Raw genomic sequence first — 57227 nt, 5'->3', positions numbered from 1 at the left:
CAGAAACCGGTCGCCGAAGAAGTCGGGATGGGGCGGCACGGCCAATCCATCCGCGACGAGGTCCTCGTGCAGCACCAGCCGGTCGGGCTGGAGCGCTTCACCCAGCTCCGAGAGGTCGAGCCCCTCGAAGCGGCGATCCGCCTTGGTCGCGGCGATCAGGAAGGCGTGGGCCTGATTGTCGGGCCAGCCGGCGATGTCGCGGGCGCGGACATCGCGGGTGAAGGTCTTGGCGCCCGTCACTTTGGCCACCGCATCGAGCCGGGTGCGGGGCTTGCCGCCCGCGATCCAACCGGGGCCGGGGGCCGCCTCGACGAGGCGGGCCTCCGCGGTGCCGCCGCGCAGCAGCGACACCTTGATGGCGATGCCGGCAGCCGCGCTTCCCCGAAGGAAGCCCCGGCGCGACAGGTTGGGAGTCGAGGCGTCCATGGGTCTCCTCCCTCAGGCTGCGCGGCCGAGTGCGGCGGGTCCCGGCGTCGCCGTGTTGGCGGCAGCGGACGGGGCCGCGGCGCCATCGTTGGATTCGTGCGTCTTGGTCGGCTGGCCGAGGCGGTCCGAATTGAGGAACAGGTTCAGCAGGATCGCGCTGATGCAGCCGAGCGTGATGCCGCTGTGCAGGATCGGCCCGGTCCAGTCCGGCATGGTGGCGGCGAAGAAGTTCGGCGCGGCCATCGGGATCAGCGACAGGCCGATCGAGACCGCCACGACGATCTGGTTGCGCCGGTCGCCGAGGTCGGCCTCGCCGACGATCTTGAGCCCGGCCGAGGCCACCATGCCGAAGATCACGATGCCGGCGCCGCCGAGCACGGCCGGCGGGATCGAGGCGACGACGAAGGCGAGCTTCGGAAACAGGCTCACAGTCAGGATGATGAAGCCGGAGGTCGCGGTGACGTAGCGGCTGCGCACCCGCGTCATGTTCACCAGTCCGACGTTCTGCGAGAACGAGGTGTGCGGGAAGGTGTTGAACACGCCCGCGATCAGGGTCGAGAGCGAGTCGGCCATCAGGCCGCGGGTCAGCGTCGGCTTGTCGACCGGCTTGCCGACGATGTCGCCGACGGCGAGGAACATGCCGGTCGATTCCACCAGCGTGACCATCATGACGATGCACATCGCCACCACCGCCGAGAGGTGGAAGGTCGGCCAGCCGAAGTGGAACGGCGTGACGAGGTCGATCACCGGCCGCGCGGCCAGCCCTTCGAGATTGAACAGCCCGAGCGGCCACGCGACCAGAAGGCCCGCGACGAGGCCGATCAGCACGGCGATGTTGGCCACGAACCCGCTGGCGTAGCGGCTCACCAGCAGGATCACGGCGAGCACCAGCCCGGCCACCGCCAGATGCACCGGCGCACCGAAATCCGTCGCCGCCGCGCCGCCGCCGGCCCACTTGATGCCTACGGGTAAGAGCGTGATGCCGATGATGAGGATCACCGTGCCGGTCACGAGCTGCGGGAAGAACGCCGCCAGCCGGTAGAAGAACGGCCGCATCGCGAGCCCGAACAGGCCCGCCGCGATGGTCGCGCCGAAGATGCCGGGCAGCCCGATGGTCGGGTCCTGGGCCATGGCCACCATCGGCCCGACCGAGGCGAAGCTGACGCCCATGATGACCGGCAGGCGCACGCCGAAGCCCGGCATCCCGAGGCTCTGGATCAGGATCGCGAGCCCGGTGACGAACAGATCGCAATTGATCAGGAAGGCGACCGTCTCGGCCGAGAGGTTCAAGGCCGCGCCGATGATCAGCGGGGGCGCCACCGCGCCGGCACTCATGACCAGCACGTGCTGCATGCCGTAGGCGGCGAGTTTGGGGACCGGCAGCATCGCGTCGACCGCATTGGTCTCCGCTGCCGCCTGTGGGGCGTCGGTCATGGGACGTTCCTCGCTGTGGGCCAAGGTCTTGGGGCGTCTTGGCGTCGGGCATCCCTCGGGATGCGCGGTGGATCGTCGGGCGTCTTTTAGGCCGCGCCTCTGGCGATCCGGGATCGGCTTTCAGCTTCCGCGATAGGTGCTGTAGCCGTAGGGGGAGATCAGGAGCGGCACGTGCAGATGGGCCGGCCCCTCTATTGCGATGCGGAAGCGCACCGGCACGAGGTCGAGGAAGGCGTCCCCACGATCGAAGTAATGGCCGACCTCGAAGGCGATCTCGTAGGTGCCGGCGGCCATCGCGTCGCCGGACAGCAGCGGCGCGTCGCAGCGCCCGTCGGCATTGGTCGCGACCGTCTTGAGACGGGTGCGGGTCTCGCCCTCGATGCGGGTGAGGTGCAGCGTCAGCCCCGCGGCCGGGCGGCCGGTCGCGGTGTCGAGCACGTGGGTCGTGAGCCGGCGGGGCGGGGTCTGCGTCTCGTGCGATGCGGCGCTCATCGGCCGGTTCCCCCAGTGGTGGCCGCCCGGCGGCGGCAAGCTCGGCAGGCATGCGAAATCGGCGAACCTGCCCTGCGACACTTGCAGATCGAGCCGCGCACACCATCCCGGCATTTCGGGAACAGCTTCGAAAAAGTCCGAACAATGCAGTCCGGCCTGCGGCGGTATCCTGCTTGCACGCATATTCAGCCCGCCCGCCGGCTGTCAGATCGGGGCCTCCCATGAACACGACCGAGCACAGCCAGCTGCACACCACCCGCGACATGATCGGCTACGGCCGCACCGTCCCGCAGGCGGACTGGCCCGGCGGCGCGCGGATCGCAGTGCAGATCGTGCTCAACTACGAGGAGGGCGGCGAGAACTGCCTCCTTCACGGAGATGCGGCCTCCGAGGCCTTCCTCTCCGAGATCGTCGGCGCGCAGCCCTGGCCGGGCATGCGTCACATGAACATGGAATCGCTCTACGAGTACGGCGCCCGGGCCGGCTTCTGGCGGCTGTGGCGGCTCTTCACCGAGCGCAAGGTGCCGATCACGGTCTTCGGCGTCGCCACCGCGCTGGCCCGCAACCCGGAGGCCGTGGCCGCCATGCGCGAGGCCGAGTGGGAGATCGCCAGCCACGGCTTCAAATGGATCGACCACCGCGACATGACGCGGGCCGAGGAAGCCGCGCAGATGGACGCGGCGATCCGCCTGCACGAGGCGGTCACCGGCTCGGCCCCGCTCGGCTGGTACACCGGCCGCTCCTCGGTCAACACGCTCGAACTCGGCCTGGAGCGGGGTTTTTCCTACCTCTCCGATTCTTATGCCGACGACCTGCCCTACTGGCTGCACGGCAAGGCCGGCACCGGGCTCGTGGTGCCCTACACGCTCGACGCCAACGACATGCGCTTCGCCACGCCCCAGGGCTTCAACACCGGCGAGCACTTCTTCACCTACCTGCGCGACACCTTCGACGCGCTCTACGCCGAGGGCGCCACCGCGCCGAAGATGATGTCGGTCGGCCTCCATTGCCGGCTCGTCGGCCGGCCGGGGCGCATCGCGGCGATTACCCGCTTCCTCGACCACGTCGCGGCTCATGACGGCGTGTGGCTGACCCGCCGCATCGACATCGCCCGCCACTGGGCCGAGCGGCACCCGGCGCCAGTTCTCAAGCCCAGCACGATGAGTGCGTCGCAATTCCTCACGCGCTTCGGCGACATCTTCGAGGACACGCCGGAGATCGCCCTCCAGGCTTGGGCCTCCGGCCTCACCGCCCGCGAGGACACCGCCGAGGGCCTGCACGCCGCCCTGGTCGCCGCGCTCCGCCACCAGCCGGCCGAGAATCAGCGCGCCCTGGTGCTCGCCCACCCCGAACTCGCCGGCCGCCTCGCTCAATCGGGGGGCCTCACGGACGCCTCCACTGCCGAACAGAGCAGCGCGGGCCTCGGCGCGCTGACGCCGGAGCAACTCGCCCAGTTCGAACGCCTGAACGCCGCCTACCGCGACCGCTTCGGCGTGCCCTTCGTCATGGCGATCAAGGGCCGCTCCCGCGAGGAGATTCTGGCGGCGTTCGAGGACCGGTTGCGGAACGATGCGGAGCAGGAATTGGCGGAGGCGCTGCGGCAGATCGAACGGATTGCTTGGCTGCGGTTGAAGGATCGGTTGCCGGCGGCGGGGTGATGTCCTGTTCGGCTGATCGCCTCGATTCCCCGTCGAGCCGTTCCCGAACACCCTGACGGCGGGCGGCACCCGTGGACAGCGCATTGCCCGCTCCCGCGATTGGGTAGCGGACGAGACGCGGCGCCCCGTCGCCCCGGGGGCTGCGCGCGACCCGCGTACAATCAGGGACAATCCATGGCTGTCGATGACGCAGACCGTACTGTCGCGCACTGGGTCTGCCCCTAATTCAGGGTCGGTCGCGGCAATGTCGTCACCGGACCCGAACTGAGGGATCATGGACAAGCTCATCCTCTACACCTCGCCGTCAGCCTTTCCGAACCCGCAGCGAGTGCGCCTGCTCGTGCACGAGAAGGGTATCGCGCAGCACGTCGAGGAGCGCCTGCTCGACATGGCATCGGTCGGCGAACAGCGCGGCTGGAGGCACCTCAAGCGCAATCCCTGGGGTGAGACCCCGACCCTCGAGCTGCCCGATGGCGGCTATCTCGCCGAGAGCGTCGCGATCGCCCGCTATCTCGATCTGAGTTTTCCGGGTCGCAGGATTCTCGGTGAAGGCGCGCTGGAGCAGGCGCAGGACGTCATGTGGAACGACCGGATCTGGGTGCAGATCCTGTATCGTCTCACGACGCTGTTTCACGTGTCCCACCAGGGTCTCGGACCGAAGTTGGAACTGACCAGCAACCCGCAATGGGGCGAGCATTGCCGAAAGGAGGCGCTCTCCCATGCGGGCCTCGTCGAACGGCATCTGTCGGACGGGCGAGACTGGCTCCTCGGCGGTGAACATCCGACCTTCGCCGACATTACGCTGTGCACGGCGATCGCGTTCTCCAAGTTCGGTCCGGTGGCGACCCCGCTGGACGAGCGCTACGAGCAGCTCGACCGGTTCTGGCAACGCTGGAAGGCGCGCCCGAGCTTCCGCCTCGCTTACGCGGACGGCGGCGGCCTGGAGGAACTGCAGGGCCTTCAGACCGCCTGATCGGCTCATAGCCCGGCGGAGTGTCCACGCCCTGCGCCGGGCTGCCACCCTCGCTCTCGCCCGGGTGCCATCTGGGGTGCGGGGCTCGCATTCTGCAGCGCGCCATCTCGGGTAAGTTGGGTGGCCCCCAGACAACGCCCCGCGACGCCAAACTTCACCGCACCGCCCGCTTGCCCACCAACTCCAACTGCCCCCCAACATACCCCCGCAAAGCTTCCGTCGTCATCTCCACAAAAGTCTTCGCCCGGTTCGGCAGCATCTTCCGCGACGGGTACACTACCCCGAGCGTCACCGAAGTCGGCGGCGTCTCGGGCAGCACCGGCACCAGCCGCCCGTCGGCGAGGTAGGGCGCCACCTCGTAGACGGGTTTCAGCACGATGCCCTGGCCCTGGAGCGCCCATTCGGTCAGCACGTCGCTGTCGTCGGCGTCGATGCGGCCGGCGACCGGGATCGTCACCGCCTCGTCGCCGTCGAGCAGGGTCCAGCGGAACTGCTCCGAGCCGGGGAAGCGCAGGAGCAGGCAGGAATGGTCCAAAAGGTCGGCCGGGGTCTCGGGCGCGGGGTGCGCGTCGAGATAGGCCGGTGACGCGCACAGCATCCGCTCGACGTCGGCGACCTTGCGCAGCGTGAAGGTCGAATCGCGCATCTGCGACAGGCGCACCGCCACGTCCACCGCCTCCTGCACGAGGTCGAGCAGATGGTCGGACAGGCGTAGGTGCACGTCGGCTTCGGCGTGACGCTCGCGGAAGGCCGGGATCAGCGGGGCCACCACGCGCCGCCCGAGGCTCAAGGGGGCGGTGACCTTCAGCGTGCCGCGCGGGGCGGCGCCTTGCGTCTCGACGCTTTTTTCCGCCCGCTCGACCGAGGCGGCGACATCGAGGCAGCGGTCGTAGAAGACGCGACCGGCCTCCGTCAGGTTCATCCGCCGGGTCGTGCGCGTCAGCAGCAGGCAGCCGAGATGTTCCTCCAGCGTCTGGATGCGGTAGCTGATCACGGACGGCGACAGCCGCAACGAGCGCCCGGCCGCCGAAAAGCTGCCCGTATCGGCCGCGCGCATGAAGATGCGGATGGATTCCAGCGACAGCATCGCGAGGCCCCGGAGGCTCGAACGGCGACAGGCCGTGGCAGGACAATCGCATGGGCGAACGATCCTGGCCTCGTGTCAGCTTACGAAAAATTCGAAAACTGACAAGGAATTCGGCGGGCATACAAGCGGTCCGGCATCGCTAGGATCGGGGGAAAGATTTCGGAGGGATCGGCCGTGAAGAGCTTCGTCTGGGAGTGGGGCAGCCTGCTGCTGCGCTGGCTGCACATCGTGGCGGCGATGGCCTGGATCGGCTCGTCGTTCTTCTTCATGCATCTCGACGCCTCGCTGAAGCGCACGCCCGACATCCCGGCGGGCGAAGGTGCCGCCGCGTGGCAGGTGCATGGCGGCGGCTTCTACGAGATGCGCAAGTATTTCGTCGCGCCCGAGCATCTCTCGCCCGATCTCACGTGGCACAAGTGGCAGGCCTACACGACGTGGCTCTCGGGCTTCGTGCTGCTCGCGTGGATCTACTACGCGCAATCCAAGCTCTACCTGATCGATCCGGCGGTGATGGACCTCTCCGCCCCGGCCGCGACCGCGGTGGGCGTCGGCGCCCTGGCGCTGGGCTGGCTGGTCTACGACCGCATCTGCCGTTCCCCGATCGGCCAGAGCGAATCCGGGCTCGCGGCGGTCGGCCTCCTCGTCATCACGGCGGCCGCCTTCGGCTTCAGCCAAGTGTTCAGCGGGCGCGGCGCGCTGATCCACACCGGCGCCCTGATGGCGACGTGGATGGCCGGCAACGTCTTCCTCGTCATCATCCCGAACCAGCGCAAGGTCGTCGCCGCGCTGATGAAGGGCGAGCGGCCGAACCCTGGTCTCGGCAAGCAGGCCAAGCAGCGCTCGGCGCAGAACAACTACCTGACCCTGCCGGTCGTGCTGCTGATGATCTCCAACCACTACCCGATGCTGTTTTCCTCGAACGCGACGATCCCGCTGATCGTCGCCCTCATCACGGCCTCGGGCGCGGTGATCCGCTTCTTCTACAACGTGCGCCACGCCGATCATGCCCGCTCGCCCTGGTGGGCCTGGGCCGCGGCGACCGCGGGGCTGGGCGCCGCCTTCGCCGTGGCGCTCGCCGGCAGCGCCGGGGGCCGCTCGATCCTCGGCCTGCCGCCGCAGGCGGAGGCGCCCGCCAACGTGATGCTGGCCTCGGCCGACCACGCGATGCCCGTCGCCAAAGCCAGCCCGCCCGACCACGTGGTCGAACTGGTGGCCGGGCGCTGCGCCATGTGCCACGCCGCCGAGCCGGCCTGGGAGGGGATCGGCGTCGCGCCGAAGGGAGTTTTGCTCGACTCAGGCCCGGCGATCGGCCGTCAGGCGGAGGCGATCCGCCGCCACGCGGTGCTGACCCACAACATGCCGCCCAACAACATCACCGAGATGACCGCGGACGAGCGGAAGGTTCTCGCCGACTGGCTGAAGGAGAGCGCCCGATGAGCTCGCTGCTTCTGAAGAACGCCGACGTCCTCGTCACGATGGACGAGGGGCGCCGGGAAATCCGCGGCGGCGGGGTCTATATCGAGGGCAACCGCATCGTCGCGGTCGGCGCCATGGACACGCTGCCGGAGACGGCGGACGAGGTGATCGACATGTCCGGGCACGTGGTGATGCCGGGCCTCGTCAACACCCACCACCACATGTACCAGACCCTGACCCGCGCGGTGCCCGGCGCCCAGGACGCCGAGCTGTTCGGCTGGTTGAAGGCACTCTACCCGATCTGGGCGCGGCTGACGCCGGAGATGATCCGTGTCTCGACCCAGACCGCGATGGCCGAACTGATCCTGTCCGGCTGCACCACGTCGAGCGACCATCTCTACATCTACCCCAACGGCTGCCGGCTGGACGATTCGATCGAGGCGGCCGAGGGCATCGGCATGCGCTTCCACGCGGCGCGCGGTTCCATGAGCGTCGGCGAGAGCAAGGGCGGCCTGCCCCCCGATGCGGTGGTCGAGGACGAGGGCGCGATCCTCACCGAGACCCGCCGCCTGATCGAGCGCTGGCACGATGCGACGCGCTTCTCCATGCGCCGCATCGTGGTGGCGCCGTGCTCGCCCTTCTCGGTCAGCCGCGACCTGATGCGCGAATCGGCCGTGCTCGCCCGCGCCTACGGCGTCGGCCTGCACACGCATCTGGCCGAGACCGCCGACGACGTCGCCTACAGCCGCGAAAAGTTCGGGATGACCCCGGCCGAATACGCGGCCGAACTCGGCTGGACCGGGCACGACGTCTGGCACGCCCACTGCGTCAAGCTCGACGAGCCCGGTATCAAGCTGTTCGGGCGTACGCGCACCGGCGTCGCCCACTGCCCCTGCTCGAACATGCGGCTGGCCTCGGGCATCGCCCCGGTCGGGCGGATGCGCTGCGAGGGCGTCAGCGTCGGCCTCGGCGTCGATGGCTCGGCCTCCAACGACGGCTCGCACATGCTCGGCGAGGCGCGCCAGGCCATGCTGCTGGCCCGCGTCGGCTTCGGCCCCGCCGCCATGACCGGCCGCGAGGCTCTGGAAATCGCCACCCGCGGCGGCGCGCAGGTGCTCGACCGCGACGACATCGGCGCTCTCATGCCCGGCATGGCGGCCGACGTGGTCGCCTTCGACATGCGGGGACTGGAGACCGCGGGCGCCCTGCACGATCCGGTCGCGGCTTTGGTCTTCTGCGCGCCGCAGCGCGTCGCCTGGAGCGTCATCAACGGCCGTGTCGTCGTGCGCGAGGGCCGGCTCACCACCGTCGACACCCGCACGCTCGCCGCCCGCCACAACGCGCTCGCCGCCGACCTCGTGCGCGATGAGGCGCGCTGAGCGCAGGTGAGTCCCCTCCCCCTTGCGGGGAGGGGTTCGGGGTGGGGGTGGTTCAGGATGGATCGCCGAGCTTCATCCGGCACCACCCCCACCCCCACCTCCTCCCTCCTCCCCACAAGGGGGAGGAGAACGCCTCATCCTACACACCGTGCGATGCGTGAACGCGATAGCCTTGGAAATCCCGGAGCCCTTCCGATGACCGCCTCCCCCTACAACCCGCCCTGCGGCGGCCTCCCGCCCCAGACCGCGCTGATGACCGGCCGCGCCGTGTTTACCGAGGCCTACGCGGTGATCCCCAAGGGCGTGATGAGCGACATCGTCACCAGCGTGCTGCCGTTCTGGGACGGCACGCGGGCCTGGATGCTGTCGCGTCCGCTCTCGGGCTTCTCCGAGACTTTTTCGCAGTATCTCATGGAAGTAGCCCCCGGCGGCGGCAGCGAGCGGCCGGAGCCCGAGGCCCAGGCCGAGGGCGTGCTGTTCGTGGTCGGCGGGGCTTTGCGCCTCGTCCTCGACGGCACGGCACACGCGCTGCAACCCGGCAGCTACGTCTACCTGCCGCCGGGCGCCGTCTGGAGCCTGCGCAACGACGGCGCGGAGCCCGCCCGCTTCCACTGGGTCCGCAAGGCCTACGAGCGCGTGCCGGGCATCGAGGTGCCGCCCGCCTTCGTCGCCGACGAGCGCACCATCACCCCCGTGGCGATGCCGGGCACCGACGGCGCCTGGGCCACCACCCGCTTCGTCGCGCCCGACGACGTGCGCCACGACATGCACGTCAACATCGTCACCTTCCAGCCGGGCGGCTCGATTCCGTTCGAGGAGACGCACGTGATGGAGCACGGCCTGTTCGTGCTGGAGGGCAAGGCGGTGTACCGGCTCAACCGCGACTGGGTCGAGGTCGAGGCGGGCGACTATATGTGGCTGCGCGCCTTCTGCCCGCAGGCCTGTTACGCTGCCGGCCCCGGCCCGTTCCGCTACCTGCTCTACAAGGACGTGAACCGCCACCCCGCGCTCACGCCGTTCCGGTCGGCCCGATGAGCGCGCGCACGATTCGCATCGCGCCGCTGACGGCGGAGGCTTTCGCCCCGTTCGGCACGGTGATCGACAAGGAAGCGGTCGCGCCCCGGCCGATGAACGCCGGCAAGGCGCGCCGCTACCACGACCTCGCCGAGGTGCAGGTGTCGGGCGAGGGAAGCCGCGTGGTGATCGGCCATGTCGAGGCCGAGCCGTACCCGCTGCCCCTCCGCTTGAGCCTCGTCGAGCGCCATCTGCTCGGCGCCCAGGCCTTCGTGCCGCTGAGCCCGGCCCCGTTCCTCGTCGTGGTCTGCCCCGACGAGGACGGCCGCCCCGGCCGGCCACTCGCCTTCCTCACCGCGCCGGGCCAGGGCGTCTGCTACGGACTTGGCGTCTGGCACGGCGTGCTGACGCCGGTCGGCGCCCCCCAGGACTTTCTCGTGATCGACCGCGGCGGTCCCGGCCCGAACCTCGAAGAGCACGTCTTCGAAGAGCCCTGGACCGTCGTCGCGGCGGAGGCCGCTTGAGGCCGGCCGCGCCCATCCTAGGCGCCGTCGACCGACGCCCAAGGCTTGCCAAGACCGCCCCATCCGTCTAAGACCCGCCCACGATCGCGGACCGCCCGCCAGGGCCCGTCCGGACGGGAATGCCGCAATAGCTCAGCTGGTAGAGCACCTCATTCGTAATGAGGGGGTCGGGGGTTCGAATCCCTCTTGCGGCACCACTACACTCGTCTTCATCTGATGACCTGAAGACGCCCTCCGGTAAACAGAGAGCAAGCGTCGGCGCTACGGCCGGACGCTCATGGCTCTCTCCTCGTCGCCGGTGCCGGCCTAGAGGCCCCGTGCGTGAGAGGCCTGTCGTCACGCCGTTCGCGAGGGCGGTGCGGAGACTTGAGGCCCAGCCGGTCCGTCGGCAGATCGGGCGGCGGGGCTGCTCGTCGACCCGGTGAGGATCCGCGCCGCCTCCATTCGAACGAATGTCGAATGCCGCTCGCGCCCGGCTCGCCTCCGCAGGCGGTCTCAGCTCGCGGATGCGAGGCGCTTCTCGATGCGGGTGACCTGCATCGGATACCAGCGGTTCCCTCGCGCGGAGGGGATGCCGAGGGCGTTGAGGGCGTTGGCGACCTGCTCCAGGGTCTCGGCGCCCGCGGCGCGGATCGCCGTGAGGATCGGTGCCACCTCCTCCGCCCGCTCCCGGCTGCGCGACGTGCTGCGGCCGCGGCTCTCCGACAAGGGGCGGGCCCCCGCCGCGTCGGGGACGGTCTCGCCGCCGCTCTCGGCCGCGGCCCGGCCGCGCCGCTCGGCCGTGAAGCGCGCGTAGAACGCGCGGCGGCGCGCCATGGATTCGGGCGTGCGGACGACGCCGAGCCGATCCTCGGCCTCGGCCACCGCGGCCATGATGCCGAGCGTCAGCTCGCTGGCTTCCGGCCGGTCGGCTGCGGCGAAGCGCAGGTCCAGGCGGCGCAGGGTCCGGCTCAGCTCGCGCAGGAAGATCGGGTCCTCGCCCAGCGCGCCGAGGTCTGCCATCAGCAGCGTCGCACCGTGGCGGCGGCACAGGGCGAGCGCCTCGCTCAGGTCCGGCGACCCCGCGTCGGACCCGCGGCCGACGACCTCCGCGACGAGGTGCCCGCGTCGGCCGAGGTGCCGCGCGACCGCCGCCCGTTGCGACGCGAGGCTCTCGCCGGACGGTCCCCGTGCAGATCCGGCGGGACGGAGGTAGGAAACGAACAGGTCCGTGGTCATCCGGGGCCGGTCGATGGTGCGTCCCTCGGGCGGTCTCGGCGAAGCGCACCGTCTCGGCCTGGGCCGCTGCGACGGTAACCTCGCGCCGCCACGGCCCTTGACGCGGGAGATCCTGTTGTGAATGACGTTGCGGACGCCATCAATATGAATCGTGCGTCCGATGATCCAGGTATCGCGGTGACGCTCGGGCTCGGCGGCACGGTTCGGATCGGCGCGAGCGAACTCGCCGTCGCCGACCTGATGGTGGTGTTCGACGCGATTCGCAGGACAGGATCGGTGCAGGGCTTCGCCGACGCCCTCGGCCTGTCCTACCGTGCCGCCTGGGCGCGGCTTCAGACCTACGAGGCGGCGCTCGGCCGCCCCCTGGTGCGCAAGACCCGCGGCCACGGCACGGCGCTGACGGAGTTCGGCACCGCGCTCGCCGAGACCTTCTCCGCGGCCGCGGCCGGGCTCGAATCCGGGTTCGTGCGCGAGACCCGCGCCGCCGAGCAGCGGCTGCGCCGGCTTCTCACGGGCCGGGCCGGCGCGCCGAAGCTGGCGGCGAGCCACGATCCGCTGGTGGTCGAGGTTCTGGGCGAGCGGGGCGACGTCGCGCTGTCCGTGATGGGCAGTCGCGCGGCGGTGGAGCGCCTCCTCGAGGGAAGCGCCGATGCGGCGGGCTTCCATTGCGGTGCGCAGGCGCCGGCCGAGGCCGGTGCGCCGTTCTCCTCCGTCGATGCGGGGGCGGGCCTCGTCGTGCACCCGCTGTTCGAGCGGGAGCAGGGCCTGCTGCTCGCGCCGGGCAACCCGCGACGTATCCGCGGCGTGGCCGACCTCGCGGGCGAGGGCGTGCGCTACGTCAACCGCCAGCGGGGATCGGGCACGCGCGACTGGTTCGACCGGATGCTGGCCCAGGCGGGATTGGGGCCCGAGGCGATCCAGGGCTACGCGGTCGAGGAGTTCACCCATCAGGCCGTCGCGGCGGTGATCGCCTGCGGCGCCGCGGATGCCGGCCTCGGCGTGCGGGCGGCGGCCGAGCGCCTCGGCCTCGACTTCGTTCCGGTCGGATGGGAGACCTATTACTTCGCCGCCAGCCCCTCCCTCGCCGCGCCCGAGCTCGACGGCCTGATCGCGGCGATCCGGGAGCGTGCCGGCCGCACGGCGGGTTACCGCGTCGCCGCGACGGGCTGAGCGCCTTCCGAGGACGCGGAAGCCGGATCGTCGAGAGAATGCGCGGCGCGGCTCTCGAGAATCCGCCCTGTCGGTTCCGGTGCAGGGATGCGGTTCGCGTCGCGCTTCGTTCTGCTAGAAGCGCCCCCACGCCCCCTGGATGAACGGCACCGCCCGGACAAGCGGCGCCCGTGCCCGCGAGCCTCGTTCCTTGCCCTCAGCCTCGACGCCTCAGCTGCTCGTCGCGCTCGCCGCGATCCTGCCCTTCCTCGGCAGCCTCGTCGCGGTCTGCCTGCCGGGCTCGGCCCGCAACGCCGCCGCGGCGCTGGCGGGCGGCGTGATGCTGGTGAGCCTCGGCTGCATCGCCGGCCTCTACCCGCTGATCGGGGACACGCCGATCAGCGTCGCGGTGGACTGGCTGCCGACGCTCGGCGTCCGGTTCGTCCTGCGGCTCGATCGCCTGGCCTGGCTGTTCGCGATGCTGGTGCTCGGCATCGGCGCGCTGGTGGTGCTCTACGCGCGCTACTACATGGCCGCCGCCGATCCGGTGCCGCGGCTGTTCTGCTACTTCCTCGCCTTCGTCGGCGCGATGCTCGGCATCGTGCTGTCCGGCAACCTCATCCAGCTCGTGGTGTTCTGGGAGCTGACCTCGGTCGTCTCGTTCCTGCTGATCGGCTACTGGTCGGACAACGCCTCCGCCCGCGACGGCGCCCGCATGGCGCTCACCGTCACCGCCGCGGGCGGCCTGTGCCTGCTCGTCGGCGTGATCCTGATCGGGAAGATCGTCGGCAGCTACGACCTCGACACGGTGCTGGCCTCGGGCGACGCGATCCGCGAGAGCCCGCTCTACCTGCCGGCGCTGATCCTCGTGCTGGCGGGCGCCCTCACCAAGTCGGCGCAGTTCCCGTTCCACATCTGGCTGCCGCGTGCCATGGCGGCGCCGACGCCGATCAGCGCCTACCTGCACTCGGCCACCATGGTGAAGGCCGGCATCTTCCTGATGATTCGGCTCTGGCCGGTGCTGGCCGGCACCGAGGCGTGGTACTGGATCGTCGGCGGCCTCGGCATGGCGACGATGCTGGTCGGCGCGTGGTCCGCGATCTTCCAGCACGACCTGAAGGGCCTGCTCGCCTACTCCACCATCAGCCATCTCGGGCTGATCACCCTGCTGCTCGGGCTCGATTCGCCGCTGGCGGTCGTCGCCGCGATCTTCCACGTGGTGAACCACGCGACCTTCAAGGCGTCGCTGTTCATGGCCGCGGGCATCATCGACCACGAGACCGGCACGCGCGACATGCGCCGCCTCAGCGGGTTGTGGCGGGCGATGCCCTACACCGCCACGCTCGCGATGGTGGCCGCCGCCGCCATGGCAGGCGTGCCGCTGCTGAACGGCTTCCTGTCGAAGGAGATGTTTCTCTCGGAGGCGGTCGATGCCACCGGCGACCATCCGCTCCACCTCGCGCTGCCGGTGCTGGCGACGGTGGCCTCGGCCTTCACCATGCTCTACTCGCTGCGCTTCATCCGCCAGACCTTCTTCGGGCCGCCCCCGCACGACCTGCCGCACGCCCCCCACGAGCCGGTGCGCTGGATGCGCATCCCGATCGAGGCGCTGGTGCTCACCTGCATCGCCATCGGCCTCGTGCCGAACCTCACCATCGGCCCGGTGCTGGCGGGCGCGGTGCGGGCGGTGCTCGGCGAGCGCACGCCCGACTACAGCCTCGCGATCTGGCACGGCTTCAACGCGCCGCTCGCCATGAGCGTCGCGGCGCTGATCGGCGGCGTGGCGCTGTATTTCATCTTCGGCAAGCGCATCAACACCAACCCCCGCGGCGGCCCGTGGCTGATGGACCGGCTCGACGGCGGCTGGCTGTTCGAGCGCGCGATGACCGGCCTCGTGCGCGGCGCCCGCTGGCTGGAGGGGCAACTCGGCACCGAGCGGCTCCAGCCGCAACTGCGCATCCTGTTCCTGACCGCGCTCACGGTGGCGCTCGCCGCCGGCGCCGCCCGCGGGCTCGACCTAACGGCGCCGGGCCGCCTGACCCAGTTCGATCCCGCCTTCGCCCTGATGTGGGGGGTGGGCGCGGCCTGCGCCATCGGCGCGGCGGAGCGGGCGAAGTACCACCGGCTCTCGGCGGCGATCTTCGTCGGCGGCGCCGGCCTCGTCAGCAGCCTCACCTTCCTCTGGCTCTCGGCCCCCGACCTCGCGGTGACGCAGATCCTCGTCGAGATCGTCACCACGGTGATGCTGCTCCTGGGCCTGCGCTGGCTCCCGAAGCGCGACGCGGCGATCCCGGTGCCGGCCTCGGAGGAGGCGCGGGGCAAGCGCCGCCGCCTGATCGACCTCTGCATCGCCGGCCTCGTCGGCTTTGGCCTCGCCGGGCTCGCCTACGCGGTTATGACGCGGCCCGCCGTCGACGGCATCAGCCGCTGGTTCGTCGAGGAGGCCTATCCGCAGGCGGGCGGGCGCAACGTCGTCAACGTGCTGCTGGTCGATTTCCGCGCCTTCGACACGCTCGGCGAGATCTGCGTGCTCGGCGTCGTCGGGCTGACCGTGTTCGCGCTGCTGCGCCGCTTCCGCCCCGCCCCCGACAGCCTGGAGCGCCCAGCGCAACAGGTCCGCCACGACGCCTACGACCACGCCCGCGAGGGCCGCGAGCCCGGCCACACCACCGCCGACGCGCTGCTGGTGCCCCGCGTGGTGACGACGTGGCTGTTCCCCTTCATCGTGCTGCTCGCGCTGCACCTGTTCCTGCGCGGCCACGACCTGCCGGGCGGGGGCTTTGCCGCCGGCATCGCCATGACCGTCGCCTTCATGCTGCAATACATGACCAACGGCGCGCAGTGGGTGGAGGAGCGGCTGCGCATCCAGCCGATCGCCTGGATCGGCGCCGGCATGCTGATCGCGGCGCTCGCGGGCGCCGGCTCCTGGCTGTTCGGGCGCCCCTACCTCACCGCCTTCTTCACCTATTGGAAGCCGCCGGTGCTCGGGAAGGTGCCGGTGGCGAGTGCGCTGGTGTTCGATCTCGGCATCATGGTCCTCGTCGTCGGCGCCAGCGCCCTGATGCTGGTGGCATTGGCCCACCAGTCGCTGCGCCGCACCCGAGCCACGGAAGCCGAGGCAGAAGCGAGAGCGGACGCCGAGAAGGAGCCCGCCTGATGGAGTTCGTCCTCTCGGCCGGGATCGGCATCTTCGCCGCCTCCGGGGTGTGGCTGATGCTGCGCCCGCGCACCTTCCAGGTCGTGCTCGGCCTCTCGCTCTTGAGCTACGCCGTCAACCTGTTCATCTTCGCCATGGGCCGCCTCACCGTCGGCGCGCCGCCCGTGCTCGGCGCCATCCCGGAACTCGTCTCGGTGGACGATCCGGTGCCGCAGGCGCTGGTGCTGACCGCCCTCGTCATCAGCTTCGCGCTGACCGCCCTGTTCCTCGTGGTGCTGCTCGCCGCCCGCGGCGTCACCGGCAGCGACCACGTCGACGGCCGCGAGCCCCATCGTGCCGAGCCGCATCCGGGGAACCCGCATCCATGACCGGTCCGATCGCCATCACCGAAGCGAGCGTGTGGTCGGACCACCTCGTGGTCCTGCCGATCGTCCTGCCGATCGCGGTCGCCGGCGCGATGTTCCTGATCGACGAGCGCCGCCGCGCGCTGAAGGCCGGCTTGAGCCTCGTGACGATGCTGGTCCTGCTCGTCATCGCCCTCGTCCTCGCCCGGCATGCGAGCCAGGAGGCGGAGGTCTATCGCCTCGGCAACTGGGCCGCGCCCTACGGGATCGTGCTGGTGGCCGACCGGCTCTCGGCGATGATGCTGGTGCTCGCCGCGATCCTCGGACTCTGCGCCCTCGTCTTCTCCTTCGCCCGCTGGGGCCGGGCGGGCCCGCGCTTCCACGGTCTGTTCCTGCTGCTGGTGATGGGCGTGAACGGCGCCTTCCTCACCGGCGACCTGTTCAACCTGTTCGTGTTCTTCGAGGTGATGCTGGCGGCCTCCTACGGCCTCGTCCTGCACGGATCGGGCGAGACGCGTATTCGCGCCGGGCTCGGCTACATCGCGGTCAACCTCGTCGCCTCGCTGTTCTTCCTCGTCGGCGTCAGCCTGATCTACGGCACCACCGGCACCCTCAACATGGCCGACCTCGCCCGGCGCCTCGCCGCGCCCTCGTTGAGCGAACTCGGCCTGTTCGAGGTCGGCTGCGCCGTGCTGGGGCTTGCCTTCCTGATCAAATGCAGCGCCTGGCCGCTCGGCTTCTGGCTGCCGACCACCTACGCGGCGGCCAGCGCCCCGGCGGCGGCCATCCTCGCCATCCTCAGCAAGGTCGGCGTCTACGTCGTGGTGCGCCTGAGCCTGCTCCTGTTCGGTGCGGGCCTGTCCGTCGGCTTCGGCCAGACGGTCCTCCTCGCCGCCGGACTCGCCACCATCGCCTTCGGCACGGTCGGCATCCTGGCCGCGCGCGACCTGACGCGGGCCGCGGGCTACGCCGTGATGATCTCGTCGGGCACGGTTCTGGCCGCGCTCGGAACCGGGAGCGAGCGCGCGCTCTCGGGCGCGCTCTACTACCTCGTCGGCTCGACGCTCGCGGCCGGCGCCCTGTTCCTGCTGGCCGAGATCCTCCAGCGCGGCCGCGATCCGGCGGAGGCCGGCAAACCGGTCTTCGACGACGAGTACCGCGACCCGTTCGACGATCCCGAGGCGACCGAGGTCGGGCGCGCGATCCCTTCCGCGGTGGCGATCCTCGGCGTCGGCTTCCTCGTCGCGACGCTGATGCTGGCGGGCGTCCCCCCGCTCGCCGGCTTCGTCGGCAAGCTCGCCATGTTCTCCGGCCTGACCGGCGGGGCGATGACCGCCTCGGCCTGGGCGCTGATCGCGGCGCTGACGCTGTCGAGCTTCGGCACCCTGACCCCGCTGGTGCGGCTCGGCATCTTCAGCCTGTGGGTGCCGAGCGACGACCCTGCGCCGGTCCTGCGCGCGCCGGAATTTCTGGCGATTGCCGGGTTGCTCCTCACCTGCATCGCGCTCGCCCTGTGGGGCGGCCCGGTGCTGGCCTATGCTGACGCCACGGTGGCGTGGCTCGCCGACCCGCAGGATTACGTCCGGGCGGTGCTGGGCGAAGGAGGAGCCCGGTGAGCCGCATCCTGCCCCACCCGCTGCTCTCGGCGGCGCTGACGCTGACGTGGCTGCTGCTCAACGCGCCGCCGACGCCCGGCAACGTCCTGCTGGCGCTCGCCGTCGGGCTCGCGGTGCCCGCCGTGATGCGGGCACTGGAACCCCGCCCCGTGCGGCTGCGTGCGCCCGCCACCATCGCCCGGCTGATCGGTATCGTCCTCTACGACATGGTCCGCTCCAACATCGACGTCGCCCGCATCATCCTCGGGCCGGGCGGGCCCGAGCGCCGCACCGGCTACGTCACCGTGCCGCTGGAGCTGCGCGCGCCCGCCGGTCTCACCGTGCTGGCGGTGATCCTCACGGCCACGCCCGGCACGCTCTGGGTGCAGTACGATTCCGACACCGGACACCTGCTCCTGCATGTCCTCGACTTCACCGAGGACGACGATTGGGCGGCTCGGATCAAGGACCGCTACGAGCGCCCCCTCCTGGAGATCTTCGCATGAACGCCGTGACCGTCCTCGACTGGGGCCTCGGCCTCGCCCAGGGCATGCTGGTCCTGGCGATGGCGCTCGCCGCGTGGCGGATGCTGCGCGGCCCCCGCGCCCAGGACCGGATTCTCGGCCTCGACACCTTCTACCTCAACGGCATGCTGGTCATCGTGGTCCACGGCATGCGTACCGGCAGCGGCCTCTATTTCGAGGCGGCTCTGATCATCGGCATGATCGGCTTCACCGCGACGGTCGCGCTCGCCAAGTTCCTGATGCAGGGCGAGGTGATCCAGTGAACGGCGCCGAACTCCCCGTCTGGGCCGCCTGCTTCGTCGTGCTCCTGACCGTGACCGGCGCGGGCTTCGCACTGACCGGCGCGCTCGGCCTGATCCGTTTGAAAACCTTCTACGAGCGCGTCCACGCACCGACGCTGGGCGCGACCCTCGGCGCGGCCCTGATCCTGTGCGGCTCGATGCTGCTGCTGTCGCTGCTCGAAGACCGCGTCGTCCTGCGCGACGCGCTGATCGGCCTGTTCTTCACCGTCACCACGCCGGTGACGCTGCTGCTCCTCGCCCGCACCGCCGCCCACCGCGACCGCTTCGAGGGAAAGCCGGACGCGCCGCCCGAGATCTGAGATCGAACCGCCGCCCAAAAGATTTTTCGGAATTTTTGCGTCGCCTCCCGCGAGAACGGCTCTGTCGCGTCCATGCCCCTGTCGAGGGCGGAAGTCGCCCGATCAGGGAGACGCGACGATGACCAAGACCACGATCCTCGCGATTGCCGCCGCCGGCCTGCTCGGCGCCGCGCAACCCGCCTCCGCCCAAGACGCCGCTCCTCCGCGCGGCAACCAGGAGTTCATCGGCGTCGATCTCGACAATGGCGGCGTCTACTACAACGGCCGCAACTCCGGGCGGTATTGCCTCTACCGCACCGTGGAGGTGTTCAACCGGTACACCGGCACTATCGAGGCGCGCCGCGTGCGCCGCTGCGGCACCGGCCTCTACCTGCCGTAAGGGGGGACGCGATGCTGATCACCGCCCTCTCGCCGCTGCATCTGGCCGCCCTCAGCCTCGTCCTCGCGCTGTTCGCGGGGGGATGAGGCTCTGAGGCCGACCGCTCCGGGCGGCATTGTTTCTCAGGTTCCGCGCGGCTAACCCTGTCCCGCGCCCGGATTCGGGCGTGCCCCTTTGTCGAGGACGATCGATCCGGCCAGCGAGCCGGCAGGAGGACGCCCTTGAAGGCATCTGTGCCGAGACAAGCCCCGGTGTCCGCCGCCCGGCGGATCGCCCTTATCGCAGCCGCCTTTCTCGGAGCGGCCTGCGGCTTAAGTCCTCCCGCCCGCGCCGCCCCGGACCCGGCCCCCTTCGCCGACAACGCCGATTCCGTCGCGGTGGTGATCGGCAACCGCAGCTACAAGCAGACGGTGCCGGTCGATTTCGCCCACAACGACGCGGAGGCGATCCGCTCCTACCTGATCGGGCGGCTCGGCTACCGCGAGGGCAACGTCTTCGTCCTCAAGGACGCGACGCTCAACGAGTTCAACCAAGCCTTCGGCACCGAGCGAAACCCGCAGGCCGGGCGCCTCTGGCGCAGCGTGCGCGAGGGCCGCTCCAACGTCTTCGTCTACTTCTCCGGCCACGGCGTGCCGGACCTGACGACCCGGCAGCCCTTCCTGCTTCCGCAAGACGGCAACCCGAACCAGGGCGAGAGCGGCTACAGCCTGGAGACGCTCTACCGCAACCTCGACCTCGTGAAGCGCAAGATCGGGCCCGAGCGCCAACTCGTCGTCATGGTCGATGCCTGCTTCACCGGCGAGACCGGGCGCAAGGGCGAGAGCCTGCTCGCGGTCTCGGCACCGGGCTTCGCGCCGGCCAAGCCCAAGGCCGAGAGCGGCATCGTCCGGCTCGTCGCCACCTCCGGCGCCACGCCCGCCAACTGGGACGAGACCAACCGCCTCGGCCTCCTCACCAGCCGCTTCCTGATGGGCGTCTCGGGGCAGGCCGACGCCAAGGAGGCGCAGGGCGACGGCGACGGGCTCGTGCAGTGGGCCGAGCTGAAGCGCTACCTTCGCTCCGAAGTCGCCGAGGGCGCCCGGCGGGCATCGGGCCGCGAGCAGGTGCCGGAGGTCGACGACGCGCCGATCGTCCTGAAGGCCTCGCTCCCGGTCGAGGCGGTGGCGGGCGGCGTCGCGGCGCTCCGCGACGAGGCGGCGTGGCAGCGCGCGCAAGCGCTCGGCACCCGCGAGGCGTTCGAAGCCTATGTCGGTTCGTGCGGCGAGACCTGCACCTACCGGTCCCAAGCCATGGACCGGCTGCTCTCGGGCCGGCGCCGGGACGCGGCGGCGATCGACCAGGAGAACTGGGCGAAGTTCGGCGCGCAGCGGCAGTATCAGGCCTATCTCGATTCCTGCGGCGAGGTCTGCGCCTACCGCGGCATCGCCGAGGGCTATCTCGGCGGCTCCAATCCCGGCAGCGATCCGCGGGTGAAGCGCTGCGACGAACTCGCCGTCGGCACCGACGATCCGGATCGCCCGAAAAGTGTGCCGGGGGTGAAGCTCGGCCGCATCGAGGCCTCCGCCGCGATCGAGGCCTGCCGCGCGGCCGCCTCCGCCTACCCGAATCTGCGCCGCCTCGATTACCAGCTCGGCCGCGCCTACGACCGGGCCGAGCGGTCCAAGGAGGCGTTTGCCGCCTACGACCGGGCCGCCAAGGCCGGCAGTTCTGCCGCGATGAACAACCTCGCCACGCTCCACGAGTACGGCCAGGGCGTGAAGCGCTCGCAAGCGGAAGCCTACCGGCTCTACCGGCAGGCCGGCGAGGCCGGCAACGTGGTGGCGCTCGCCAACGCCGCCCGCATGCTCGAATACGGCAACGGCATCCCCAAGGACGACGCGCAGGCGGTGGCGCTCTACAAGCGCGCGGTCGCGGGCGGCGACGTCGCCTCGATTTCGAAGCTCGTGCCGCACTACGCCAGCGGCGCCTACGGCTTCCCGAAGGATCTGCGCCAGGGCTTCGACCTATTTCGGCAGGCCGCCGACAAGGGCGATCCCGTCGCCATGGCGACGATGGCGACGCTGATCGACAACGGCTTTTCCCGCTACTTTCCGGGCGTGCGCTCCGCCGACATGGTGCTGCGGGCGCTCAAGAAGGGCGAACTCGGCGCCGCCTCGGTCTCGGCCACCGACACGGCGCAGCAGAAACTCCGGCCCGAGACGATCCGCACGGTCCAGCGCGCCATCAAGGACGCGGACTACTATCCGGGCGCCCTCGACGGGCGCTTCAACCCGGTCTTCGTGCGCGCGCTCGACCAGTACGCGCGGGCGAACGAGGCGGAATGAGCCGGATATTGGCGACCCGCGCGCTCTACCCTCCCCCCTCTGCGGGGGAGGGTGCCTGCGGAGCAGGCGGGAGAGGGGAGCGACGGTGCCGCTTGGCTGTCCTCGACCCGAATCCTCCGGAAGCCGGGCTCCCCTCTCCCGACCCCCTTCGGGGGCCACCCTCCCCCGCGGAGGGGGGAGGGTTTTTCGCGGCGGCCGTCGCGCTCCTCTTCACCATTCTCCTCTCCCCCGCCCGCGCCGACCCCACCACCGCCACCCTCGCCCCCTTCCTCGACGCGGTCGCGGCGTGCGCCGGGCGGCCCGACCTGACGCTCGCCGTCGTCGGCGTCGAGCCGGGCCAGACCGCGTTGTCGCGCGAGCAGGCCGAGGAGGTGCGGCTCGCTATCGAGAGCCGGCTCCAGGCGAGCGGCCGGGTGCGGCTCGCGGCTGCCGCCGACGTCGTCCGCATCAAGGCCCTACGCGAGGGCACCACGGGGCTCTCCGGCGCAGAGGCCGAGGCGCAGATCCGCCAAGCCTTCACCGGGGATGCCAGCGTCTTCCTCGTGGAGCCGCGCCGGGCCGGCGAGACCGCCGCGCTCCGGCTCCAGGCCATCACCCGCTCGGCCGCCTGCAAGGCGACGAGCGAGCCGGTGATCGTGCCGATCCGCGTCGGCGCGGGCGTTTCCGACGTCGATGCCGTGATGGAGGGCGCGGTCAAGGCGCTCGGCCAGGCCGCCCCGAACGCGAGCGCCGTCGAGGTCTGCCCCTTCGTGGCGGAGGGCGGCCATTCGAGCTGCGCCGGCGTGCTGACCGACCGCCTCCTCATCGCCCTCGACGCCGAGGCGCGCTCTGCCAACCGCGTGCTGAAGGGCGCCCGCCTCGACGTGCGCCGCCGCCCGCCCGGCACTGCCTGCACCGGTCCGCTCACCGCGCGGGGCCGCTTCCTCACCGACCGCGACCGGCAGGGTTCGTTGCAATCCTTCATGGAAGTCGAGTTCCAGCGCGACGGCGCGGTGCTGGCCCCGACCGGGCGACGCCGCATCGGCCTCGACGGGCTCGGCTGCGACCCGACCCCGCGGCCCTTCCTCGACCATCTCGCGGCCACCGCCCGCACCGACGGCGGCCGGCTCACGGTCGCACCCACCGCCACGCCGTTCTCGGCCGGGCAGCGGCTGGAACTGCGCATCGAATCGCGGGCGCGCCAGAGCCTCTATTGCTGGATCGTGGCTCCGGACGAGACCGCCTTCGTCGCGCTGCCCGTGCGCGACAACCCCGCCTCGCTCGATCCCCTCAAGCCCGGCGAGGCGCGGCGCTATCCCCGCGGCTACGGCCTCGACGAGATCGTCGCGGGCGAGCCGTTCGAGAACCTGTTTTCCTGCTTCGGCATCGAGGGCGGCCTGCCGCCGGAACTGGCCGCGCGCTGGCTGGCCGTCGCGCCGGGCGCGAACAGCGAGGCCAAACTGCTCCCGCCGCCCGACGTGCTCGATCTGCTGGAAAAAATCCGGGCGACGCCCGGCGTGACGGAGGCGACGGCGCGGATCGTCGTGCGCTGACAGCAAGAAGGGTGAAGCATGGCGCCGTTGGTCGGAAGTTTCCTGGGGGTCGTCCTCGGCTCGGCCCTGCTCGGGGCGCTGCTCGCCTGGGTTCTGCGGAAGGTGGCGTCCGTCTCGCGTCTGGCATCCTACGCGGCCGGCACCGCGGTGATGACCGTGGTCTATGCGCTCGCCGGGCAGGTGCCGCCCGCGCCCTTCGACCACGGGCTCGGCCACGTCGCCTTTCATGGCGTCGGCGGCTTCCTCGGCTTCGCGCTGCTTTGGCTGACGGCCGGGCGGCGCAAGAGGGCGTAGGGTGCGGGCCGGCATGGCACGTGAGGTTCCGAGGGCGTGGCGTCGCGCGCTCGCCGCGTTCGCCCTGACGGCGCTTGCCGCCTGCACGCAGCAGCAGGCCCCGGCCTGCGATCTCGATTCTCTCCGGCGCTACCCGATGACGAAGGCGGTCGAGAGCCGCGCCCTGCCGCTGCGCATGCCCGATCTCTTCTTCAAGTCCGAGGAGGAGCAGGCGGGGAAGACCAAGGACTTCGATCGGTTCTCCCTCGACGAGGCCGGCGCCGTCGCGATGCGGGCGGCGCTGGCCCGCGGGTTCGCGACCTTTGCGTCCATCGAGCGTCCGGTGCTCATGCTGGCGGCTCTGGACCACTGGACGAGCGGCGGCACCGGCCTGAAGGGCTTCTTCGTCCTCTCCGACAGCGTCCACTTCGACGAGGCCCTGCGCGTCCTCGACGCCGAGGGGCTCTCCGCCCACGCGGCGCTCCTGCGCGAGGGGGCCGCCCTGTTCGGCCCGGATTTCGGCGGCACCCAGGCCAAGCGCTACGCCCGCTGGAGCGACGGGCGCGGCGACATCCTGGACGAGGCGCTCGACGCCGCCCTGGACCGCCTGTCCGAGCGGTTCCGGGCGCTGCCGCGCCTCATCGACGAGGCGACGGCACGCATCTCCCGTTCGCCCGAACTCGCGGCGATCTACGAGCCCCTGCGCAGCGGGGCGGACGACGACGACCGCCTCGCCTTCCTCACCGGAGGCCTGTGGCAGTGCCTGAACCATTACGACGCGCCCGCCGCCGTGGCCGCCCGCCTCGCCGCCCTGCCGACGCCGCACGCTCGGATCGTCGCGGTGCGCATCTTCGAGGCGGAGATGCTGAACGGCTCGGTGCATCAGGCCTTCTTCAACTCCTCCGGCGTCCTCGCCCCCGATGTCGCCGCCGCCCTGAAGGCCATGAACCTGCCCGACCACGCCGCGGCGGTGGAGCGCGGCATCGCGATGTTTCCGAAACCCTATCCGCGCGAGACCGAGGCGCGCCGCGCCTTCATGGGCAAGCAGGACGAGGCCTTCGACGACGCGCTCGCCAACCTGACCGGCGACGTGGACGACGGAGCGATGCACGCGGCGATGATCGCCACGGCGCGTGCCGCCGATATCCTGCCGAAGTGATGAGGGCGCGAAACGTGACGTTGCCGACGGATGACGTTATCGAGGGTCCGCCGTGCCTCGGGCGCGGCGGACCGGGGCGGAAGCGCACGGGGCGCGCATGACCGGCGGATACGACGAGCGTTGCGCGGCCGACCTCGCCGCGGTGGGCGAGGGCCGCGACCTCTCCCGCGCCGACCGGGCATGGCTCGCCCGCGTCGTCACCGGCGCCGTACGCCCGAACCGCGACCGGCCGCTCTGGGACCTCGCCCACGCGCTCGCCGCCCTGGCGCGGGCGACCTCCGCCCGCGAGGGCCGCGACCTCGTGACCCTCGCCCTCGATCCCGGCCTTTCGAGCGCAGCGAACTGCGAGGCGCGCTTCTCCGGGCGTTTGGCCGCGGATGCCCGCGGTCTCGTCCTCGAAGGAGAGGCCGGCTGGCACACCGGCTGGTCCGGCCTCGCCCGGCTGCTGGCGCTTGGGGAATTCGTGCTGACGGCCGAGGAGCTGGCCGGGTTCGGCACCGTCACCGGCTGGCTCGACGAACTGGCCGCCGCGCCGGATTCCGAGGGCGCCGCCTTCCTGGCCAAGCGCCTCGCCCGGCATCTTACCGCCTACCGCAACGCCCACCTGCCGCTGGCACGGGAGGAGCGGCGCTTCCGAGCGCTGCTCGGCTTCCTCGGCGGGCGCCGCGCCTTCTCGGATGCCGACATCCTCGCCTTCTGGCAGGCCGAGATGGCGGCGGGCGAGCGGCCGGGCTTCCGCACGATCGCCGAGCATTTCGTGACCTTCGAGGCCGGCGCGCATCTGGTGGACGGCCTCGACGGATTGGCGTCGGCCGCCTCCCTCGACGCGCAAGAGGACGGGCATAGGGGCTGGGAGGAGCGCCTCGATGCCGCGCTCGCCGACCTCGCCGCCGCGGAGCCCGCCGCCTCGCTGGCGGTGCTGCTGGCCGACTGGCCGGAGGGGCCCAAGATCCTCACCGGTGCCGAGCGCGAGGATCTCGCCGACTTCCTGCGGCTGGAGCCGTTCCACCGCACCCGTCCGCTGACGACCCTGCGGGCGGCGAGTTTCGGGCGGGTGCAATCGGGCATCGCCAACCGCCTGCGCCGGGGCGGGGGCGGCGCCGACATCGCCGAGCGCGCGGCCTGCACGGACGCCGAGAGCTACGCGGCGCTCGCCGAGCGGGCGGCGGCGCTCGCCGCCCATCTCGCCCGGATGCTGCGGATCGCGGCGGCCCTCCGCATCCTCGAACGCGACGCCCTCTCCGATGAGGCCCGCGCCGCCCTCGACGCCGCCGAGGCCGACCTGCGCCGGGTGCGGCGGGCCGGCTTCGAGGACCGCGCCGGGCTGACCGCCGGCTTTGCCGCCGCCGAGACGGCTTTGCTGCGCGTCGCCGAGGAAACCGGCCGGCTGGAGCGGGCGCTCGCGGCGCTCGCCCGGCAGCATCCGCTGGACATTGGCTTCGAGGCCGACCGCGCGGTCTTCGCCGCGGCGTTGTCCGCGGCCTATGCCGGGGAGGCGGCGGCATGAGCGACGAGGCCCGCCTGCTCGCCGAACTCCACGCCACCCGCGCCCTGATGCGGGAACCCGCACCCGCGCCCCGCATCGGCCACGCCGCGCTCTGGGCGCACGCCACCCGCGCGGCCGGGAATCCGGTCGATCTCATTGTCGTTCGGGCGATCCGCACCGATCCGGGCGTGGCCCGCCGCTACCGCACCCTGCTCGGCGCCCAGGCCATCGCCCACGCACCGCTCGCCGCGGCAGCCTCGGACGGCGCGCTCCTGCGCCGCCGGGTCGGCCCGTTCGAACTGGAGATCCTGGAGGGCACGCCGCCCCTCCTGATCCTGCGCGGTGTCGAAGAACGCCCGCCCCGGACGATCGAGGCGTGGCTCGGCGACGAGGGTGTACGGCTCGACCTCGCGCCCCCGGTCGAGGGCGCGATCGTGCTGGCGCTCGATCCGGCGGTGCCGGAGGCGGAGGCGCTGGGCCGCATGCTGCGCGATCCGGGCAGCGCGGTGTTCCTGTTGTGAGAAGAGAAGCGCGAGCGCGCCGCAAACCCTCCCCCCATCGGATATCGGGCAAGCCCGATATCCGATGGGGGGAGGGTTTGGGCGCTTGGATCTGCGGGCGCCCCCGCATGACCCCGCCCGCGATCCTCATCATCATCCCCACCACCGCCGGCCCCCTGCGCCTGCGCGCGCTCACGCCCCGCTCCGGCCTGCCGGCCTCGGCCGCCTTCGCCGACGGCGATTACCGCCCGCTGCCCTGGTCGGCCGACTATGCCCGGCTGTGCGCCGCGGGCGGGCCGCTCGCCCGGCTCGTCGGGCACGAGGTCGGCCCGCACGAACTCCGCCTGTCGGGCTCGTTCGATGCCGGGCGCTCTTGGGAGGTCCCGGTCGGCCTCGCCCACGGGCTGACCGCGCGCGGCCACCGCCTCGTCGCCGAGCCCGCGGAAGCCGACCTGATCCTGTGGGCCACCGGCGCGGTCGATCTCGACCTCGCGGTGCTGCCCGGCGACTACGCGCTCCTCGACAAGATCGAGCGCTCCCGCAGCCTCCTCGCCGAGGCGCCGCGGGCTCGCCTCGCGGTTTTGCTGCCGGACGGGCCGGAGCGGGCAGCGGCCGAAACCGCCGTTCGCGCGCTCGGGCGGCCCGAAATGCTGCCGGGCAAAGGTCTGACGGCGGCGCTCGACGCGCTGACGCGACCGGCGGATCCGCCCGTCGCCGCCGAGGCGCCCCCGCCGGCACGCCGGCTCCGTCGCCTCGCCCTGCCTGTGGGCGCGCTCGCCGCCGCGGGCGTCGCCGCGATGGTCGCCTTCACACCGCGTTCGGTCCCGAGCCTCAGCACGAAAGAGCCCGCGGCGACCTTCGCTGCCACGACGGCGGCCGAGCCGCCTGCGCGCGAGCCGGGCACTGCCGCCGCCACGGCAGCGAAGCCACCGGACGCCGACCCTGCTCCGGCGCCGAAAGCGCCCGCCGCCCCCATGATCCATGTCGAGGAGTTGCGCGCGCCCGCCGGCTCGTCCTGCCGCCGCGTTGCCTTCGGGGCCGATGCGCCCGAGCGGCGTCCCGTGCCGGTCGAGACCGCGGATCGCTTCGCCCCGACCCGCCTCGCGCCGGACCTGTGCGGCATCGCTGTCCGGGCCGAGGCGCCCGCCTCCCGGATCGAAGTCGGCCCGGAGCTGCGCGCCGCCGCCCTGCCCCCGGTGCGGCTCGCCGACGGGGCGCAGGGCTACTTCCTGCGCGAGGGCGGGCGCCAAAACCTCGTCTACGCGGTCCAGGCCGTCACCGAGGCGGGCGCGGCGTCCGGCCCGCGCCTCGTCCATGCGCTCACGCGCTGAGGGAGGCCCGATGGGAACGGCGATGGGACTGCAATCCGTTCACGGCTTTTTGACCTATGGCCTTCAGCCGGGCATAGAGCCGCGACGAAGCGGAGGGAAGCGATGACCTCGATTCGCCGGAAACACCGCCCCCTCGGGGCAGGAGCCTGCCTGCTGCTCGCACTCGGGATGTCCGGCCCGGCCGCGGGCCAGAGCGTCGGGTTCGATCCCGCCGATTACGGGCGGGCGCAACTGCCCCTGCGCCAGACCACCGGCGACGCGGCCGCCTATGTCGATCAGAACAAGGGCGCGTTCGAGCCGATCGCGGAGCTCGATCCCAAGGACGGGCTCGCGGCGCTTGCCCGCCCCATCGGCCGCGTCGACATCGTGCTCAAGAATACCCGCACCGGCCAGCAGGTCGGCGCGTCCTGCACCGGTACGCTGCTGCCGGGCGACTATGTGCTGACCAACCACCATTGCCTGCCGCAGGGCGGCGAGATGGTGCCGGTCAAGGCGTCGATCCTGATGGATTACCTGACGCTCGACGGGAAGGGCTCGCGCCGCTTCGAGATCGACCCGAAGCCGGTCGAGTTCGACGCGCGGCTCGACTACGCGCTGGCCCGTGTCGCCGGCAACCCGACCGCGACCTACGGCGCCGCGAAGCTTTCCGGCGATGCGATCCCCGGCAACCGCTCGATGCTCGTCATCCACCATCCCCTCGGGCGGCCGAAGGTGATGAGCCGCTTCCGCTGCTTCGCCCTGAAGGACCAGGCCGAGGGGCCGGACCTGCGCCATCGCTGCGACACGCTCGGCGGCTCGTCGGGCTCGCTGATGTTCGACGCCTCGGTGGCGGGGGTGGCGCTCCACAAGGAGGGCGGGCTCGATCCCAAGGACACGACGAGCTTCAACAACGCCACGCGGCTGACCGCACTTCTGGGGCGCAGCCCGATCCTGGCGAAGATCGCGGCGGCGCAGGGGCGCCCCGTGGCCGCTGCTGACCCGGCGCCGCTGCCCACTGCTGCCAACCCGGTGACGGCGCCCGCGCCCGCCGCCGACGGGCCGCTCGATCCGGCCCGGATGAACGCGATCCTGCGGGGCCGCTGAAGACCGACAAAAAAATTCGGCGGCGGACGCGCGAAACGCGCTCTGGGCCGCCCAAGGACGGGGTGTGAGGGGCCGAAGCAAGGCCCGGGATCGAGAGGGGGACCCGATGCGAAGCGTCGATGCGCTCGTGCGAAACACCGCGCCTGCGCGCCGCCGGGCGGCGAAGGGCGGGCACCGGCCAGCAGCGTTCAGCCGCGCCGGCTCGGCCGTGGCGGCCTGCCTCGCCGTGCTGCTCGCGGGCCAAGCGCTCGCCAACCCGCTGACCCAGGTGCCCGGCAATGGGCCCGGCAATGGGCCCGGCGTCCGCCCGGCGGAGGCCGAGGCGCCCCCGCCGCGCGACGAGGTTTTGGAGCGGGCGGAGGCGGGCGCCGCCAACCCGAGCGCCACCGCGATCATCCGCTCGCTCGCCCCCTTCGCCGACGGCAATCCCGGCGCTCCGGCGGCGGCGCTCTCGGTCGCCCCCGGCGACGGCGGCCCGGCGGTTCGGGTGATCGCCGCCCGCTCGGTCGATCTCACCGTCTTCTTCGCCTACGACAGCGCCCGCCTGACGCCCGAGGCGCGCATCCAGCTCGAACCGCTGGCCGAGGCCCTGCGCGCGCCGGCCTTGGCAGGCCAAAGCTTCCTCATCGCCGGCCACACCGACGCGGCCGGCGGGCTCGCCTACAACCGCCGCCTCTCGCTCGCGCGGGCAAGGGCCGTGAAGGTTCATCTCGTCGAGGGCTACGGCGTCGCGCCGGAGCGGCTGCGCGTCCACGGCTGGGGGCCGAGCCGCCCGAAGGACCTTTCGGCGCCGCTGTCGCGGGTGAACCGCCGGGTCGAGGTCAGCCTGATCGCGCCGGCCCGCACCGGGGCGCTGCGCTTCGTCCTGCCCGCCGCGACGACCTGCGCCGGCCTCCCTGACCCGCGGGCGACGGCCTCCCTCGACCTCGACGATTTCGACGCGGCCCCGACGCCGCTGCCCTGCGCCGACTGACCGCCGCCCCCTGGAGACTTCCTTGATGTTCGCTCGTGCCCAAAAAACCTCTTTCGCGGCTGCCCTGTTCGCGCTCGCCGCTGGCCTCACGCTGCTGGCGGCGCCCGCGCAGGCGCAGGGGAAGCCCAACCTCGTGGTGATGGGCGAGGATGCCGACGAGGACGCAGTGCCCCGCGGCAACCGCATCTTCCAGCGGGTCATCGCCGAACTGTCCGAGACGATGAACCTGCGCGGCTACAACGTCTACGACGAGACCGCGGTGGCGATGGGCTTCACCCAGGCCAACCGCGTGCGCCGCCGCGACGCCGAGCTGATCGAGGTCGCCCGCGCGGTCCAGAATCCGCCCCTCGAGGTGGTGGCGGTGTTCCAGATCTACGCCTCGGCCTCGAAGTCGGCCTATTCCGACATCGTTCGGCCGGAGGTGCGCATCCCCGGCCGGCTCCTGAACGTGCGCACCGGCCAGTCGCTCGGCTCGTTCGAGGTGGCCGGACTGCAATTGCCGCCCCTGCCGCAGGGCTGCGACCGCGAATGCCTGCTGGAGCGGGTCGGCGCCGAGGCCAAAGCAATCGCGGGCGACGTCGCGGCGGCGCTGGCGGCCAAGCTCGACGGCGTCATCGCCCCCCGCCGCGGCGCCGATGCCGGCCCGCCGCCCCCCGCCGCGGCGCCCGTCGCCCCGCTGGGCGGAGCCGTTGCAGCGGCGCCCGGCGCAGAGGCCTGCGGCGGCCTGCCGAGCGCCTACGTGGTCAAGCTCAACGGCTTCTCGGCCCAGGAAGTGCAGGCCGCCGAGGAGTACATGGCGGCCTTCCGCTGCTACGAGCATCACCGCCCGGTCCGTTCCGGCGGCGCAACCGCCGATTACTGGTACGAGACCCGCTCCGACTCCGCCCGGCTGGGCCGCAACCTGCGCCTGATGCTGGAGCACATGAGCGCGCCCGGACAGGTCCAGTTCTCCGGCAATACCTTCGTCATCAGCCGCGTCGCGACCCGGTAAGCCACCCTCTCCGCCAGCCCCACTTTGAGGAGTTTCCCGATGATCGACGGATCGTTTCTGCGCGCCCTGTTCGCCCGCTTGCGCCGGCCTTCGCTTCGCGGCCTCGTCGCCGGCCTCGTCGGCGCCCTGGCCGCGATCCTGCCGGCCCGCGCCGAGCCGGTCTTCCCGCCCGCCGGCTCGCTCGGCCTCGCGCCGCCCGCGGGCATGACCCCGGCCAAGAGCTTCGCCGGGTTCGAGCATCGCTCCGGCGCCTCGATCATCCTGATGGAGATGCCGCCGGAGGCCTGGGACCAGATCAGCCAAAAATTCACGCCCGAGGCGGTGGCCGCGAGCGGCTTCCGGGTGAAGGGCGAGCGCGAGGCGCTGCCGGTCCAGGGCGGCGAGGGCTTCGTCCTGCGCGGCAGCCAGAGCGCCAACGGGCTCACCTATACCAAGTGGGTTGCGGTGGTGCGGGGCGCCCCCGGCACCGGCCTCGTCACCGTGCAGGTGCCGGAGAGTGCGGCCAAGCAGGTGCCCGGCAAGGCGGTCGAGGCGGCGCTCCGCACCATCGCCTTCCGGGCGAAGGCCAGCGTCGCCGATCAGGTCGCGGCCCTGCCCTACACCATCGGCGACACCGCCGGGTACCGGCCGGTGGTCGTGTTCGCCGGCAACAGCCTGATCCTGACCGAGGGGCCGAAGGACGTCGATCCGCAAGGAGAGCAGCCCGCCATCCTCATCACGCCGTCCCTCGGGCAGGTGGCGGTACCCTCGGGCGGGGAGGCCACGCTGGCCCGCCGCGTCTTCGCCGCGCACAAGGACGCGCGGGACGTAGCCGTCACCGGCGAGGAAAGTTCGCCCCGCGGCTCGGCGATCGTGGTGCGGCTGCGCGGCACCTACACCGACACCCGGACCAGCCGCCCGATGGCGATGACCCAGACCATGGTGTTCGAGGGCGACCGCTACCTGCGGGTGCTCGGCTTCGCCGACGCCGCCAAGGCCGACGCGCTGGCCCGCGCCGAGCGCGTCGCGGCCTCCGTGGCCTTGCGCTGAGACGGGGGCGGGCGGGGCTCGTCGCGCATGATGCTGATCCTGACCGCGATCGTCTGGACGCCCGCGCTGCTGCTGGCGCTCGGCCTCGGGCTCGCCTTCCTCACCGGCTGCCACGTCGACGAGGGCAGCCGGCACCCTTGCGTGATCTGCGGCCTCGATCTCGGCGGGCTGCTCTACACGCTGACGATGATGGGCTGGCTGATGATCCCGATGCTGCCGTTCATGGTGCTGACGCTGCTCGTCGGCCTCGGATCGGGAATGTGGGCGCTGGTGCGGGGATGGTGGGCGTGAGGGAGGCGGGGCGCTTCATGGGATGCATGATCCGAGGCCTGTGTCTGGTGCTGGCGATCGGGCTCGGCGCGAGCCCGGCCCGCTCGCAAGTCGATGGCTCCGTCACGCCGCTGCCCTTCACTTCGTCGGCGGAACTGCGCGCCGCCACCGTCGCCCGCGAGGTCCGCGCCTTGCGTGCCGCCAACCCGGTCGCCGCGGCCGAGACCGCCCGCGAGATGGCGCGGCACGACTACGATACGATCTTCCGCGGCTTCCTCGACGGCACGCCCCTGCGCTCGGACGATGCCGGCGACGTGCTCGCCGCGTTCGTGGCGCTGCAATGGATGGTCGCCAACGATTCCATGACCGAGCCGAGCCCCTCGGCGCTCAAGGCGATCCGCCGGACCTTCGTCGAACCCCTGGCGGTCAAGCCGCCGCTGTCGCAGCCCGCGACCCGCGCGGCGTTCGCCGAGCAGGTGAAGCTGCGCATGGTGCTCCACCACGCGGGCTGGAAGGCGGCCAAGCAGCTCGGCGTGCTGCCGCGCTTCCTCGCCACCCTGTCGAACGAGTTCATTCCGGCGAGCAAGCTCCAGGCGCTGGCCCTCACCGACGAGGGGCTGGTGGGCAAGGGGGCCCGCCGGTCCGCCCTGATGCCGGATGCGCCTCCTCCGGTCGCCGACGCCCGCCCGACACCGCCGCCGACGCCCGCTGCGCCGCCGCCCGACGCCGCGCAGCCGCCGCGCCATGCCGCCAATTGGGACACGGTCGAGGGCGTGTATTTCCGCTCCACCACCGGCTTCGGCGTCGGCGGCATGATGACCATCGACTTCGAGCCGCTGATCTTTTTGCGCGACGGCACCTATTACGAGATCGCCGACACGGCCCTCGAAGACGTTGACCTGTCGGCAGAACGCATCGCCAAGCCACGCCGGTTCGGCCGCTGGACGCGGGCGGCCAAGGGCTTCGTGCTGACGGATTCCAAGGGCAAATCCAACGACTACGCGCTCGGCGACGGCAGCTTCTTCCGCGCCTTCCCGGCCGCCTCCGGCGAGAGCGTGAAGCGTTCGTATCGGCGCCTGTCGGGCGGCGGCAACACCGCTTTGGGCGGCAGCGTCTCGATCGCCGTCGAGAGCCGCTACGACTTCCGCCCGGACGGCAGCTACGGCCGCGGCGGCTCGGTCGGGGCGATCAATTCGGGGGGCGACTCCGGCGTCGGCACCGCGATCGGCCGCCGCCGCGCGCCGGAGGGCGGGCGCTACGCCCTCGACCGCCACACGTTGACCCTCACGGCCGCCGACGGGCGCAGCCGCCGCGTCTTCTTCGCCTACAGCTCGCAGAAGGAGCCGCCGGAGATCGACCGCGACATGATCTTCATCGGCGACGACGTGTTCTCGTCCGATGACTGAGCGCCCCGTCCGCCCATCGGCCCGGAGGCCGGCATGAGACTCGTCCGTACCGCCGCCCTTCACCTGCGCGAGGGCACCTCCGACAAGGTCTACGAGGTCGATCTCGTCGAGAACGACGCGCTCGCCGGCCCCGCGCGCTTCCTCGTGAACACCCGCCACGGGCGCCGCGGCGCGGTCCTGCGCGAGGGCGCGAAGACCGCGCAGCCCGTCTCCGCCGAGGCAGCGCAAAAGCTCTTCGACAGCGTCGTCGTGTCGAAGCTCAACGGCGGCTACCGCCGCACCGACCTGCCCGACGTTGTGAAGCCGGCCGGCGACGCGCCGGGGGGGCGCGACGGGGTGCTGCTGGCGCGGCTTACGGCCTGTCGGCGGGAGCGGTGGCCCGAGCGCGACCGCGCCCGCCTGCTCTGGCGCATCGGCCAGTTGCGGATCGCCGCGGCGCTGCCCGACCTGCTCGCACTGGCCAAGGATCTCGAGCCCGCCCAGGCGCCCTACACCCTGGTCTGGGCGCTGGACCGCACCGGGGGCGCGGCCGCGCGGCCGGCGCTGGAGGCGATCGCCGCCGCCAGCGACAGCGTCGCGACCCGCGATCTCGCCCGCTTCGCCCTCGCACCGGACGCCCCCGCCTCCGACCCGGACCTTCCCGATACGATCGCCCGCCCGGCCGAGGCCGGCGACGCGGACGGCCTGTGCGGCGCCCTCGACGGGCTCGCCCGCACCGATCCGGGCCGGGTCGGGCCGGCCCTGGTGGCGCTCGGGCGCCGCGCGCGGGGCGACGGCGGCCTGCACGCGACGCTCTGCGCCGCGATTCCCCGCCTGCCGGCTCGCCCACCCTACCTGATCGGGCTTCGCCGGCTGTTCAAGCACGCCGAGATGGCCGACGATGCCGGCCTTTTCGCCGCGACCGCATATCGCTTCGAGACCGCGGAGCCGATGTACTGGCGCGGCGAGGGCCATGCCTACGTGGCGGAGCTGCGCCGCTCCTTCCCGCTCGATAGCCTGCGCCGCGGCGCCGACACGATCGTCGGCCTCTCGACCGTGACCCACGACTACCTGCGCCGCCGCATCTGGCGGGCCTTGCGCAAGCGCGGCGAGGTCGGCGATCCGACCTTCGCCGCGATGGCGGCGGACTATCTGCTGAACCTGCGCCCGGACGATCTGCGGCCGCGATCCGCCTGGACCTCCTGGGTGCGCCGGCCCGGCGGGACCTGGGGCCGCGAGCCCCGCGCCTACGGGCCATTGGGCCATCACTGGACCGCCAACCAGCTCCTGTACCGGAACGCCGCCGGCATGGTGGCGCGTCCGAAATCCCTGCGCTTCGTCGAGACGGCCGAGCCCGATCCCGACAGCCGCGACGAGGCCTTTCCCGATCTCTGGAGCGCCCGGCCCGATCTCGCGCTCTGCCTCGCCGCGGGCTCGGCGATCGCGCCGGTGGCCATGCTCGGCGTGCGCGTGCTGCGGGCCGACGCCGCCGCCCGCGAGGCCCTGACGTCGGCCGAGCTCGGCCGCCTGCTCGCCGCGCCGATCCTTCCCGTGCAAAGCCTCGGCTTCGACACCGCCCGCGACCGCCTCGCCCGCGGCACGGCCGATCCCGAACTCCTGGCGGCCCTGGTCGCCGCCCGCCTGCCCGAGGCGCGCGGCCTCGCGCTCCAGCGGATCGAGGCCGATCCCGCCCTGCCCTGGCGGGAGGACGGCCTCGCCTTCGCCCTGCTGACGAGCCCGGAGCCGGAGGTCGCCGCGGCTCTGGCGCGGCTCGCCGGACGCGGCATGCCCCGAGACGTGGCTGCGGCGCTGGGGCAACGGCTGATCGCGTGGCTGCGGGCGATGCCGCCCGCGCCCGACGTGACGGCGCAAGCCGCGATCCGGGCGATGCGCGCGGGCCTTCCCGCCCTGTGGCCGGCTCACGACATGCCGCTGGCGCGCGACGGCCTCACGGATCTGGCCCGCCATTCCGCACCCGAGGTCGTGGCAGCCGTTCTCGACCTGCTGACGCGCTCCGGCACGGACGCCGACAGCCTGCCCTCCGACCTCTGGGACGCGCTGATCGGCTCGGCCTCCGAAGAGATTCAGGCCGCGGCCTTCGGCCTGCTGGCCCGCTCCGACGACGCGCGTCTCGCCGCGCAGGCCGAGCGCGTGCTGGCGTTGGCGAGCGGCCCGTCGCCGGCCCTACGGCTCGCGGCGCGTCCCCTGGTCGTGCGCCTTGCCGCCCTCGATCCGGCACTGGCCGAGCGTCTCGCGCGGGAGCTGGTCGACGCGCTGTTCCGCACCGCGCCGGACGATGCCTTCCCGGCCGATATGGTCGCGCTCCTGACCGAGGCGATGTCCGAACAGTTGACCGCCCTCGATCCCGGCACCGTCTGGCGGCTCCTGCAGGCACGGGCCAAGGGCGCCCGGCTGCTCGGGGCCACGCTGCTGAACGAGCGCGCGCCCGATCTCTTCAGCGTGCGCCAGATCGCCCGCCTCGGCGGCCATCCGCACGTCGCGGTGCGGCGTTGGGCGATGGCGGCTTGCGAGGCCGCGCCCGCCCGCTTCCAGGCGGAAGCGGAGGACGCCGTACTCCTGATCGAGAGCGACTGGCCCGACGCCACCGCCTTCGCCCGCACCTGTTTCGAGACCTGGCCCGAGGAGGCCTGGACGCCCGCCGCGCTGGCGGTCGTCACCGATAGCGTCCGTCCGGAGGTGCTGGCCTTCGCCCGGACGCTCCTGCGCAGCCGCCTCGGGCCGGGTGATGTGCAGGCGCAAGTCCTGCGCCTGCTCGAACACCCCTCCCCCTCCATGCACCTCCTCGTCACCGAACTCCTCACCGAGCAGGCGGTCGCGAGCGAGGACGCCTTCGCCCGGCTGATCCCGCTCGCCCGCATCGTGATGCTGCAGGTGCTCAAAGGCCGGGTCGCCAAGGACCGGATGGCCGCCTTCCTGCGGGCGCAGGCCTTGAGCCGCCGCGAGCGGGCCGAGCGCCTGCTGCCGCTCTTTTCCGACCTTTCGCTCAGCGGCACCGCCCGCGACCGCGCCGCGGCGATCCTGACCTTGCGCGACATCGCCCAAGCCCATCCCGGCCTCGACACGCCGCTCGACCGGCGCGCGCCGGAGACGCGGGGCCCCGGCGCCCGCGCGGAGGCCGCCCGATGAACTTCGTCCACCGCTATCTCGGGCAGAGCCGGGCCGAATCCGACGCGGGCGCGACCCGCCTCGGCTTCGCGCCCGATACCTTGCGCCAGCCGACCTTCTTCACCGGCAAGGTCGCCCGCCACCTACCGTTCCGCGAGGCGATCTCCGCGCTCCACCACGTCGTCGTGTCGGACCTGCGCTTCAAGCCGAAGGACCGCACCGCCTACCTCGCGTGGCTCCAGGCCAACGAGCAGCAGCTTCTCGCCGAAGCGCTGAGCGACCGGGACGCGATCCGCAACGAGATCGAGGCCCTGCGCCGGGAAGCCGGGGAGATCGACCTGCGCAGCGGCGCCATCATGCGCCCGTTCCACCACGCGCGGCAGCGTTACTTCAACTACCTCTACAAGGAGAACTTCGACGCCTGGATCGTGCTCGATCCGGTCATCACCGTGCATCCCGACGAGATCTTCTTCGAAGCCTTCAGCCTCGACGAATCGAGCTACGGGCGCCTGTCCTGCGACCACGACACGTTCGAGCGCCTCGGCGCCATGGCCTACGGCACCACCAACATCGATTACAGCCACGCCCTCTACGACGAATTCCAGAAGATCCGCAGCTACCGCGACACCGAGCTGTCGATCGACCCGACCGGCTTCGAGGTGCAGACCACCGGCGAGGCGGCCTATCGCGAGGACAAGATCGAGCTGCCCGATTCGTGGATGCGCGGCTTCCTGCAAGTGTCGAGCGCGATGGCGCAGCCGGCCTTCACGGTCGATCTCCACCCGGTGGACATGCACGCGATCCTGACGCGCCTCGGCGCCCGGCGGGAGCGGCACGGGCCGCGCTCGCTGCGCTTCCTGCTGGAGCCCGACCGGCCGGTCGGCGTCGTGATCGAGCCCTGGAACGAGCGGCTGACCTTCCGCCGCTCGATCTACAGGGGACAGACCGGCGCCGAGATCCGGCTGTGGGGCCGGCGGCGGCTGGCGATCCTGGCGCGTGCCCTGCCGCTCGCCAAATCCGTGCGGCTGCATCTGCTGGGCACCGGGCTGCCCTCCTTCGCCGTGCTCGATTTCGGCGGCTTGCGCTTCACGCTGGGCCTGTCCGGTTGGACCGCCAACGACTGGTCGCGCGCCGGCCGGTTCGACCTGCTGGCGCCCCGCACCGACGTCGATGCCGACACCGCCGCCCGCGTCTTCGCCGCGCTCGGGCAACGCCATCTCGCCAACGCCGAGGTGCTGAGCCGTGACACCGGCCTCGCCCGCTCGACCGTCGAGGCGGCGCTCGGCGGCTATGTCCAGGCTGGGCGCGCCATGTTCGACCTCGACAAGCGCGTCTACCGCCTGCGCGAACTGACCCGCGAGCCGCTGGATGCGGGCGCGCTCCGCTTCGCCTCGGAGCAGGAGGCCAAGGCCGACCGCTTCCTCCATGCCGGGCTCGTCGCCCTCGATCCCGTCCGCCACGCCGACGGCCTGCGCTGGATCTCCGGCACCGTGCTCGACGACGGCACGCCGTTGCGCCCCACCGTCGAGATCGACGCCGACGACCGCATGGTCGGCGGCTCCTGCGGCTGCAGCTACGCCATCCGCAACCGGCTGATGCGCGGCCCCTGCGAGCACATGCTGGCCTTGCGCCGCTACTTCCACGCACAGGTCGAGGGCAAGCCGATGGGGTCTCGGGCGTGAGAAGTCCGCGATTGATGCCGGCCAGCAGTCGGTCTACGATTCACGCTACGAGGGGCGCCTGCCGGGGCGGACCTTGCATCCCGGGCGGCGTTTCGCCGTCCCTGCACCCTGCCCGGCAAAGCGTCACCGGCCCGCTCTTCACTGGGCCGGCACTGACCACCCGGCGGCGTTCGCGGTTTGGGTTCGCCGAACCCAAACGCCGCCGGGTGGTCGTGCCGGCATCGAGTGGAGCGTGCCGGTCCCGAGACTTGACGAAGGCATTCCGGCCGGCGTCCCTCGTTCCATTTCCTGCTTCCGAGGGCTGCCCATGAGCACGCAGCCCGGCTCGCTGACCCGCCAGCAGCTCTACGACCGCATCCGCGAGTCCTCGAAGGACGAGGTGATCCTCGAGGAGATGATCCGCCTCGGCTTCTGGCCGGACGGGGCGGACCGGCCGAACGTCCCCGCCGACCTGATCCGCCGCCGCGGCGAGATTTCCCGGGAACTCGCCGACCTGCACCGCCGCGAGGCGCTGTGGCGCGATCCGGAGGCTGCGCTCAAGGAGATGCATCGCCGCCGCAAGAAGGCGGCCCTGGAGCGGCGGCGCGAGACCAAGCTGCGCAACGCCCGCACCCGCCACGAGCGGGCGCTCGCGTGGCACGCGCGCCGCAACGAGGACGTGCTCCATCTCGGCGAGGGCGTCTCGGCCGGCCTCTTGGCACCGGACGAGACCGGGCGCGAACCGGGGCCGGGCCTGCCGAGGCTGGCGAACCCCAAGGCGCTCGCCCAGGCCATGGGCATCCCGATGGGCGAGTTGCGCTTCCTCGCCTACGACCGGGCGCTCGCCACCGTCAGCCATTACCGCCGCTTCACCATCCCGAAGAAGACCGGCGGCACCCGCCTGATCTCGGCGCCGATGCCGCGGCTGAAGCGGGCGCAATACTGGGTGCTCGACGCGCTGCTGGCCCACGCCCCCGTCCACGAGTCTGCCCACGGCTTCGTCCCCGGCCGCTCGATCGTCACCAACGCCAGCGCCCATGTCGGGCGCGACGTGGTGGTGAACCTCGACCTCAAGGATTTCTTCCCGACGCTCGATTATCGCCGGGTCAAGGGCAAGTTCCGGGGGCTGGGCTATGCCGAACCGGTCGCCACCGTACTGGCGTTGCTCTGCACCGAGCCGGATACCGACGACATCGAGATCGACGGCCAGCGCCTCCACGCGGCGCGGGGCCCCCGCCGCCTGCCGCAGGGGGCGCCGACGAGCCCGGCGCTGACCAACCTGATCTGCATCCGCCTCGACAGGCGCCTCACCGGCCTCGCGAGAAACCTCGGCTTCACCTACACGCGCTACGCCGACGACCTCACCTTCTCCGCCTCCGGCACGGCGGCGGAGAAGGTTGGGCCGCTGCTCAAATATGTCGGCGAGATCGTCGCGGCCGAGGGCTTCACCGTCCATCCCGACAAGACCCGGGTGATGCGCCGCGGCCGCCATCAGGAAGTGACGGGGCTGACCGTGAACGAGCGGGTCGCGGTGCCCCGCGAAACGCTGCGCCGGTTCCGCGCCCTCCTCCACGCCCTCGACCGGAACGGGCCCGCCGGCCGAAGCTGGGGCCGCAGCGCGGATCACGCCGTGCTGCGGGCGGCGCTGGGCTTCGCCCACTTCGTCCGGATGGTCACGCCCGAGGCCGGCGCCCCGCTGGTGGCGCAGACCCGCCGGCTCGCCGAACGGCACGGCGTAGGCGTTGGCGAGGCGCGCCCGCGCATCCCGTCGTTCCGTCAGCGTTCGGCGGAGGGCGCGGTGCCGCTGGCGCGCTGGTGGAGCCCGGCGGAGCCATCCGCCCCGCGGCCCGACCCGATCCTGGCGGAAGCCGAGGCCGAAGCGGCGAAAGCCGCGGAGCACGCCCGCCGTCCCGCCGCTCCCGGCCGCAGCGGCCTGCCCTCGATCGGCCGAGCGGGCCCGTCGGGTGCCGCGCGACCGCTCGGCGACCCGGAACCCCCGTCGGGGAGCGGCGCGGACGGCGGAACGATGAAGCCGTGGATGGTCGTGCTCGGCGTCTTCGTCCTGTTCCAGGCCGGCGCGGTCGTGCATCCCGTCATCGGCCTGCTCGTCCTCGTGGCGGCCGTTGTGATCGGGCTGCGGCGCTGGTTCCGCCGCCGCCGCTGAACGCCGACTCGGCGAGCCGCACGGAGCGCCGAAGACGCTGCTGCCGCATCGGGTCGTGGAAGGGCGGTGAGACGTCGGAGGGGATGGTGGGTGCGACGGTGATCGAACCTGTGTGACCCGACCGGCTGGACCCGAACCCGTACGGTCCCCGATGCCGAGCAGGCCTTTCCCGAGCCGCCGACGCGTTCGTCGACGCCCGCTCTCGGGCGCCTCGCCGACGCTCGTGCGGTGCGCCGCCGCATGCGAAGGAGGTCCGATGACGGACCAATCCGACGGAGTCCGGCCCCTCCGCGCCGGGGCCCGGCCCACGCTGTTCGACGCGGCCTCGGCGTACCTGCCGTTCTTCGACGATCTGCCCGCGTCGGTCGTCGCGCGGCTCGCCGCCGGAGGGTACGGACGCGGGCTGCTGACGGCCTCGCTCCGGGCTCGCCTGCGCAAGGCGGGCTTCGCCGACATGGGGGCGCTGGCGCTGGCTTCTCCGGCCGATCTCATGGTGGTGCGCAAGGTCGGCCCGGTGCGGGTCGACGCGATCCGGGCGCATCTGCTCGGCGAGATCGCCCGGCTCGTTCCGGGGGCGCGAGTCCTCCACGACCGGACCGCGACCGACCGGCGGCGCATGGAGCGTCTGCGCGCCGTGCCGCTGGAGCGACTTGCCCTCGACGCGGCCCTCGTCGGCCGGCTCGCCCCTGCCGGCACGACCTGCGCCGATCTGGCCTCGCGGCGGCGTCCCGAGATCGGGCCGGACCGCGCGTCGAGTGCGGCCGACCTCGACAGGATCGTCGCTGCGCTCGTTCGGGTGCTGCTGCCGGAATCCCCACGGGTCCCGCCGGCGGCGGATCCGGAAGCCGGGGAAGAGGCGCTCGCCGCGCACGACTGCGCCGCGCTTCTGCGGGACCGGGACCGCGAATGGGACGAGGCGGCGCCCGCACCCCCCATCCGGCCGGGCCGGACGCCGTGAGCCTCCGCCTCGTGCCGCGGGCCGGCAGGCGCCCGGTGGGGGTGCGCGAGCGGATGTATCTCGCCCGCGTTGCGGTGCGCCTGGGCTTGTGCGTAAGACCACGGCGATGACCGACCGTCCGACTCCCGAGGGCACGCCGCCGATCTCCGGCGCTCCGGCCCGTCCGCTCCTCGTTCTCGCCTCGGCCTCGCCACGGCGGCTGGCGCTGCTGCAGCAGGTCGGGATCGAGCCGGACGCATTGCTCCCCGCCGACATCGACGAGACGCCGCGCAAGTCGGAATCGCCCCGCGAACTCGCCCGCCGCCTCGCCCGCGGGAAGCTGGAGGCGGCCCAGGCCGCGGCCCGGCGGCGGGAGGACCTGCGCGGCGCTTATCTCGTCTCCGCCGACACCGTGGTGGCGGTGGGCCGGCGCGTGCTGCCGAAAGCCGAGACCCTCGACGAGGCCGCCGATTGCCTGCGCCTGCTCTCGGGCCGGGCGCACCGGGTCTATACCGGCGTCTGCGTGCTCTCGCCCAAGGATCGCTTGCGCGAGCGCATGGTCGAGACGCGGGTGCGCTTCAAGCGCCTCTCCAACCGCGAGATCGAGGGCTACCTCTCCTCCGGCGAGTGGCGCGGCAAGGCCGGCGGCTACGCCATCCAGGGGCTCGCGGGCGCCTTCGCGGTGAAGCTCGTCGGCTCCTACAGCGCGGTGGTCGGCCTGCCGCTGAACGAGACCATGAGCCTCCTCGAAGGCGAGGGGTTTCCGGTGCGAGGCGCCTGGGGAGCGGCGGCGTGAGGGCGGCCCCGGCGAAGAAGGCGCCGCCCTGCCCGATCTGCGGCCGCCCGGCGACGCCTGAGGCCAAGCCGTTCTGCTCCCCCCGCTGCGCCGACATCGACCTCGGCCGCTGGCTCGGCGAGCGCTACGTCATTCCGGGACCGGTCGACGAGGACGCCTCTCCCCCGCCGCCGGAGCGCGGCGACGACCGCTCCCGCTGAGGCCGTCACCGCTTCGTCAAAAAACCCGACCCCGACAGGCGAAACGAGGCTGGACAGGACCCCGAGCCTTCCTTATACCCCCGCTCCGTCGCCAGCGCACAGCGCAGCGGCCGATGCCCAGGTAGCTCAGTTGGTAGAGCATGCGACTGAAAATCGCAGTGTCGGTGGTTCGATTCCGCCCCTGGGCACCATAACTCCCTGCAGACATTGATATATGGCAGATCACGGCTTGGCTTGACTGCCGTCCGTTGCGCGAACCTTCGCGAAAACTTGCCCTGATTTGAAGCCTCTCGTCGCGGTTTTCGCGAGTCCGCCCGCCTTCGCGACCGGGATCGGTCCAGTAGGGCTCGGTGGCGTTCGATCACCGCCGCAACACGTCGAAAACGCTTCGGCCGCTGCCACCATCGCGGACATGGCCGCGTAGCTGGCTCATCGCCAGCCACATCCGCCGTCTACGGCGCGTTGCAGCCGATGCAGATGTCGCGCACGACGCGCTCCCGCTTCGGACCGGTCGCTTGGTTCGGCAGGCGCCCATCGGGTCGCGGGACCGCTTGGTGAGCACTCATCGCCCAGGGCCGCCGGGCTGGCGCCTCGGCCGGTTCAGGCTGCGGGGCGGGTGCGCGGGGTTCGGTCAGCATCATGCCCTGTGCCGCCGCATCGCCGGCGGCGAGGACGCTCGCCAACACCACAATCAGGATCACGCCTCTGGCCGCCATGACCGCCTCCCTGCCGGAGGCCAACGCGGGACGCCGGGAAACGGTCCCCTGCGGGCGTCGTCCCGCGCGACGCGGCCTTCCGAGTTCGGGATACGGGCCTCCCTGCGCTTCCCACCCCGCCGAAACGGCAAGCGACAACGGCGAGGACTCGCATGGCCAAGGACGTGATGGCCTACACCCTGAAGCAGGCGCTCGCCGCGCGGGTGGACGATCACATCGAGATCGCCGTGGAAGCCGAGGACGGCACCAACCTCAAGATCCGTGCGAGTTCCGAGCCGCTCGACGCGCTGACGGGCGATCTGGAGGCGATCCTCGATGGGGACGACTCGGGCGAAGCGGCCTGAGCGGCTTCACGTCAACTCATTCCCGTCATTCCGGGGCCGCGGAGCGGAACCCGGAATCCACGACTGGCCGCGACGCTTCTCGTAGCCGTGCATCACGAGTGGATTCCGGGTTCGCCTGCGGCGCCCCGGAATGACGGTGGTGAGGCTGCGAATCCCAACTCCAACATTCCAAAAGAATCACTCGGCGGCCTGCCGCGTCGCCTCGCGGAACGGATGGGCCGGGTAGGTGCCGAGGATGCGCAACTCGCGGGAGAAGTAGCGCAGTTCGTCGAGCGCCCGGCGCAGGCCGTCGTCTTCCGGGTGGCCGTCGACCTCGGCGTAGAACTGGGTCGCGGTGAACTGGCCCTCGATCATGTAGCTCTCGAGCTTCGACATGTTGACGCCGTTGGTCGCGAAGCCCCCGAGCGCCTTGTAGAGGGCGGCCGGGATGTTGCGGACCCGGAAGATGAAGCTCGTCACCGTCGGTTCGCCGCCGGGCTCCGGCTGCACCGGCTCGGGCGAGAACACCACGAAGCGGGTGGTGTTGTGCGCCTCGTCCTCGACATCGCGCTCCAGGATGTCGAGGCCGTAGACCTCCGCGGCCATCGCCGGGGCGAGCGCGGCGCGGGTCGGATCGCGCAGCTCGGCCACCTCGCGGGCGGCGCCCGCGGTGTCGCCCGCCACCACCGGCTTCACCCCGAGGCGCCGGATGATGCGGCGGCACTGGCCGAGCGCGTGGATGTGACTGTGGACGGTCCTCACACCCTCAAGCGGGGCGCCGGGCAGGACCATGAGCTGAAAATGGATCGGCAGGAAGTGCTCGGCCACGATGTGCAGCCGCGAGATCGGGATCAGGTGGTGGATGTCGGCCACCCGCCCCGCGATCGAGTTCTCGATCGGAATCATCGCGAGCGCCGCTTGCCCCTCGTTCACCGCGGCGAAGGCGTCCTCGAAGGTCGGGCAGGCGAGGTAGGTCCAGCCCGGATAGGCCTGGGCGCAGATGATGTGCGAGTTGGCGCCGGGCTCGCCCTGATAGGCGATGGTGCGGTCGGTCATGGGGTGATGCGCTTCAGTTCAGGCGGCGGGCGGCGAGGAGGGCCCGGGCGCGTTCGAGATCGGCCGGCGTGTCGACGCCGAGCGGCAGGTCGGTGACGATCGTGGCGTCGATGCGCATCCCGGCCTCCAACGCGCGCAGCTGCTCCAGCTTCTCGCGTTGCTCCAACTCGCCCTGCGGCAGGCTCACGAAGCGGCGCAACGCCTTCCGGCGATAGGCGTAGAGGCCGATATGGTGGAACAGCGGCCCCTCCCCCCAGGGCGCGCGGGCGCGGGTGAAGGCGAGCGCCCGCAGGCGGTTCGGGCCGACATGGTGGCCGATGATCTTGACGACGTTCGGGTCGTCCGCCTCCCCCGCCCGCTCGATCCGGGCGGCGAGCGTGGCGATGTCGACGGCGGCGTCGGCCAGCGGCGTGATCGCGGCGGCGATGATGCCGGGATCGATCGTCGGCAGGTCGCCCTGCACGTTGACGACGACGTCGTGGTGGCCCTCCGGATCGACGATCTCCAGCGCCTCCGCGAGGCGGTCGGAGCCGGAGGGGTGGTCGGGCCGGGTCGTGACGGCGAGGCCGCCGCGGGACTCGATCGCGGCGACGATCTCGGCCGCGTCGGTCGCGACCACCACCGGGCCGATGCCGGATTCGACGGCGCGGCGCCAGACATGGACGATCATCGGCTCGCCCGCGATGTCGGCGAGCGGCTTGTTCGGCAGGCGCGTCGCGGAAAGACGCGCCGGAATCAGGATCAGCGGATCGGACATCGCCCGGATACGGCCTCGCGCGGGTGGCGTCGGGGCGAGGCTCTACCAGGGAGGGCCGGGCTTGTCATGACGGCGAGCCCGGAGCACGGCGGCGCAAAAATCGCTTCAGAACCGCTCGTGCGACAGCGCGCAGCGCGCACGGCCCATTGTCAAGATCGGTTCCAAACGGCTAATCACCCTCGCACTCTTCCAAAGTCCGGCGTCTTGCCCGTCGGGCCCCCATCCGCCGGGCTCTCTTCCCGTGCGCCGGAGCAGTCGAGCATGGATTCCTTCGAGCTGAACAAGGTCGCCGGCGCGGTACTCGGCGCGCTGTTGTTCGCGGTCGGGTCGGGCTTCGTGGCGGAGCTGATCTATCACCCCAAGCCCGCGGGCAATGCGGGCTATCCCCTGCCGGAGCCCGAGCCGAAGGCCGCCTCCTCCGAGGCCGCCGCGCCGAAGGCCGAGCCGATCGCCGTGCGTCTCGCGAGCGCCGACGCCGAGAAGGGCAAGGCCGGCACCAAGGCCTGCGCGGCCTGCCACAGCTTCGAGAAGGGCGGCCCGAACAAGGTCGGCCCGCACCTCTGGGACGTGGTCGAGCGCCAGAAGGCGCACGAGCCGGGCTTCGAGTATTCCGCCGGACTCAAGGAGAAGGGCGGCACCTGGACCTACGACGATCTCGACCACTTCCTCGAGAACCCGAAGGCTTACGTGAAGGGCACCAAGATGGCGTTCGCCGGCATCGGCTCGCCGTCCGAGCGCGCCAACGTGGTCGCCTACCTGCGCACGCTCTCCGACAGCCCGAAGCCGCTCCCGGCCGCGGAGAAGAAGGAAGAGCCGAAGAAGGACGAGGGCAAGGCGGCTGAAAAGGCTGCCGAGAAGCCCGCCGAAGCGAAGCAGGATGCCAAGCCGGCCGACGCCAAGCCTGCGGATGCCAAACCGGCCGAGACAAAGCCCGCCGAGACCAAGGCCCCCGAGAGCGCGACCGGCGACAAGGACAAGAAGCCGGAGAGCAACGCGCCCCAGGGCAATCAGGGCGACGGCAAGGACACGGCTCGCCCGGTGCCGGCCCCGGAGAAGCAACCGCAGCAGAACGAGGTCGCTCCGACCCAGCCGGACATCGCCAAGCCGTCCGCCGACACCGACGCGAAGCCGCAGCCGACCGCCCCGGAGGCCCCGCCGGCCACGGACAAGCCGGCCGAGGCGCCCAAGCCCTGATTTTCTGAGCGAGACGAGGCCGGGCCCAGTGCCCGGCCTTTTTCGTTCCGGACGAGGCTTCGCGCACGAGCCGAGGCGTGGTGCCAAGCGGGACCGAATTCCACCGCCGTCATTCCGGGGCGCTGATAAGCGAACCCGGAATCCATGACTGGCCGCGACGCTCAGCTTCTATCGCGCATCACGGGTGGATTCCGGGTTCCGCTGCGCGTCCCCGGAATGACGGCGGTGGATTGATCGGGGCCCCGCAAGGCCCCTCGCTCAGCGCCGATCAAGCGCCTGCGCGGACGCGACCGCTTGGCGGGGGGAGCCCGCCGTCCTAGAACGTCGGCCAGAAATTCTCGTGTTTAATGAACGATCGGGAGAACGCGCCAACGTGACGGACCACGCCGTGATCGCTCGCCGCAGCTTCCTTGCCGGAGCCCTCGCCGCCCTCGGATTGCGCGGCCCGGCCGCCGCCCAGGAGCCCGCGGAATCGGCGGCGAAGGCCTCGGCGCAAGAGGCTCCCGGCCAATGGCGCCACGCCCTGACGCTGCTGGGCGAGCCGAAATACGGCCCCGACTTCCCCCACTTCGAGTACGCCGACCCCAAGGCCCCCGTCGGCGGCCTCGTGCGCCTCGGCGCGCAGGGCGGGTTCGACAACCTCAACATGATCGTCAACGGCCTCAAGGGCGATCTGGAGGGCGGGATCACCCAGATCTACGACACGCTGATGGAGGATTCAGGCGACGAGCCGTTCTCCTCCTACGGCCAACTGGCCGAGGCCGTGCGGATCGCCCCCGACGGGATGTCGGTCACCTACCGTCTGCGCAGCGGGGCCCGCTGGCACGACGGCAAGCCGCTCACCGTCGAGGACGTGATCTGGTCCTTCGACACGCTCAAGGCCAACAGCCCGTTCTACGCCGCCTACTACCACAGCGTGACCAAGGCCGAGGCCACGGGCGAGCGCGAGGTCACCTTCCGCTTCTCGGAGGCCGGCAACCGCGAACTGCCGCAGGTGCTCGGCCAGATGCAGGTGCTGCCCAAGCACTGGTGGACCGGCACGGACGCCAACGGCAAGCCGCGCAGCGCCAGCGAGACCACGCTGGAGATCCCGCTGGGATCGGGCCCCTATCGCCTCTCCAAGATCGATGCCGGCCGCTACGCGATCTACGAGCGCGTCGCCGATTACTGGGGCAAGGACCTGCCGGTGAACCGCGGGCGCAACAATTTCGGCACGGTCCGGTTCGAGTATTTTCGCGACGGCTCGGTGCTCTTGGAGGCGCTCAAGGGCGACCTCTACGATTTCCGCACCGAGAACATCGCCCGCAACTGGGCGACGCAGTACGACGACTTCCCCGCCGTCAAGGAAGGCCGCCTGATCAAGGAGGAGTTTCCGGGGCGTGGCACCGGCATCATGCAGGCCTTCGTGTTCAACCTGCGCCGGGACAAGTTCAAGGACGAGCGGGTGCGCCGCGCCTTCAACCTCGCCATGAACTTCGAGGAGATGAACCGGCAGCTCTTCTACGGCCAATATCAGCGCATCGACTCGTACTTCTTCGGCTCGGAACTCGCCTGTTCCGGCCTGCCCGAGGGGATCGAGCGGGCGATCCTCGACGGCGTGAAGGACAAGCTGCCCCCCAAAGTCTTCACCGAGCCCTACAAGAACCCGGTCAACGACACGCCCGAGGCCGTGCGGGCCAATCTCCGCCAGGCCGTCGGCCTGCTCAAGGAGGCGGGTTACGAGCTGAAGGGCGGGCAGATGGTCTCCAAAGCCAGCGGCGAGCCGCTGACCGTGGAGTTCCTCGAATTCCAAAACGTGTTCGAGCGGGTGATCCTGCCGTTCGCCGCGCAATTGAAGCTCATCGGCATCGGGTCGAGCGTGCGGGTGATCGATCAGGCGCAGTACCAGAACCGCCTGCGCGCGTTCGATTTCGACATCACCACCTCGAACTGGCCGGAATCGCTCTCGCCGGGCAACGAGCAGCGCGAGTACTGGGGCTCGGCCTCGGCCGACAAGCCGGGCTCGCGCAACATCGCCGGCATCAAAGATGCCGGGATCGACGCGCTGATCGAGAAGCTGATCTTTGCCGGCGACCGCGAGACGCTGGTGGCGGCGACCCGTGCGCTGGACCGGGCGCTGCTGTCGCACAACTACGTCGTGCCGCAATGGTCCTCGCCGGTGACGCGCACGATCCGCTGGAACCGGTTCAGCCGCCCGGCCCTGCTGCCGAAATACGGCGGGTCGGGCTTCCCGACGACGTGGTGGTACGACGAGGCGCTGGCCTCGAAGACGGGAGCGCCGCGTTGAGCGGCGCACCCACCCGGCGCGGTCTCGTCCTCGGCTCCGGAGCGCTCGCGCTCGCCGCCGCCCTCCCCCGCTCGGCCCGCGCCGCGGCCTCCGGCCCGAGCCACGGCCTGTCGAGCTTCGGCGAGCTGAAATACGGGCCCGGCTTCCCGAGTTTCGACTACGTGAACCCGATGGCGCCCCGCGGCGGGCGGTTCTCGACGCAGCTCGTCCAGACCTTCGGCAATCAGGCCTTCGACACCTTCGACACGCTCAACCCCTACGTCTTCCGCGGCAACGGCGCGGCGGGGCTGAACTTCACCTTCGACAGTTTGATGGTGCGCGCCCTCGACGAACCGGATGCGATGTACGGCCTGATCGCCCGCACGGTGGAGACGAGCGAGGACGGGCTGACCCAGCGTTTCCGCCTTCGGCCGCAGGCGCATTTCCACGACGGCTCGAAGCTCACCGCCCGCGACGTCGCGTTCTCGCTGAAGATCCTGCGGGACAAGGGCCATCCGGCGATCGCGCAGGAGATCCTCGACCTCGAGGACGCGTCGGCAGAGGCCGACGACGTGGTGCTGGTGCGCTACAAGCCGGGCTACGCCCGCGACCTGCCGCAGACCGTGGCCGGCCTCCCCGTCTTCTCCGAGAGCTGGTGGAAGGGCCGCGACTTCGAGGCCTCGACCCTGGAGGCGCCGCTGGGCTCTGGTCCCTACCGGGTCGGGCGGATGGATGTCGGGCGCTTCATCGAACTGGAGCGGGTGGCCGATTACTGGGCCGCGGACCTGCCGGTGAACGTCGGGCGCAACAACTTCGAGGCGTTGCGCTACGAGTATTTCCGCGATCGTCAGGCGGCGTTCGAGGCGTTCAAGAGCGGCGCCTTCATCTACCGCGAGGAATTCACCTCCTCGATCTGGGCCAACGGCTACGACTTCCCCGCCGCCCGCGAGGGCCGGGTCAAGCGGGTGACGCTGCCGAACAACGCGCCGGCCAGCATCCAGGGCTGGTGGTTCAACACCCGCCGCGAGGTGTTCAAGGATGCGCGGGTGCGCGAGGCGATCGGTCTGTGCTTCGACTTCGCCTGGACCAACCGCAACCAGATGTACGACACCTACGCGCGCACGGAATCGTTCTTCGAGCGCTCGGACCTCAAGGCCACGGGCAGGCCCGGCCCGGACGAACTCGCGCTGCTCGAACCCTTGCGCGACGCCCATCCCCAGCATCTCCCGGCGGAAGTGTTCGGCGAGGCCTGGGTGAGCCCCGCCAGCGACGGCTCGGGCCAGGACCGGGCGCTTCTGAGCCGCGCCAACGCGCTGCTGAAGGAGGCCGGCTGCACCCGCGACGGCAGCGTGTTCAAGCTGCCGGGCGGCGCGCCGATCGCGTTCGAGTTCCTCGACAACGATCCGATCTGGGAAGCCCGCACCCAACCCTTCATCCGCAACCTCGCACGCCTCGGTATCCAGGCGCGCCAGCGCATCGTCGATGCCTCGCAATACCAGCTGCGGCTGCGCGACTTCGATTTCGACATCGCGATCCGCAACGCCTCGCAGGGGGCGACGCCGGGGGCCGAGCTGCGCACCAGCTTCGGCTCCAGGGCCGCCGCGATCCCCGGCACCAACAACCTCGCCGGCATCGACAATCCGGTGGTCGACGCCCTGATCGAGAAGGCGGTGACCGCCGCCTCGCGGGCTGAGCTGGAGGCCGCCTGCCGCGCGCTCGACCGGGTGCTGCGGGCGGGCCGCTACTGGATTCCGATGTGGTACGCTCCGAGCTACCGGCTCGCGACCTGGGACGTGTTCGGCCATCCGGCGACCCCGCCGGCCTACGGCCTCGGCACCCCCGACCTGTGGTGGTACGACAGGGACAAGGCCCGGCGGATCGGGCGGGACTGAGACATGCTCGGCTACATCCTGCGGCGCCTCGCCCTCATGATCCCGACCATCTTCGGGATTATGCTGATCACCTTCGCGATCATCCAGTTCGCCCCCGGCGGGCCGGTCGAGCGCGTGCTCGCCCAGCTCCAGGGCCAGCAGGAGGGCTCGCTCAGCCGCGTCACCGGCGGCCAGGGCGACCTCGGCGGCGGGGCGAGCCGCGGCGGCTCGGAGACCACCAAGTATCGCGGTGCCCAAGGGCTCGACCCGGCCTTCATCAAGAAACTCGAAGCGCAGTTCGGCTTCGACAAGCCTGCCCCCGAGCGCTTCGCCAAGATGCTGTGGGACTACGCCCGGTTCGATTTCGGCCGCAGCTACTTCCGCGACGTGTCGGTGATGCAGCTCATCAGGGAGAAGCTGCCGGTCTCGATCTCGCTCGGCCTGTGGATGACGCTGATCTCCTACGCGATCTCGATCCCGCTCGGCATCCGCAAGGCGGTCTCCGACGGCTCGCGCTTCGACGTGTGGACCTCGGCGGTCGTGATCGTCGGCTACGCCATCCCGAGCTTCCTGTTCGGCATCCTGCTGATCATCCTGTTCGCGGGCGGCTCGTTCGTGCAGATCTTCCCGATCCGCGGCCTCACCTCCGAGAACTTCGAGAGCTTGAGCCTGTGGGGCAAGGCGGTCGATTACGCGTGGCACCTCGCCCTGCCGCTCGCCGCCCTGGTGCTCGGCGCCTTCGCGACCTCGACGCTGCTCACCAAGAACTCGTTCCTCGACGAGATCCGCAAGCAATACGTGCTCACCGCCCGCATGAAGGGCCTGACGGAGCGCCGCGTCCTCTACGGTCACGTCTTCCGCAACGCGATGCTGATCGTCATCGCCGGCTTCCCCGGCTCCTTCATCACCGCCTTCTTCACCGGCTCGCTCCTGATCGAGACGATCTTTTCCCTCGACGGCCTCGGGCTGCTGTCGTTCACCTCGATCGTCGGGCGGGATTATCCGGTGGTGTTCGCGACACTGTATATTTTTTCGCTGCTGGGGCTCGCGGTGAACCTGCTCTCGGATTTGATCTACACGTGGATCGATCCGCGGATCGATTTCTCGGCGAAGGCGGCCTGATCCCAAGAACGTTTGCCGGCTGCGAACTGGGCTGCTATCGGCCCTCGTTCTCGCGCCCGGATGACGCCCCCGTGACCGCCCTCCCCCTCGTCATCCGCCCCGAACACCCGGCCGACGGTCCGGCGATCGAGCGGCTGCACGCCCGCGCCTTCGGGCCCGGCCGGTTCGCCCGCACGGCCTATCGGCTGCGCGAGGGCGCGGCGCCGCTCTCCGAACTCTGCCTCACGGCGCTCGTCGGCACCTACCTCGTCGGTTCGGTGCGGATCGGACCGGCGGAGGCCGAGGGCGGGCCGCTCCTGGTGCTCGGGCCGCTCACCGTCGATCCGAGTTTTTCGGACCGCGGCATCGGCTCTGCCTTGATGCGGGCGAGCCTGGAGGCGGCCCGCGGCGCCGGTCACGGCCTCGTCGTGCTGGTGGGCGATGCGCCGTTCTACCGCCGCTTCGGGTTCGCCCCGGTGCCGCCGGGGCGCCTCGTCCTGCCCGGACCGGTCGATCCGGCCCGGTTCCTCTGGCGCGAACTCGCGGAGGGCGCATCCGCGGCCGTGTCGGGCGCGATCCGGCCGGTGCGCGCGGCGTTGCGCGCGAACGTCATCGGGTAGGATCGGTTGGGGTTCGGCCCTGCTCTCACTCCGCCGCCACGGCCGTCGCGACCGAGGCGATCGCCGCCTCCCGCTCGGGCATCGGCCGGTCGGTGCCGGTGAGGTAGACCGCGACGACCTGCGCCGCCCCCTCCGGCGGCCAGATCACGCCGGCATCGTTCGTCGTGCCGTTCTCCCCCGAGCCGGTCTTCTCGCCGATGCGCCAGCCCGGCGGCAGTCCCGCCCGCAGCCGCTTCCCGCCGGTGCGGTTGTCGAGGAGCCAGCCGGTCAGCCGGTCCCGCGATGGCTGCGACAGCGCCGAGCCGAGCGTCAGCTTGCCGAGCGTCCGCACCATCGCGGCAGGGCTCGTCGTGTCGCGCGGATCACCCGGCGCGGCCTCGTTGAGCGTCGGCTCGGTGCGGTCGAGCCGGGTCACGCTGTCCCCGACGGAGCGCAGATAGGCGTTGAGACCGGACGGTCCGCCGAGCGCCCGGAGCAGCAGGTTGCCCGCGGTGTTGTCGCTGCGGATCACCGCCGCCTCGCACAATTCCGCGAGGCTCATGCCCGCTCCGCCGACCCGCGGCTCGGTGACCGGCGAGTAGGGCACCAAAGCCTCGCGCTCGAACACGATCCGGCGATCCAGGCTGTCCTGCCGCTCGTCGATCCGCGCCAGCACGGCCGCCGCGGCCAGCGTCTTGAAGGTGCTGCAAAGGGGGAAGCGCTCGTCGAGGCGCCGTCCCGTCAGCTCGCCGGAGGCGGTGTCGAGCACCGCGACGCCGAGCCGCCCGCCGGTCCGCGCCTCGATCCCCGCCAGGGCGTCCTCGAACGCGGCGGCCCGCGCTTGGCCCATCCTCAGGGTGAGGAGCGTGGCGGCGAGCCCCACCATCGTCGCCCGACGTGTCGTGATCATGCGGCCTTCCTCTTCCTGCCGGATCGCGGCCCGGTCGCCCTTCTTGACGGCCCGCAACCGGCGGCGGACACCGGGGAAGCCCTCGACCACCGGATGCCGCCGTGCCGATTCCCGACGACCGCCTGCCGCCGCCCCGCTTCAATGCGGCCCGCTCTTGCCTTGCGGAGAATGCCCGGCTTCGCGGCGACAAGACGGCGCTCGTCATGGTCGGCGAGGGCGAGGCCGTCGCCCGCCTGACCTACGCCGAGGCCGACCGCGCCGTGCGCGGCATCGCGGCGGGGCTGCTGGGCCTGGGGCTGAAGCCCGGCGACCGGGTGATGATCCGCATGGGCAACGAGGCGGATTACGTCCTCGTCTATTTCGGAGCGCTGGCCGCCGGCCTCGTGGCGCTCCCCTCCTCGCCGCAGCTCACGGCCGACGAGGCCGCCTTCCTGATGGACAATGCGGGCGTGTCCGCCGTGGTGGTCGGCGCAGGCTTCGCCAAACCGGCGGAGACCGGCGGGCGCCTCTGGCTCGACGCCGAGGCGATCGCGGCGATGAAGGCGGGCGCGCCGCTGTCCGACTACGCCGACACCGCCGCCGACGATCCGGCGACGCTGGTCTATACCTCGGGGACCACCAGCCGGCCGAAGGGCGTGCTCCACGCCCACCGCGCCGTCTGGGGCCGGCGGCCGATGCATGCCCACTGGCTCGGCCTCGCCGAGACCGACGTGATGCTGCATGCCGGCACGATGAACTGGACCTACACGCTCGGCGTCGGCATCACCGATCCCTGGGCCTGCGGCGCCACCGCGGTCCTCTACAACGGCCCGCGCGATCGCGGCGTCTGGCCCGGCCTGCTCGACCGGCACGGCGCGACGATCTTCGCCGCCGTGCCGAGCGTCTTCCGCCAGATCCTCAAATACGCCGATCTCGAGGCTCACGATCTCTCGCGCCTGCGCCACGGCGTGACGGCCGGCGAGGCGCTGAGCCCCGATCTCCTCGACGACTGGACCGGCATCACCGGCATCCCGCTCTATGAGGCGCTCGGCATGAGCGAGATCTCGACCTACGTGTCGAGCGGGCCGACGACTCCCGTGCGCCCCGGCTCCCCCGGCCGGCCCCAGCCGGGACGCTGCGTCGCCATCCTCCCCGTCGAGGGCGAGCCCGTGCGGCTGCCGCCGGGCGAGATCGGCCTGCTCGCCGTCCACCGCTCCGAGCCCGGCCTGATGCTCGACTATTGGCAGCGCCCCGAGGAGGCGGCGGCGGTGATGCGCGGCGACTGGTTCGCGGGCGGCGACCTCGCGAGCCTGGATGCCGACGGCTATCTCTGGTTCCACGGCCGCAACGACGACCTCATGAACGCCATGGGCTACCGCGTCTCGCCGGTGGAGGTGGAGAGCGTGCTCGCCGCCCATCCGGACGTCGCCGAGGTCGGCGTGGCGGAGCTGTCGGTGCGGGCCGACGTGCGGGTGATCGCCGCCTTCGTGGTGCCCCGCTCCGGCGCCGAACCCGACGCCGACGGGCTGATCGCGTGGTGCGGCGAGCGGCTCGCCGGTTACAAGTGCCCGCGCGCCGTCCGCTTCCTCGAGGCCCTGCCGCGCACGGCCAACGGCAAGGTCCAGCGCAAGCGGCTGGCGGAGGCGGCCGGATAGGCGCGCTTGTTCGCGCGGAAGGCCACGGCTACAGCGGAGCCCCGCCCCACCAGCGAAAAACATGTCGCCGCTCCCGATCTCCGTCTTCATCATCGCCCGGAACGAGGCCGACCGCATCGGCGCGACGATCCGGGCGGTGCGCGACCTGACCGACGACCTTGTGGTAGTGGATTCCGGCTCGACCGACGGGACGCAGGACGTCGCGGAGGCTCTCGGCGCCCGCGTGATCCACAACGACTGGCCGGGCTACGGCCCGCAGAAACGCTTCGCCGAGGAGCAGTGCCGCCACGCCTGGGTGCTCAACCTCGACGCCGACGAGGTGGTGCCGCCGGACCTCGCGGGCGCGATCCGCGCGGTCTTCGCCGCGGGCGAGCCGGCGCATGCGGCGTGGCGGATCGACATCGCCGAGATCTTTCCCGGCGAGACCCGGCCGCACCCCTGGGCCTACGTGCTCAGCCCGGTCCGGCTCTATCGCCGGGACCGCAGCCGCTACTCGCCGTCTCCGGTCCACGACCGGGTCGATCTCGGCCCCGGCGTCACGGCCGGGCGGCTGAGGGGCCGCGTCCACCATTTCTCGGTGCGGTCGCTCGGCGACCAGCTCGACAAGCTCAACCGCTATTCCGACCAGCAGGCCGACGACCTCGAAGCCCGCGGCGTGACGATTCCCGCCTGGCGGGTGTTCGTCGAACTGCCGGGCAACTTCCTCAAGGCGTATGTCGGCCGCCGGCACTTCGTGCGCGGCGTCTACGGCTTTCTGACCGCGATGAACTACGCGATCTCGCGCCATCTGCGCGTGGCCAAGCATTACGAGCGCCGCATCACGACCCCGCGCCGACCGGGTTGACCCGCCGCCCCGGAGCTTCTAGAGCCGAACCGCGTGGAGACGTGGCCGAGAGGCTGAAGGCACTCGTTTGCTAAATGAGCATACCCCTAATAAGGGTATCGAGGGTTCGAATCCCTCCGTCTCCGCCACTCATGCTTCGCTCCGGAAAACCGAGCGATTACAACGGCCTCCCGAGCATCTGCGCCGTCGTTCGAGTTGCGCGTAATCCGATATGATCCGTCGGATGGGGGCGAATATGATCCGGATTGAAACGGCCTGAGGGCGGCCATCCACAGGATCGGATAGCCGGTCATTGGCACTTCCGACCGGGCGGCCTCTCGTGCCCGGCGCTCCGGACCCAGCTTGCGCGCCAGATCCGCCGGCTTGGATGCCCTACTGGTCTGAGTTGGAAGTTCGTTGGCAGAAGCGTTTGACGCTGGCGAGGATGTCGTCGGCGGACTTGGTCCAGACGAACGGCTTCGGCTCGGCGTTGGTCTGGTTGATGTAGGCGTGGATCGCACGCTCCGGATTGTCCGTGGTCTCGAACACGCCGCGCTGGAGTTGCCGCCGTGCCAGCAGGGCGAACCAGCCCTCGACGAGGTTGAGCCACGAGGCCGAGGTCGGGGTGAAGTGCAGGTGCCAGCGCGGGCGCTTCAGCAGCCAGTCGTGGATCAGTTTGGTCTTATGGGTGGCAGCGTTGTCGAGCACCCGATGCACGTCGAGATCGGCCGGCACGTTGGCCTCGACCTCATCGAGGAAGGTGCGGAACTCGACGGAGCGGTGAAGCCTTGCGCAGTGGCCGATAACGCGACCGGCCTGCACGTCCAGCGCCGCGAACAGGTCGGTGGTGCCGGCCCGGCGATAGTCGTGCGTGCGCCGCTCGGGCTGGCCGGGCCGCAGTGGTGATCTGCCCCCACGAGGTGGTCCAAGTTCGAAGTTAGTGCAGGGTCGGCCTTTGCTCCACGGGTAGCTTGGCCGGCGGAGCCGGTCGGGTGAGCGCAGCCGGCCAAGCGGACGAGGCAGGCACGAACACCTCCGGGGCCGGCGGCCGATAGCCGAGGGAGGCGTGCGGACGCACACCGTTGTAGTGTCGTCGCCAACTCTCGATCACGATCTGCGCCTCTTTGAGCGTGTAGAAGATCTCACCATTCAACAACTCGTCTCGTAGCCGTGCGTTGAAGCTCTCGACATAACCGTTCTCCCATGGTGAGCCGGGTGCGATGTAGGCTGTCCTTGCGCCAACGCCGGTGATCCAGGCCTGCACGGATTTTGCGATGAACTCCGGGCCGTTGTGATCCGCCCCCATGGGAGTGGTCCGCCCTGAGGTATGGCCTGCGGGCCAGGACGAGGACGGACAGATGGGAACGAAGCGGCACAAGCCGGAGGA

The 57227-nt window shown here is 71.5% G+C and carries 52 protein-coding genes and 3 tRNA genes (1 of these 55 running past the window's edge); 44 read left to right on the top strand and 11 right to left on the bottom strand.

The annotated features are described in order from the left end of the window. From HNR00_RS22280 to uraH, 3 genes are all read right to left on the bottom strand, one after another. On the bottom strand, positions 1 to 426 hold the beginning of the coding sequence (locus tag HNR00_RS22280) for a xanthine dehydrogenase family protein molybdopterin-binding subunit (protein ID WP_183573202.1). It extends 2409 nt beyond the left edge of the window; the window shows 426 of its 2835 coding nt (coding positions 1-426); the start codon lies at positions 424 to 426; the stop codon falls past the left edge of the window. A gap of 12 nt (positions 427 to 438) precedes the next feature. Next, positions 439 to 1860 (bottom strand): nucleobase:cation symporter-2 family protein, encoded by a 1422-nt coding sequence (locus HNR00_RS22275; RefSeq protein WP_183573200.1) that lies wholly within the window; start codon positions 1858 to 1860, stop codon positions 439 to 441. Between the two features lie 120 nt (positions 1861 to 1980). Continuing rightward, entirely contained in the window at positions 1981 to 2352 is a 372-nt protein-coding gene (gene uraH / locus HNR00_RS22270; RefSeq protein WP_183573198.1) for a hydroxyisourate hydrolase, read from the bottom strand. 245 nt (positions 2353 to 2597) lie between these two features. Here uraH and puuE point away from each other — a divergent pair, with 245 nt between their 5' ends. Next, a complete protein-coding gene (puuE, locus tag HNR00_RS22265; protein ID WP_183573228.1) occupies positions 2598 to 4010 on the top strand; it encodes an allantoinase PuuE in 1413 nt (470 codons plus the stop codon). A 274-nt stretch (positions 4011 to 4284) separates the two neighbouring features. Further along, positions 4285 to 4983 carry a glutathione S-transferase family protein gene (locus HNR00_RS22260; RefSeq protein ID WP_210306627.1) on the top strand — a complete coding sequence of 233 codons (699 nt, stop codon included), beginning with the start codon at positions 4285 to 4287 and terminating at the stop codon, positions 4981 to 4983. Between the two features lie 154 nt (positions 4984 to 5137). On the opposite strand, the gene HNR00_RS22255 is transcribed toward HNR00_RS22260, so the two are convergent. Continuing rightward, positions 5138 to 6070: a LysR family transcriptional regulator gene (locus tag HNR00_RS22255; RefSeq protein WP_183573196.1), complete on the bottom strand. Its 933-nt coding sequence runs from the start codon at positions 6068 to 6070 to the stop codon at positions 5138 to 5140. Positions 6071 to 6244: 174 nt separating this feature from the next. On the opposite strand from HNR00_RS22255, the gene HNR00_RS22250 reads away from it, so the two are divergent. The 5 genes from HNR00_RS22250 to HNR00_RS22230 all read left to right on the top strand — a co-directional run bounded on the left by HNR00_RS22250 (position 6245) and on the right by HNR00_RS22230 (position 10600). Then, complete coding sequence (locus HNR00_RS22250; RefSeq protein WP_183573194.1) at positions 6245 to 7507, top strand: urate hydroxylase PuuD; 1263 nt, start codon at positions 6245 to 6247, stop codon at positions 7505 to 7507. Beyond that, positions 7504 to 8865, top strand: a complete 1362-nt coding sequence (locus HNR00_RS22245) for an 8-oxoguanine deaminase (protein ID WP_183573191.1) — start codon at positions 7504 to 7506, stop codon at positions 8863 to 8865. The genes HNR00_RS22250 and HNR00_RS22245 overlap by 4 nt, the downstream gene beginning before the upstream one ends. Positions 8866 to 9060: 195 nt before the next feature. Then, positions 9061 to 9900, top strand: coding sequence for a bifunctional allantoicase/(S)-ureidoglycine aminohydrolase (locus tag HNR00_RS22240; protein WP_183573189.1), 840 nt, complete (start codon positions 9061 to 9063; stop codon positions 9898 to 9900). Further along, positions 9897 to 10403, top strand: coding sequence for an ureidoglycolate lyase (locus HNR00_RS22235; RefSeq protein WP_183573187.1), 507 nt, complete (start codon positions 9897 to 9899; stop codon positions 10401 to 10403). The genes HNR00_RS22240 and HNR00_RS22235 overlap by 4 nt, the downstream gene beginning before the upstream one ends. 121 nt (positions 10404 to 10524) lie before the next feature. Next, a tRNA-Thr gene (locus HNR00_RS22230) sits at positions 10525 to 10600 on the top strand. Positions 10601 to 10898: 298 nt separating this feature from the next. Here the strand turns inward: HNR00_RS22230 and HNR00_RS22225 are convergent. Beyond that, positions 10899 to 11621: a recombinase family protein gene (locus HNR00_RS22225; protein ID WP_183573185.1), complete on the bottom strand. Its 723-nt coding sequence runs from the start codon at positions 11619 to 11621 to the stop codon at positions 10899 to 10901. A 144-nt stretch (positions 11622 to 11765) separates the two neighbouring features. On the opposite strand from HNR00_RS22225, the gene HNR00_RS22220 reads away from it, so the two are divergent. The 28 genes from HNR00_RS22220 (at position 11766) to HNR00_RS22085 (ending at position 42781) form a co-directional block, all read left to right on the top strand. After that, entirely contained in the window at positions 11766 to 12791 is a 1026-nt protein-coding gene (locus HNR00_RS22220) for a substrate-binding domain-containing protein (RefSeq protein ID WP_183573183.1), read from the top strand. A gap of 190 nt (positions 12792 to 12981) precedes the next feature. Continuing rightward, a complete protein-coding gene (locus HNR00_RS22215) occupies positions 12982 to 15927 on the top strand; it encodes a monovalent cation/H+ antiporter subunit A (RefSeq protein ID WP_246390975.1) in 2946 nt (981 codons plus the stop codon). Further along, positions 15927 to 16295 carry a Na+/H+ antiporter subunit C gene (locus HNR00_RS22210; protein WP_183573179.1) on the top strand — a complete coding sequence of 123 codons (369 nt, stop codon included), beginning with the start codon at positions 15927 to 15929 and terminating at the stop codon, positions 16293 to 16295. Before HNR00_RS22215 ends, HNR00_RS22210 begins: the two co-directional genes overlap by 1 nt. Further along, positions 16292 to 17887, top strand: coding sequence for a monovalent cation/H+ antiporter subunit D (locus tag HNR00_RS22205; protein WP_183573177.1), 1596 nt, complete (start codon positions 16292 to 16294; stop codon positions 17885 to 17887). Before HNR00_RS22210 ends, HNR00_RS22205 begins: the two co-directional genes overlap by 4 nt. Further along, positions 17884 to 18372: a Na+/H+ antiporter subunit E gene (locus tag HNR00_RS22200; protein ID WP_183573175.1), complete on the top strand. Its 489-nt coding sequence runs from the start codon at positions 17884 to 17886 to the stop codon at positions 18370 to 18372. The genes HNR00_RS22205 and HNR00_RS22200 overlap by 4 nt, the downstream gene beginning before the upstream one ends. Further along, positions 18369 to 18653, top strand: coding sequence for a K+/H+ antiporter subunit F (locus tag HNR00_RS22195; protein WP_183573173.1), 285 nt, complete (start codon positions 18369 to 18371; stop codon positions 18651 to 18653). The genes HNR00_RS22200 and HNR00_RS22195 overlap by 4 nt, the downstream gene beginning before the upstream one ends. Continuing rightward, on the top strand, positions 18650 to 18991 hold the full coding sequence (mnhG, locus tag HNR00_RS22190) for a monovalent cation/H(+) antiporter subunit G (protein WP_183573171.1): 342 nt from the start codon (positions 18650 to 18652) through the stop codon (positions 18989 to 18991). Before HNR00_RS22195 ends, mnhG begins: the two co-directional genes overlap by 4 nt. Positions 18992 to 19109: 118 nt before the next feature. Beyond that, complete coding sequence (locus tag HNR00_RS22185) at positions 19110 to 19370, top strand: hypothetical protein (RefSeq protein ID WP_183573169.1); 261 nt, start codon at positions 19110 to 19112, stop codon at positions 19368 to 19370. 221 nt (positions 19371 to 19591) lie between these two features. After that, entirely contained in the window at positions 19592 to 21694 is a 2103-nt protein-coding gene (locus HNR00_RS22180; RefSeq protein ID WP_210306626.1) for a caspase family protein, read from the top strand. Between the two features lie 92 nt (positions 21695 to 21786). Further along, positions 21787 to 23226: a hypothetical protein gene (locus HNR00_RS22175; protein WP_246390928.1), complete on the top strand. Its 1440-nt coding sequence runs from the start codon at positions 21787 to 21789 to the stop codon at positions 23224 to 23226. 18 nt (positions 23227 to 23244) lie between these two features. After that, complete coding sequence (locus HNR00_RS22170) at positions 23245 to 23520, top strand: hypothetical protein (protein ID WP_183573167.1); 276 nt, start codon at positions 23245 to 23247, stop codon at positions 23518 to 23520. Positions 23521 to 23533: 13 nt separating this feature from the next. After that, entirely contained in the window at positions 23534 to 24658 is a 1125-nt protein-coding gene (locus HNR00_RS22165) for a DMP19 family protein (protein WP_183573165.1), read from the top strand. Positions 24659 to 24755: 97 nt separating this feature from the next. Further along, positions 24756 to 26165 carry a hypothetical protein gene (locus HNR00_RS22160; RefSeq protein WP_183573163.1) on the top strand — a complete coding sequence of 470 codons (1410 nt, stop codon included), beginning with the start codon at positions 24756 to 24758 and terminating at the stop codon, positions 26163 to 26165. After that, positions 26162 to 26665, top strand: a complete 504-nt coding sequence (locus HNR00_RS22155) for a hypothetical protein (protein ID WP_183573161.1) — start codon at positions 26162 to 26164, stop codon at positions 26663 to 26665. The genes HNR00_RS22160 and HNR00_RS22155 overlap by 4 nt, the downstream gene beginning before the upstream one ends. 107 nt (positions 26666 to 26772) lie before the next feature. After that, positions 26773 to 27975 carry a hypothetical protein gene (locus HNR00_RS22150; RefSeq protein WP_183573159.1) on the top strand — a complete coding sequence of 401 codons (1203 nt, stop codon included), beginning with the start codon at positions 26773 to 26775 and terminating at the stop codon, positions 27973 to 27975. Positions 27976 to 28077: 102 nt separating this feature from the next. After that, positions 28078 to 29058: a trypsin-like serine peptidase gene (locus HNR00_RS22145; RefSeq protein ID WP_183573157.1), complete on the top strand. Its 981-nt coding sequence runs from the start codon at positions 28078 to 28080 to the stop codon at positions 29056 to 29058. Between the two features lie 106 nt (positions 29059 to 29164). Next, positions 29165 to 30031, top strand: a complete 867-nt coding sequence (locus tag HNR00_RS22140) for an OmpA family protein (protein WP_183573155.1) — start codon at positions 29165 to 29167, stop codon at positions 30029 to 30031. Between the two features lie 25 nt (positions 30032 to 30056). Continuing rightward, entirely contained in the window at positions 30057 to 31022 is a 966-nt protein-coding gene (locus HNR00_RS22135) for a hypothetical protein (RefSeq protein ID WP_183573153.1), read from the top strand. A 39-nt stretch (positions 31023 to 31061) separates the two neighbouring features. Next, positions 31062 to 32051: a hypothetical protein gene (locus tag HNR00_RS22130; RefSeq protein ID WP_183573151.1), complete on the top strand. Its 990-nt coding sequence runs from the start codon at positions 31062 to 31064 to the stop codon at positions 32049 to 32051. 27 nt (positions 32052 to 32078) lie between these two features. Then, positions 32079 to 32342: a hypothetical protein gene (locus HNR00_RS22125; RefSeq protein ID WP_183573149.1), complete on the top strand. Its 264-nt coding sequence runs from the start codon at positions 32079 to 32081 to the stop codon at positions 32340 to 32342. Positions 32343 to 32368: 26 nt separating this feature from the next. After that, positions 32369 to 33727 (top strand): hypothetical protein, encoded by a 1359-nt coding sequence (locus HNR00_RS22120; protein ID WP_246390924.1) that lies wholly within the window; start codon positions 32369 to 32371, stop codon positions 33725 to 33727. Positions 33728 to 33760: 33 nt separating this feature from the next. Continuing rightward, entirely contained in the window at positions 33761 to 36853 is a 3093-nt protein-coding gene (locus HNR00_RS22115) for a hypothetical protein (protein WP_183573147.1), read from the top strand. Beyond that, the gene (locus HNR00_RS22110; protein ID WP_183573145.1) at positions 36850 to 38514 is read left to right on the top strand and encodes an SWIM zinc finger family protein; all 1665 of its coding nucleotides are present in this window, start codon (positions 36850 to 36852) and stop codon (positions 38512 to 38514) included. The genes HNR00_RS22115 and HNR00_RS22110 overlap by 4 nt, the downstream gene beginning before the upstream one ends. A 307-nt stretch (positions 38515 to 38821) precedes the next feature. Then, positions 38822 to 40657: a reverse transcriptase family protein gene (locus HNR00_RS22105; protein ID WP_183573143.1), complete on the top strand. Its 1836-nt coding sequence runs from the start codon at positions 38822 to 38824 to the stop codon at positions 40655 to 40657. A 256-nt stretch (positions 40658 to 40913) separates the two neighbouring features. After that, positions 40914 to 41615 (top strand): hypothetical protein, encoded by a 702-nt coding sequence (locus HNR00_RS22100; RefSeq protein ID WP_183573141.1) that lies wholly within the window; start codon positions 40914 to 40916, stop codon positions 41613 to 41615. A 106-nt stretch (positions 41616 to 41721) separates the two neighbouring features. Further along, on the top strand, positions 41722 to 42390 hold the full coding sequence (locus HNR00_RS22095) for a Maf-like protein (RefSeq protein WP_183573139.1): 669 nt from the start codon (positions 41722 to 41724) through the stop codon (positions 42388 to 42390). Then, positions 42387 to 42590, top strand: coding sequence for a DNA gyrase inhibitor YacG (locus HNR00_RS22090; protein WP_183573137.1), 204 nt, complete (start codon positions 42387 to 42389; stop codon positions 42588 to 42590). The genes HNR00_RS22095 and HNR00_RS22090 overlap by 4 nt, the downstream gene beginning before the upstream one ends. A gap of 115 nt (positions 42591 to 42705) precedes the next feature. Continuing rightward, positions 42706 to 42781: transfer RNA gene (locus HNR00_RS22085), tRNA-Phe, on the top strand. Positions 42782 to 43042: 261 nt separating this feature from the next. On the opposite strand, the gene HNR00_RS22080 is transcribed toward HNR00_RS22085, so the two are convergent. Next, on the bottom strand, positions 43043 to 43306 hold the full coding sequence (locus HNR00_RS22080) for a hypothetical protein (RefSeq protein WP_183573135.1): 264 nt from the start codon (positions 43304 to 43306) through the stop codon (positions 43043 to 43045). 152 nt (positions 43307 to 43458) lie between these two features. On the opposite strand from HNR00_RS22080, the gene HNR00_RS22075 reads away from it, so the two are divergent. Further along, positions 43459 to 43650 (top strand): hypothetical protein, encoded by a 192-nt coding sequence (locus HNR00_RS22075; protein ID WP_183573133.1) that lies wholly within the window; start codon positions 43459 to 43461, stop codon positions 43648 to 43650. A gap of 177 nt (positions 43651 to 43827) precedes the next feature. Here HNR00_RS22075 and HNR00_RS22070 read toward each other — a convergent pair whose 3' ends face one another. Continuing rightward, entirely contained in the window at positions 43828 to 44685 is an 858-nt protein-coding gene (locus tag HNR00_RS22070; RefSeq protein ID WP_183573131.1) for a prephenate dehydratase, read from the bottom strand. A gap of 13 nt (positions 44686 to 44698) precedes the next feature. Continuing rightward, entirely contained in the window at positions 44699 to 45442 is a 744-nt protein-coding gene (locus HNR00_RS22065; RefSeq protein ID WP_183573129.1) for a 3-deoxy-manno-octulosonate cytidylyltransferase, read from the bottom strand. Positions 45443 to 45703: 261 nt separating this feature from the next. Here HNR00_RS22065 and HNR00_RS22060 point away from each other — a divergent pair, with 261 nt between their 5' ends. The 5 genes from HNR00_RS22060 (at position 45704) to HNR00_RS22040 (ending at position 52494) form a co-directional block, all read left to right on the top strand. Then, complete coding sequence (locus HNR00_RS22060; RefSeq protein ID WP_183573127.1) at positions 45704 to 46636, top strand: c-type cytochrome; 933 nt, start codon at positions 45704 to 45706, stop codon at positions 46634 to 46636. A 373-nt stretch (positions 46637 to 47009) separates the two neighbouring features. Then, positions 47010 to 48923 carry an extracellular solute-binding protein gene (locus HNR00_RS22055; protein WP_183573125.1) on the top strand — a complete coding sequence of 638 codons (1914 nt, stop codon included), beginning with the start codon at positions 47010 to 47012 and terminating at the stop codon, positions 48921 to 48923. Continuing rightward, positions 48920 to 50794 (top strand): extracellular solute-binding protein, encoded by a 1875-nt coding sequence (locus HNR00_RS22050; RefSeq protein WP_183573123.1) that lies wholly within the window; start codon positions 48920 to 48922, stop codon positions 50792 to 50794. Before HNR00_RS22055 ends, HNR00_RS22050 begins: the two co-directional genes overlap by 4 nt. 3 nt (positions 50795 to 50797) lie before the next feature. After that, complete coding sequence (locus tag HNR00_RS22045) at positions 50798 to 51895, top strand: microcin C ABC transporter permease YejB (RefSeq protein ID WP_183573121.1); 1098 nt, start codon at positions 50798 to 50800, stop codon at positions 51893 to 51895. 71 nt (positions 51896 to 51966) lie between these two features. Continuing rightward, entirely contained in the window at positions 51967 to 52494 is a 528-nt protein-coding gene (locus HNR00_RS22040; RefSeq protein ID WP_183573119.1) for a GNAT family N-acetyltransferase, read from the top strand. A 25-nt stretch (positions 52495 to 52519) separates the two neighbouring features. Here the strand turns inward: HNR00_RS22040 and bla are convergent, their stop codons facing one another. Continuing rightward, a complete protein-coding gene (bla, locus tag HNR00_RS22035) occupies positions 52520 to 53380 on the bottom strand; it encodes a class A beta-lactamase (protein ID WP_512698594.1) in 861 nt (286 codons plus the stop codon). 104 nt (positions 53381 to 53484) lie between these two features. On the opposite strand from bla, the gene HNR00_RS22030 reads away from it, so the two are divergent. The 3 genes from HNR00_RS22030 to HNR00_RS22020 all read left to right on the top strand — a co-directional run bounded on the left by HNR00_RS22030 (position 53485) and on the right by HNR00_RS22020 (position 55989). After that, positions 53485 to 55017, top strand: coding sequence for an acetate--CoA ligase (locus tag HNR00_RS22030; protein ID WP_183573115.1), 1533 nt, complete (start codon positions 53485 to 53487; stop codon positions 55015 to 55017). Between the two features lie 61 nt (positions 55018 to 55078). Continuing rightward, positions 55079 to 55861, top strand: coding sequence for a glycosyltransferase family 2 protein (locus HNR00_RS22025; protein ID WP_183573113.1), 783 nt, complete (start codon positions 55079 to 55081; stop codon positions 55859 to 55861). A gap of 35 nt (positions 55862 to 55896) precedes the next feature. Further along, positions 55897 to 55989: transfer RNA gene (locus HNR00_RS22020), tRNA-Ser, on the top strand. A gap of 244 nt (positions 55990 to 56233) precedes the next feature. Here the strand turns inward: HNR00_RS22020 and HNR00_RS22015 are convergent. Then, positions 56234 to 56842 carry an IS630 family transposase gene (locus HNR00_RS22015; protein WP_376770406.1) on the bottom strand — a complete coding sequence of 203 codons (609 nt, stop codon included), beginning with the start codon at positions 56840 to 56842 and terminating at the stop codon, positions 56234 to 56236. Then, on the bottom strand, positions 56778 to 57227 hold a 450-nt coding region (locus tag HNR00_RS22010; RefSeq protein WP_376770405.1), incomplete at its 5' end, for an integrase core domain-containing protein. The genes HNR00_RS22015 and HNR00_RS22010, both read right to left, overlap by 65 nt.

Origin of the sequence: Methylorubrum rhodinum (genome assembly GCF_014199935.1) — a bacterium.
Taxonomy (GTDB): domain Bacteria; phylum Pseudomonadota; class Alphaproteobacteria; order Rhizobiales; family Beijerinckiaceae; genus Methylobacterium; species Methylobacterium rhodinum.
Note: the sequence above shows the minus strand (reverse complement) of the source record. Positions and strands in the feature narration are given on the sequence as shown.

Bases quoted from the DNA above. Each gene is read 5' to 3' on its own strand.
- HNR00_RS22275 (WP_183573200.1), bottom strand. From the start codon at position 1,860: ATGACCGACGCCCCACAGGCGGCAGCGGAGACCAATGCGGTCGACGCG.
- uraH (WP_183573198.1), bottom strand. From the start codon at position 2,352: ATGAGCGCCGCATCGCACGAGACGCAGACCCCGCCCCGCCGGCTCACG.
- HNR00_RS22260 (WP_210306627.1), top strand. From the start codon at position 4,285: ATGGACAAGCTCATCCTCTACACCTCGCCGTCAGCCTTTCCGAACCCG.
- HNR00_RS22255 (WP_183573196.1), bottom strand. From the start codon at position 6,070: ATGCTGTCGCTGGAATCCATCCGCATCTTCATGCGCGCGGCCGATACG.
- HNR00_RS22245 (WP_183573191.1), top strand. From the start codon at position 7,504: ATGAGCTCGCTGCTTCTGAAGAACGCCGACGTCCTCGTCACGATGGAC.
- HNR00_RS22240 (WP_183573189.1), top strand. From the start codon at position 9,061: ATGACCGCCTCCCCCTACAACCCGCCCTGCGGCGGCCTCCCGCCCCAG.
- HNR00_RS22235 (WP_183573187.1), top strand. From the start codon at position 9,897: ATGAGCGCGCGCACGATTCGCATCGCGCCGCTGACGGCGGAGGCTTTC.
- HNR00_RS22225 (WP_183573185.1), bottom strand. From the start codon at position 11,621: ATGACCACGGACCTGTTCGTTTCCTACCTCCGTCCCGCCGGATCTGCA.
- HNR00_RS22220 (WP_183573183.1), top strand. From the start codon at position 11,766: ATGAATCGTGCGTCCGATGATCCAGGTATCGCGGTGACGCTCGGGCTC.
- HNR00_RS22210 (WP_183573179.1), top strand. From the start codon at position 15,927: ATGGAGTTCGTCCTCTCGGCCGGGATCGGCATCTTCGCCGCCTCCGGG.
- HNR00_RS22205 (WP_183573177.1), top strand. From the start codon at position 16,292: ATGACCGGTCCGATCGCCATCACCGAAGCGAGCGTGTGGTCGGACCAC.
- HNR00_RS22195 (WP_183573173.1), top strand. From the start codon at position 18,369: ATGAACGCCGTGACCGTCCTCGACTGGGGCCTCGGCCTCGCCCAGGGC.
- HNR00_RS22185 (WP_183573169.1), top strand. From the start codon at position 19,110: ATGACCAAGACCACGATCCTCGCGATTGCCGCCGCCGGCCTGCTCGGC.
- HNR00_RS22170 (WP_183573167.1), top strand. From the start codon at position 23,245: ATGGCGCCGTTGGTCGGAAGTTTCCTGGGGGTCGTCCTCGGCTCGGCC.
- HNR00_RS22165 (WP_183573165.1), top strand. From the start codon at position 23,534: ATGGCACGTGAGGTTCCGAGGGCGTGGCGTCGCGCGCTCGCCGCGTTC.
- HNR00_RS22160 (WP_183573163.1), top strand. From the start codon at position 24,756: ATGACCGGCGGATACGACGAGCGTTGCGCGGCCGACCTCGCCGCGGTG.
- HNR00_RS22155 (WP_183573161.1), top strand. From the start codon at position 26,162: ATGAGCGACGAGGCCCGCCTGCTCGCCGAACTCCACGCCACCCGCGCC.
- HNR00_RS22150 (WP_183573159.1), top strand. From the start codon at position 26,773: ATGACCCCGCCCGCGATCCTCATCATCATCCCCACCACCGCCGGCCCC.
- HNR00_RS22145 (WP_183573157.1), top strand. From the start codon at position 28,078: ATGACCTCGATTCGCCGGAAACACCGCCCCCTCGGGGCAGGAGCCTGC.
- HNR00_RS22140 (WP_183573155.1), top strand. From the start codon at position 29,165: ATGCGAAGCGTCGATGCGCTCGTGCGAAACACCGCGCCTGCGCGCCGC.
- HNR00_RS22135 (WP_183573153.1), top strand. From the start codon at position 30,057: ATGTTCGCTCGTGCCCAAAAAACCTCTTTCGCGGCTGCCCTGTTCGCG.
- HNR00_RS22130 (WP_183573151.1), top strand. From the start codon at position 31,062: ATGATCGACGGATCGTTTCTGCGCGCCCTGTTCGCCCGCTTGCGCCGG.
- HNR00_RS22125 (WP_183573149.1), top strand. From the start codon at position 32,079: ATGATGCTGATCCTGACCGCGATCGTCTGGACGCCCGCGCTGCTGCTG.
- HNR00_RS22120 (WP_246390924.1), top strand. From the start codon at position 32,369: ATGATCCGAGGCCTGTGTCTGGTGCTGGCGATCGGGCTCGGCGCGAGC.
- HNR00_RS22115 (WP_183573147.1), top strand. From the start codon at position 33,761: ATGAGACTCGTCCGTACCGCCGCCCTTCACCTGCGCGAGGGCACCTCC.
- HNR00_RS22110 (WP_183573145.1), top strand. From the start codon at position 36,850: ATGAACTTCGTCCACCGCTATCTCGGGCAGAGCCGGGCCGAATCCGAC.
- HNR00_RS22105 (WP_183573143.1), top strand. From the start codon at position 38,822: ATGAGCACGCAGCCCGGCTCGCTGACCCGCCAGCAGCTCTACGACCGC.
- HNR00_RS22100 (WP_183573141.1), top strand. From the start codon at position 40,914: ATGACGGACCAATCCGACGGAGTCCGGCCCCTCCGCGCCGGGGCCCGG.
- HNR00_RS22095 (WP_183573139.1), top strand. From the start codon at position 41,722: ATGACCGACCGTCCGACTCCCGAGGGCACGCCGCCGATCTCCGGCGCT.
- HNR00_RS22080 (WP_183573135.1), bottom strand. From the start codon at position 43,306: ATGGCGGCCAGAGGCGTGATCCTGATTGTGGTGTTGGCGAGCGTCCTC.
- HNR00_RS22075 (WP_183573133.1), top strand. From the start codon at position 43,459: ATGGCCAAGGACGTGATGGCCTACACCCTGAAGCAGGCGCTCGCCGCG.
- HNR00_RS22070 (WP_183573131.1), bottom strand. From the start codon at position 44,685: ATGACCGACCGCACCATCGCCTATCAGGGCGAGCCCGGCGCCAACTCG.
- HNR00_RS22065 (WP_183573129.1), bottom strand. From the start codon at position 45,442: ATGTCCGATCCGCTGATCCTGATTCCGGCGCGTCTTTCCGCGACGCGC.
- HNR00_RS22060 (WP_183573127.1), top strand. From the start codon at position 45,704: ATGGATTCCTTCGAGCTGAACAAGGTCGCCGGCGCGGTACTCGGCGCG.
- HNR00_RS22045 (WP_183573121.1), top strand. From the start codon at position 50,798: ATGCTCGGCTACATCCTGCGGCGCCTCGCCCTCATGATCCCGACCATC.
- HNR00_RS22025 (WP_183573113.1), top strand. From the start codon at position 55,079: ATGTCGCCGCTCCCGATCTCCGTCTTCATCATCGCCCGGAACGAGGCC.